A 55594-nucleotide genomic window follows, 5' to 3' on the forward strand; every position below is an offset into this window, starting at 1 on the left:
TCCGTGGGGGTTGGGTCACCGAAGGTGACCCTTCTACCCGGAGGGCGAGTAATCGCCCCTACTCAATATTGTGTTGTACTTTATCAAAGGGTTTTGTCAGGAATGAAAACGTAACCCAATCGTTGAGTTATGAGCTTTTGTTGAATAGGGTAAAGCTTTGGAGATTTAGAAAGTAGCAAAGAGCCGTTAAAGACACCGATCAAGGTCTTGGTCAAGACAAGGCTAAAGAAGCCGATTAAGGCTATGAACTGTAGGAGTCCTGCGACGGCAAAAAAAGAATTCCCTAAAAGATCGTTCAAGGCGTAAGTTCCTGTGGTAAAGCTTCCGAGTGGGAAGACATAGCTCCACCAACCAAGGCTAAAGGGAATTTTACTCTCCTTTTTGGCAAGATGCAGCAGGGAGTAGAGACTGGCAATCACGATCCACCAGAGCCCTACACCCCACATGGAAACCGCGAAGATCATACCAAGGGCATGAAATCCTGAGTTCCAAGTGTCTAAGAAGGGTTGAGTGACTACCGGAAGAGTGCTGAAAAGGGTCATAGACATTCCGATAGGACCGATAACAATCCAAACGCTTGGCACAAAGCCCCCAGCGATTTTACCACTATAGACAAGCCGGGAATAATACAGGCTGCTGATCATAATAAATAAGAAAAAAGTCATACCAAACATGGCTAAAATGAGAATAGTAAAGAAAAACTGCCAAGATAAGGTGCTCCAATAAGGAATGAGCTTGGCACCGGTGGCTGCTGCTACGATAGGGGGGACGACTGGAATCAACCAACTGGCATGGGTATCCTCAAGTGAAACTTGGTGGGAGACAAAGAGCAGATAGGGTATGGTAACAACGGTAAATAGAGCGACTATAACTCCGCAAATCCAGAGGGTTTTACTGATTAAGATGGCAGTTGCCGGTGTGAGCAGATGTATGCCAATCACCAGATAATCATTGCCAATTACACTGATACTCATTGCCAAAGCACCATAGAAGAGAAGCTTACTAGGGTCGGAAAAATCCTTTAAAGCCTCGTCTGTGTGGCAGATCCAGCGCCAGGACCAAAAGCCAAGAGCGAGGATAAAAATTACATTGGCTAAGAGAAAAAAAGCGATGCCTATTGGCTGCAGTCCGGGTATGGGAATAGGGGAAGTATAGGTTAGAGCGGCAACAATGCCAATTCCCATGACGACAGTGAACCAATTTGTGCCAAACTGGCGTGTAACAGAAGAGAGTTGACTGATCATAGACATTTCCTCCAAGTTCTAGATAATTGATGTCGAAAAAAGTTTAATTGCGATAATGTGTCAACTATACTGAGTTACGTCAGACAGGGCAATTCAGATTTCGAATACAAGGTATTAAAGAAAACGAGGGAGTCTATTCAGACTCCCTCGTTTTCACCTCAATGTCGTCAATGTCAACAGCTTGATCGCTTACCACGACTAACCCAGTTTCGCCTTTTAGTCCGGGGTCATGAATCACGGTGTAAGGTTTTGCAACTTGCCTAGCGATTGCTATGTATTTATCCGTCAATTGATCCCTTAATTCCCCGTTGATGAGCATTCTTGAACTCTGCTTATGGCTTAACGCTTCGATAATCTCGGGGTAGATGAAACTTTGGGCAACTTGCTTTTTACTCAGGATTCGAATTATGCGTTCGCGAAATTCTCCAAGATAGTTGCTTTTCTCGTCGCGTTTCAATTCAGGTGATCCATGCATTCCTTCGGCAAGTCTTTGCTCTGGGCTATCCATATTCGTCAAAGTGGGCGAATTATTTGTTTGAATATCAGATATCATGATGTCCTCCTTTGTGGTTCTCTTACTAGTATAGAATTTGCCTTTAATGAGAGGATATGCACACCATGCCCCCAAAATTTCTGGGTAGTTTTTTATATTTGAAGCGGTTACCAAGACACTTAGATGTTATGGTATTTTTTCATATGAATCTAGAAAAACCTGTAGATAGGTAGTTTTATGCTGATAGTATTCCAAAAAGGAATACTATATATAGAGGATTATTATAATTAAACAGCGAATAACATTTTGCGAAGGGTGTTGATTACGTGAATTTAACACGTTTACGGACATTGGTCATGGTAGCTCGAAGCGGAAGCATTAGCAAGGCCGCGCTTGATCTTCACCTCAGTCAGCCAGCCGTAACCAAGCATATCCAAAGTTTAGAGGAATACTATGGGAAATCCCTGATTGATCGTTCTGCTCGGGAGGCTGTGCTCACAGAAGAAGGACGCCTCCTTTATCGTTATGCGCTAGAAGTGCTCCGTTTGATGGATGAAGCGGAAACGGGGTTGGCTAAAATGAGCAAAACTGTTCAAGGATCATTGCGTATTGGAGCAAGCTCGATTCCTGGGCAGTATATTCTTCCGTTTGTCCTAGGAGACTTCAAAGGTAACTATCCAGATGTAGATCTAGTGGTGGAAATAGGGGACACTGGCCAGATTACTCGCCTGGTATTAGAGAACAAAGTGGATCTCGGGTTGGTTGGGAATCCGGCGAAAGAGCGGCAGTTAGAATGTTACCCTTGCGCAGAAGACGAATTGGTACTGGTCCTGCCCTTGGACCATCCCCTAGCGCAAGTAGCGGAGATCCAGGCTGCAGATCTCTACAAGGAAAAAATGATTTGGCGGGAAGTTGGCTCAGGAACACGTAAGACGATCGAGGGCTGGTTGGCTCAGGTCGGAGTTAAGCTGGAGGAGAAAAAAGGAGATCTAGAACTGGGCAGCACGGGTGCGGTAGTGGCAGCCGTTGAAGCGGGTTTAGGTCTGTCCATTGTCTCAATTTGGGCTGTTGTTCGCCCTTTGGCTTGGAAAACACTGGCGGTTAGACGGTTGAAAGATCTAAGTATGAAACGTCAGCTGTATGTCCTCCGCTCCACACAGAATACGCGTCGATCTGCTCAGGCGTTTCTTGATTTTATCTTAAGTGACCAAGGAAAGCTTGCTTTGGATTGTTTTCGCGGAGATTCCATGGATCCGTGAACAGGAATGAATAACTCCTGTTGAGATGAAGACAGAGAAGATACACTTGAGGAGGAAGTATTAAATAGCCATGCGAGTGTCGAACATGTTGAAACCTGGAAAGATAAGCCCTAGGCGTGGCGTGCTGCAGCAGGGAATACGTTTCGGCGGAACCGTGCTTTTGTTGGGTTGGCTCTTTGCCAAAGTTCCTTGGGAGAGAGTCTGGCCAGTATGGCAGCAACTTTCCCTTGGGGCTTGGCTAGCAGCGGTTTTACTCACGATCTTGGCCACAGTGGTTAGTGCTTATAAATGGAAGTTGATTCTCACTGAACCAGGGATAGAAGCTCCCAAGTTTGGTTTTTTATTGCGCATTTATTTTATTGGGTTGTTTTTCAATAATTTCCTTCCTTCTGGCATGGGGGGAGATGTCATGCGTATTGCATTGACGTCCCGTAAGATAGGGGTAGCACCTGCCACAGCTTCGGTCATAACGGAGCGGACTTGGGCAGCTTTGGGGCTGGTTTTTTTATGCTTCATCGGATTTTTTAGTTTTCACCAGGCCATGGGTCGGGTAGCCGTGGTTATTCCGGTCTTGGCGGTAGTGGTCCTGAGCTTGACTTTGCTCCTCCTATTCCCTGGTTGGGGTCGTTTTTTTCTTCATTTCTTAAATCGGTATCCTAAGCTGTCAGAGGGACTGACCGGTTTTCTCAATGTTCTAGACCGTTACAGATCTCGGCCGGGAATGTTAACCAAGGTTTTTTGTTGGTCTGTGGTTTTTCAGGGAATCATCGTGGTTATGAATTATTTACTTTTTCAGGGAATGGGTGTGGACGTTAGTTGGTCGTCGTGTTTGAGCTTAATTCCTCTAATTTCGGCTCTGGCTATGGTTCCCATCAGTATTAACGGCTTGGGGTTAAGAGAATGGAGTTATGTGGTTCTTTTTACTCCTTGGGGAGTGGAAGCACCGGTTGCCTTAGCTGTTTCTTTGACTTTTTTTCTGGTAGTAATGTTAGTAAGTTTGCTGGGCGGATTTTTTTACCTTAGAGATCACTAGAGTGGTAAAAAAACGAAGGGGGAAGAGGGTAATGGCCTATGGCAGTGAAATATCCAATCGTGCTTCAGAATTCATGGTGATGGGAAATAATTGCTGTGAAGCGGTAGTGCGAGCAGCAAATCAAGTTTGGAATTTGAAACTAGCTCCTGAGACCATAGCGGTTACCTCGTTGTTTAAAGAGGGCATGGACAGCGGTTGTACCTGTGGTGCTTTAGTAGGTATGGTCATGATCTCCGGTATTTTAAAAAACCGTTATGGGCATCCTCTGAAGGATAAGTTAGCGGCGGATTTAACGTCTCGTTTTCGGACGGAATTCGGCTCTACCTGTTGTCGTGTGATCTGTAAGCAAAGGTCCTTGTGGGAGAAAATTGGAAGGAAAGGGTGTATTGTACTGACAGCCAAAACCGCCAGGATACTAGAGGAGGTATGGGCAGATGTCCAGAATAATGCTGACCAAAATCTCCGTAATTATACCCACGCTCAATGAAGCCGAAACGGTCGGTTCGTTAATCAAATCTCTGAAAGGGATTCCTGAGTTAGAAATCATTATTAGTGATGGGGGCAGCCGAGACGGCACGGCTGAGCGGATCAGGCAAAGCGGGGTCGTGGCTGTGCAAAATGAACCGGGCCGAGGTGTCCAGCTAAATGCAGGGGTGCAGGCTGCGTCAGGAAATATTTTGTTATTTTTGCATGCTGATTCCCAGCTGCAAGAATCGGCGGTAGTTCAGATCAGACAGTCGGTAAGCAAGGGAACTCAGTGGGGCTGTTGCAGGCTGAGGTTTGATGAAGACTCCTGGTTTTTCCGAATTCTGGCCAAAGCATCCGACTGGCGCGCCCGTTATTTGTCAATGTGCTACGGTGATCAAGGGATTTACTGTACGCGAGCTTTTTTTGACAGTTTAGGAGGATTCCCGGACTGGAGTTTTTTAGAGGATTTAGAGTTTTCACGACGCGCTAGGCGTAGGGTCAAAGCCTGTGTTTTAAAGGACCAGATTATTACCAGTACCCGGCGCTTCAGAACGCATGGTCTTTGGCGTACCTTATGGAAAATGCAAGTGGTAAAAGTACTTTTCGCACTAGGATTTCCGTTGCCCTATATAAAGCGCTTTTACCAAGCGGGTGGGAGAGAAAAAGAATGTCAACGGGTGTCATAGTTATGAGCAAAGTTCCCCTGCCGGGCAGAACTAAGAGCCGTTTACAGGAAAAAGCCGGTGCGCAGGAGGCAGCTTTGTTTCACAGAGCCTGTCTATATGACTTGCAGGCAGTGTTGCGGACTTGCAGAATGCCCGCTCGGATTTATATTGCGGGGGGTTCCGATGAGGAATTTCGCTCCTCATTTCCTCATGCGCTACCGGAGGAATTTACATGTTTGCTGGAACTGGACTGGTCAGATTTCGCTTTTTACCTGCAACATGGCGGGGATCTGGGAGAACGGATGCTTTGCGCTGTGCAGGAGAGTCTGACGGAATTTCAGGAAGTAATTCTGATCGGTTCTGATATCCCTGGGATTGACCAGAACCTTTTAGAACAGTCCTGCGCGGAACTGCAGCAGCATGATCTCGTGTTGGGGCCAGCCAAGGATGGGGGGTATTATTTAATCGGGTTGAAGAGTGCTGATCTATTTCTTTTTTGCGAAATCGAATGGGGGAGTGGACTGGTCTTGGAACAAACCTTGCAAGCTGCCCGCCGACATCAGCTGAAGACGGCGTTATTGCCAGAGATGCAAGATATCGATCGTTGGCAGGATCTGGTGGTATGGACGACAGAGCTGGCCGGTGATAGTCGCGCAGAATCCACTCTGGCTTGGCGGTATGCTGATTATTTATTGAAGCACGCTAAGGTTAGCGGCTGAAAGAGAAAGAGAAAGCGAGATGATAAAGTGAATTTGCATATTAAAGAGTGCTTAAGCAAGGCGATTGCTGGCGGTGAACTCAGTAAACCTGAAATCCAAGCTTTGTTTAGTGTTTCAGTGCTCTCCGAAGAGTACTTTGCGATCCTGCAGGCAGCCCGCTCTGTGAGTACGGAAGCAGCTCAAGGATTGGCTGAGGTGCATGCCCAGGTGGGGATCAATGCAGGGCCCTGTCCTCGTAATTGTGCCTTTTGTTCCTTTGCGTCCTGTCATGGAATTTTCCAGACTGCCTCCTCCCTTGGGTTAGAGGAAATCATTGAAAGGTGTGATCATTTTCAACGGGTAGGAGCTAATGCGATTTACCTGATGATGACAGCCAATTTCGATTTTGCCGAGTTTCTTCGAATTGGGCGTGAGGTGCGGGCAGCTCTAGGTCCAGAAGCAGTCTTGCTTGCTAATACCGGGGATTTCGGACAAGAGGGTGCGGAGGCACTGCGCAAAACTGGGTTTCAGGGAATATATCATGCAGTGCGCTTGAGGGAAGGAAAGGTTACTCTCATTAAGCCGGAAACCCGTATGCGGACGATCCGTGCAGCTCAAAAAGCAGGTTTGGTAATTGCGACGTGTGTGGAACCGGTAGGTCCGGAACACAGCGTGGAGGAGTTAACGGAAATGACGCTTCTCACCCGAGAAATGGCGCCCGTCTTTAGCGGTGCCGCCCGGCGTATCCCTATCCCTGGTACTGTGCTCGCCCAAGAGGGAATCGTGTCAGAAGCAGAGATGGCGCTGATCCTAGCAGTTGTTCGCCTAGCAATAGGGTATGACGTTCCCTTAAATTGCACCCATGAACCTAACGGCATGGGGGTTTTGGCTGGGGCCAGTATTTTATGGGCCGAGGAGGGTTCCAACCCAAGGGATGTGAGGGAACAAACCCATCGGGGCTATTCGGTCGAGGGCTGCCAAACAATCCTGCGGGAGGGTAATTGGAAGGTTGCCAATGGACCTTCTCCAGCGGTGCTGAGAAAGAGGTGATTGAGGCGAGTGAGTGTGGAAAAGTTCACAAGTAAATTGGTTTTGTGAAGTGTAGTGGTTTATTAAATTAAACGGTATGGTGAGTACGCGATATTGTGCCACGGAAAAGTGGCAGATGAGTCATAATTAAAGGGGGAAATATTTGTGAAAAAGAGTATGAACATCGGAAAAACGTTGATTTTAGCGTTTACTTTATCTTTAACTTTAGTATTGTCTGGTTGCAGTTCTAGCAGCACCGCTGGACAAAATGCACCAACCAGCAATGTGGAGTCGAATAGCGCGTCGACCTCACCTAGTAAGGTGATCACAGACTTCAAATATTATACTGCCGACCAGCTCAAGCAAGCTATCGATAATAAAACTCCTCTGAAAATCGTGGATATCCAAGTAGAAGATGAATATAAGGCCCATCACGTTCAAGGAGTTATCCCAACCTACGCTTATCCTGTTAAAACCGATGAGGACAAAGCTAAGCTTGCTAAGGTTGTACCAGAACTGAAGGATTCCCAGGATCCAATCGTAGTTATCTGTCCGAAAGGCGGCAGTGGAGCTAAAAACACGATTCAATATTTAGTAGATCAGGGTATTGCGGAATCGAGACTCTTGATTTTAGAGAAGGGCCAGGCTGGCTGGCCCTATGCCGAGTTATTAGCTAAATAAAGTCCGCAAGTTCCTCACGGGCATTAAGGAAGACTTGAAGTTAAACATTAAATGGATTTATCTAGTAAATAATTGGAAGGGTGAGTGTGGTAAAAAGCTTACTAAGTGGGTACAAAGGGAAAATATTGGCATTGTTAGTAGTGCTAGCATTATACTTTTTTGTTCCAGTAATAAAAATAAATATCAACCAAGTTTTTTTCATTCTCAGCAATATGGATGTAGATTTAGTCAGGGGTTATATTTTGGGTTTTGGCATTTGGGCCCCGATAGTCTCGTTTCTCCTGATGATTTTTCAGTCTATAGTAGCACCCCTTCCTGCCTTTCTTATCACCTTTGCCAACGCTAGTTTGTTTGGTTGGGTAAAAGGTGCTGTGCTTTCGTGGTCTAGTGCAATGGTAGGGGCAGCATTATGTTTTTATATTGCTAGGTTTTTAGGAAGAGCAGTGGTAGAGAAACTAACCTCACGGACAGCATTGGAGAAGGTCGATCATTTTTTCAAACAATATGGGAAATACGCAATCGTAATTGCCAGATTACTTCCTTTTATCTCTTTTGACATTGTGAGTTATGCAGCAGGTTTAACCTCTGTGGGATTTTGGTCATTCTTTATCGCCACGGGTATTGGACAACTGCCAGCAACCCTTGTTTATTCCTATATTGGAGGTATGCTAACCGGTACTACTAAGACATTTGTATTTGGGTTATTAATGTTGTTTGCTGTTAGCGCATTTATGGTGCTAATCAAGCAAGTTTGGAATGATAAGAAAAAGGAGGGTGAAAAAAGTGCTTAGAAAGAAGTTTTTAAGCCTTGGGGCGCTTTTATTGGGTTTAATGTTATTATTAACCGCATGTGCAACTTGGCCACAGAAACCTTCTAATTCTGTAGACCCAGCCCAAACTAAACTAGATCTTTCAGTCTACAAAAATCGCGATATATTTATAACTCCCCAGGAGCTTAAAAAAAGGCTGGGAGATCAGTCTGCAATTTTAGTTGATACAAGCAAGCCAGATGTTTATGAAAAGGGACATATTCCAGGAGCCATTGGCATAGGTTGGCATGGGCTTTCGAAAATAGTGGGTAAACCAGGGGATCCTTTATGGGGAACGACTTTAGACAAAGAGGAGCTTACTAAAAAGCTTGAGTCATATGGAATAACTAACAGCACTCTGGTGGTATTCACGTCAAATGTGCTTCCCGGACCGGGTTCAGATGGAAGAAGCGTCTGGCAACTTAGAATGGCTGGGCTTGACAATGTTAAGCTTCTATACGGAGGAAATCCTTATTGGAAGGAACTGGGCTATGAAATGACCAAAGAGCCGTCTCCAAAGCCTACTCCGGTAACAGGGCTCATTCTTAAAGAGTTTGATAAAAGCTACTCAGCAGACAAAGATTATATCTTTGCAAACCTTGGCAAAACGAAAATCATAGATGTTAGGACAGAAAAGGAATATAAAGGGAGTCAAGATTCAGGAGAAGCAAGAGGAGGACATATAACGGGGGCAAAGCACCTGGTATGGTCATCAGTGCTCAATGAAAATGGAACTCCAAAATCCCCCGAAGAAATCATAAAGATGATGGCAGAGTTAGGAGTAACTCCTGAAGACGATTTTGTAGTTTACTGAACTATGGGTATGAGATCGGGTTATATTAGCACGATCCTCAGAGCCGTTGGCTTTGATAAAGTTAGAAACTACGAAGCATCTATTTATGAGTGGGCAGCTGATCCAGATATGCCCATGGAATAAAAGCCATGTTCAATTGGCTGATATGCTAAATAAACCCGAGTAACTGTTTAACCAGTTTCTCGGGTTTATCGTGTTTCATACACCTTCGGCCCCAACCGTGTGCACTGACGTATAACGACATCCTCATGGTTGCAGACAGGGAAAATGTAGTTATTTTAACACTGTCATCCAAAGGGGAATTGAAGTTCTTTGAATGATGGATTCGTTGGCAATCTTTAACGTCTTAAAGATGCCTTAAGACGCTGAGTTTTTAAGAGCAAACCAAAACCGTCTTCAATTTTATTTACAACCACATCTGCTGACTGGAGAGTCTGCATAGAGGCTCCCTCAAACCCAATTACAGCAATGCCCAAATTCGCTCGTTCTAGCATTAATTGATCGTTTGCTCCGTTCCCGATGGCGACAATTTCCCGGGAACCGAACTTCAACAAATAATCTGCCTTTTCTTGAGTATGGTCTACCTTCTTCAATAACTTTACCTGAACGGGTAATCCTTCACATTGCTGCTCTACGGTACCGAAGGTATCGGAAGTTAGAATATGGATTTCTAGAAAAGGAGATAGACGGCTGAGACTTTCCCTTACAGAGTCAAACATTTGCCCGTCTAGGGCTAATGTTCCGTTGTAATCTAGGACTAATACTTCAAGGTTCATAGCACCTCGGCCTGGAATAACCACTTGAATCATAAAAATCTCCTCCCATGAACTAAATATTGTTGTATGTTTCAATATCATAAGAATTATACGCCAGCAAGCAAAACAAGTACAAGAACCACGAGCGAAGACCCGTGGGTTCCAATGAACTTCAGGGGATTGAAATGCAAAATCAGGAAGAGAACGTTGGCTACACTTTCTAAAATCACTGGGAGAAAAGGTATAGAGCAGTGAACAGAATTGAATATTAAGAGATAGAGACTAACTGCCGTACGCTTAGAGTGGTTAGCAAAAGGCAAGAGTTTAGTTTTGTCATACGATAGTGACAAAAAGATTAGGATGTGTTAATCTAATTTAAGAAGGACTTCTGTCTTTCAACTGAATAAAGTCTACTCTCCGAGCCGATTGACCTAAAGAGAAATCCATGGTTCATCGGCCAGGGCTTTAACGCCCTCAGGGTATGTCTAGAAATGGGCATGCCTTCACTTTGAAAAGGAGGTGGTCGCATTTAATTGCTTTAGATTACATGACGGCTCCACTTTCCTGTGGAGCCGTTTTTACGTCCTATTAGCACAAGTGCAAATTTCGGGTAAAAGGTCCCTTCTCGCCGTCACGGCGCCTTGCCATCACGACACCTTGCCATCCATGGCGGTGTTCTAATCTAGCGCATTATATAATGACGAGTTAATAGAGTTGGACAAATATTAATAAAGAAAGTAGGTTGGTTTTATGGTCAAAAGTATTAATCGTACTTTAAGGTTGGTTATGCTATCATTAATTATTCTTTTCGGTTTAACGGCGTGCGCAGCGCCTGGCCAAAATACACCTTCAACTACCTCAAAACTTCGGATTGCGGCTGCGGCCGATCTAACCTTGGCCTTTAAGGAAATCGCTACTCAATTCGAGCAGGAGACGAATATCCCTACCGAGATAACCTTTGGTTCCACGGGAACGACCGCCATGCAGATCGAAAACGGAGCCCCTTATGATGTTTTTGCAGCGGCCGATGTTTCTTATATTGAGACGCTTAACAAGAAAGGCTTAATTCTAGCTAATACTCAACAGCTCTATGCTCAAGGAAGGGTCGGCATCGCTACCTTGAAAGGAAGCAATTTAAGCATCAAAGATTTACAAGATCTAGCGGACAATCCTCTGGTCAAGAAGATTGCCATTGCTGAACCGTCGCACGCCCCTTATGGCAAAGCTGCCAAACAAGCTTTAGAATACCGCAACCTGTGGATCAAAGTAGAACATAAAATGGTTTATGGACAGAATATACAAGACACTTTAGCTATCCTTAAATCCGGTAATGTGGATGCCGCGATCATTGCCCTTTCCATCTTCAAACCGGATGAAGTGGACTTCACTCTGATTGACGGTTCCTGGCACGCTCCTCTTAATCAAGCTATGGCTATCTTGAAAACAACGAAGCAGGAAGAAAATGCCCGCCAATTTGTGGCCTATGTCAACGGAGAAAAAGGTCGTGTCGTCATGAAAAACTATGGATTCCTACTTCCAGATGAATTTGAAAAGAAGTGAACTCAGCCCGTAGGATATCTACCTCACCTAAAGTTTACGAAGAACCTGCCTCCCCGTATAGAAGAGTGTGTCTTGAAAACTGGATATATAATAATATAACCCCAAATAGGGAGTCTTCGAAGTCCTGTGTACATAAGGATTTCGAAAACATATTAAAAGAAGTCTTGGAAAGTGGTTGTAACTATGAGCATATCAGATTTAACACCTCTTTATCTCTCCTTGCGTCTGGCTTTAACCGCTACTTTCATTGGGCTGCTGATCGGTTTGCCGATCGCCTGGTTCTTAGGGAATACCCAATGGAAAGGGCGGGAAGTTCTCGATTCGCTGATTAGTATCCCTATGGTCTTGCCGCCAACCGTTCTCGGATATTACTTACTGGTCATTCTAGGCAGGAATAGTTGGATCGGAAAACTGGTTGAAAGACTAGGAACCCCTCTCGTGTTTACAACCCGGGGAGCGATTATCGCGGCAACCGTCGTTTCAATCCCTTTTTTCATTAAAACAGCCCGTTCCGCCATCGAAGGGATCCCGTCCAATCTTTTGGATGCCGCCCGCGTCCTCGGAAGAACAGAACTTAATATTTTTTTCAGCGTTGTCATTCCCAACGCTTGGAAAGGAATTGCTGCCGGACTTGTGCTAATGTTTGCTCGGGCTTTGGGGGATTTTGGAACAACGCTTATGGTCTCGGGCGGCATACCTGGTGAAACGTTGACTATGCCTATTGCCATATACAATGCCATGCTAGCCGGAGATCAGGCGACAGCCAATCGTCTAGCTTTAATTATGGCGGGCACAGCACTCATGGTGTTGATTCTGATTAATCTACTCAATCGACAGGTTGGAAGGAGAGGAACTCGATGATCGAAGTTCGGATTTCCAAAGCCTTAGAACTCTTCTCCCTTCAAGTCGATATTAAACTGTCGGAAGGATCCTCTTTAGCTTTAGTGGGGCCTTCGGGATGCGGGAAAAGTATGACATTGCGCATGATTGCTGGCTTAGAACAACCGGACGAGGGATATGTTAAAGTTGGGAACACTGTCTTCTACGATTCCAGCGAGAGTACCTTTGTACCGGCTTATAAACGTCATGTCGGGTTTCTTTTTCAAAATTATGCTCTTTTCCCCCATCTTACGGTGGAGCAAAACATCGCTTTTGGTCTAAATCGTCGACCTAAGCGAGAAAGGCAGGGAAAAGTTGATTCGATCTTAGAACGGTTAAGGCTTAAAGGGTTGGAGAAGCGCTATCCTCAGTACATTTCTGGTGGGCAGCAACAGCGGGTAGCTTTGGCTAGGACACTCGTCACAGACCCAGAGTTACTCCTCTTAGACGAACCTTTTTCCGCTTTAGATAGCCAAGTCAAAAAGAAGATGGAAAAAGAAGTTGTCGATGTGAGAAATGCTTTCTCCGGTACCATGATTCTAGTCACGCACAGCCTAGAAGAAGCGTTTCGGCTGTGTTCGAATATAGCTGTTATGGACAATGGGGAAGTAATACAGATGGGTACTAAAGATGAGATCATTCACCAGCCGGCTAACCGCACCGTGGCTCGCCTCACTGAGACAGAAAATATTTTTGACGGAACGGTCATCGAACGGGACGGCGAAACAGCCCGACTCTGGGTAGAAGAATTATACGTGCATCTCACCATTCCCAATACTCTAAAACAAGACAACCTTTCCATAGGAATTCGGCCTGCTCAGCTAATTGTAGAGCAGGACCTTGGTACACGAGACGAGGACTCAGAAAATCGTTTCTCTGGGCAAATCGTACAAACGATTCCTACGCCTGACGGGCAACTTGTGTTTATTCAGTTGGTCAGAGAAATGGCTTCCCTTTCTAAGAAATCTTCGTTGTCACACCAGCAACCTGACTATGATCTTCAGGCTTATGTCCCGTCCAATTACGGAAAATCCGGTCATCGTCTGTTTCAAGCTGGGGATCTTTGTCAGGTCGTTTTTTCCATCTCCGCGATCGCAGTTTGGCCTAATGACAAGCGATAAGAGAGTTCTTACCTTTCAACGGTAGGGGCTCTCTTTTTGCAATACCATTTTTTTAACAATGACTTCCAATTCACGAAGTCGTAATATAAGATTATTAGTATATATTAAGAGACTACAAAATAAGGGTGTTAGTACTAATAAATGGCTGTGGGTATAGTATTGCTCAATGAGTGGAGAATCGAGAGGAGTTTCGCTGGGTATGAAAGATATCGTTGACGTAGTTTATCATCCTGCCCCTTCTATAGAACGCCTTTACCTTGAGTTGACCAACCGTTGCAATTTGTCTTGTGAAATGTGTTACCGTCAGAATTGGCATGAGCCTTTGGGCGACATGTCTACAGATTTGTTGAGTTCTATTGCAGGTGAGGTGGCTGCTTTTCCTGATCTTAAGGAAGTCATTCTGGGAGGGATTGGCGAACCAACGATTGCTAACGATTTTCATCAAGCGGTAGAACTATTCGCGCCCCGATATCAAGTTACTGTGACAACGAACGGGACTACATTGGACGAGCCTATGATTGAATTTTTGCTTTCGCGTGGAGTAGCTCGAATCGTTCTGTCTGTAGATACAACCGATGTACAGACCTTTGATTCTATCCGACATCAAAATATACAGGGGATCTTGGAGAGCACACGTTACATAGCTGATCGGAAAGTTAATGGCGTACCAGAGATCATTTGGGAATTCCTGGCCATGAAAAGCACTCTTGCCTATTTGCCAGAGACCGTACGCCAAGCCACAAAACTAGGCGTTAATCGAATCTTTGTTTCTCATATTCTACCGATGAGAAAAGAGATGATAGAGGAAACCCTTTATTATCCCACTTTAGTTCCTGAAACCGAGCGAATCTTCCAAGAAGGGTTTTTGTTAGGACTGGCCAAAGGCATAGACGTAGTATTGCCGAAAAGTCAGTTGAGAACGGATCGGCATTGTAAGTTTGTGGAAACTCAAAGTGCCGTTATACGCTGGGATGGTCAGGTTTCTTCCTGTTATCGGTTTTTGCATTCTTATCCAGAGTACGTCTTTGGAAGACATAAGCTCATTGAGGCCCACAGTTTTGGTTCTCTAACGGAGCAATCCTTGCTGAAAATCTGGACTTCTCAGGATTATATGCACTATCGTCACAAAGTGATGACCGGAGGTTACCCTTCATGCACGGATTGTGAGTGGGTTAATGGCTGTGATATGGTTTTTCGGACAGACATGGACTGCTTAGGTAATGCTCCTTCTTGTGGTGATTGTCTTTGGGGGCGAGGAATAACCGTTTGTCCATGAGTAGTTCAATGTTCAAACTTAGTCAAACACTACGAAAGAAGGTACCACGCTATCGCGATTAATTCCCTAAGAATGTATATTGATAAGAAGGTGCAACTATACTTGTTGCACAGTCTTTTGGGCAGGAGGTGCTTAAAGATGGGAATCGGTAACAAACTTTTAGAAACTAGAGATGGGAAACCAAGAAAAACCTTGGTTAGAAGACATTTGTATAATTTATTACCCGATGTGTCTGACCAAATGGCTGATTATTATATAATGGATCGTATAGTTCAAGAGCAATTCGGTGGTCATTATGTTATACCTGCCGATGAAGATGATATACGTTATGATATTCGTAGCCTTGACAAGTATTGTAAGGAAATAGGTAAAAAACCGAAGGAACTTTCCAAAGATGAATTGGAGAAATTTAGACTAAATTAATTAGAAAGTAGCGTTTGCACAAAAACCATGACTTAAAGGTCGTGGTTTTGCTTTTAGTGCGCCACGCATGGCGATTAACTTGGTGGTGAAAGTCCACTATGGGGGCTTGTAGTTGCCAACCATTAGCCAAGAGCAAGGGTGTCCATCGTGAGGTGGATGAAATAGGCGAATTCTATAAGAATTCGCCCCTTCCCGAACCGTACGGGCAGTCGTATTAAGGCAAACATCAATGACAAAGTTCGGTTCCTCAATTAGGGTCGACTATCTCAATGAGAATCATAAGGAACGTAGAACCCAACTTGCACTATATCCCAATTTCAAACGTAGACGGAAATACTTTTACATTATGCTGACCGCTTCAAAAACGCCGTTCAACCCAATATACAATCCTCGTAATCCTACAATTCATTGTCCTGTATTAATTGTAAAATAGGTGGTAAGAATTGAATATGAGTTCTTGTGTTGGGAAAATTGGCGAAAGCGAGGACCTAAAGCTATGGGTATACGTTGATTGAATGTGTAATTGTCAACAAGGATCGCTAAGCTACAAGTTTTAGAACTTCTTAGGGGAGAGCAGTTCCCATTTTGGGATGCTCTTCTTTTAATTATGCGTATATTTTAGCGTCTACTCTTAAAACTCGACGCTTGCTAATATGCCTACTCTGGGTATGGGTGAGTGTTCACGGCAAGAAATACCCATCGTAGTTGCTCTACTAATAAGGCTCCCAAAACTCATGCCTATTTCGTGTGATATAATAAACCCAATTCTATGGAAAGATGGTGAAAAAGTGGAGGACTATTGTGCTATTCAAATCGAACCAATAAAATTTGACTTTGGATATAGTTGCCCTGAGTGCGGCGATAAGGGGAGACTAATGAAAATCATTACTTTGAAAAGCCTGTTAGTGCCAAGTGCATTAGCTAAACTAGAACCTTCAGCTTCTTACAAAATGTGTAGCAACAAAGCCTGTTTGGTAGTTTATTTTAACGATAAACTAGACGTATTTGAAACGAAGGATATAAAAGTTGACGTGTACACAAAAAGCGAGGATGAAGACTGTCCAGTTTGTTACTGTTTCGGATGGACTAAGAAAAGAGTGATACAAGAATTTGAGGAAACGGGCAGAACTACCGCCTTAGACGAGATAACTGCACATACAAAGGCTGGTCGTTGTGGCTGTGAGGTAAATAACCCAGAAGGTTCTTGTTGCATCAGTAACGTAAAACGCCTTTTGGAGTCAATTAGTAAGGAGGACTAATTCGTGTTTAACTCAATTATGTTATTTATTCTCGCTGGTTTAGCCGAAATAGGTGGAGGTTATCTAGTGTGGCTTTGGCTTCTACGTTCATTAGTCAATAATAATAACGAGCAGAGATGATAAAAATGAGGTAATTTAGACGTGGATGTTCAGAAGCTATCGAACAGAGACAAGAAAAAACAAGCCCTTAAATTTATTATACTTTTTGGATTAGTCAGTGCCCTCGGAGATATTCAATATGAAGGGGCGAGAAGCGTTCAGGGTCCCTACTTAGCCTTTTTGGGAGCAAGCGCTGGGGTCATAGGACTTATTTCTGGATTCGGTGAATTTTTAGCCTATGCTGTTCGTCTTGTATCAGGTTATTTCTAGCATCAGATAAAACAGGTAAGCCTTGGAGTATGGCCATTATAGGATATGGGATGCTCATTGCAGTACCGCTCTTGGCCTTAGCTGATCATTGGCAGCTTGCAGCGGTGTTTGTGTTTCTGGAGCGGACCGGTAAAGCCTTGAGAAGCCCAGCTAAGGATGTCATGTTATCCCATGCTACGAAGCAAGTGGGAACAGGTATGGGTTTTGGGATTCATGAAGCCATTGATCAGATTGGGGGGATCATTGGGCCTCTATTGTTTACAGTGGCTTTGGCCATAAATAATGATTACAAGATGGGGTATACCCTTATGTGGATACCTGCCTTGTTAACCGTAGCGGTGCTTTTAACTGCCCGATGGAAAGTCCCCGAGCCGGCCTTGTTAGAGGATTGCGCGGAAACTCAAAAAGACAAACCTTCAGGGATGAGCAAGCTCCCCAGAATGTTTTGGGTCTATAGTCTATTTATCTTCTTTAGTGTTCTGGGATTCGCTAACTTTACCTTAATTTCCTTTCATTTAATATATCGTGGGATAGTGGCTCAGGGGTTTATTCCTATTCTCTATGCTATTGCGATGGCTGTGGATGCCGTGGTCGCTTTAATCGCAGGTAAACTCTATGACAGGGTTGGACTCGGTTTCCTTATTATCCTGCCGATTTTAACATTACCGATTGTTTTCTTAGGGTTTTCCTTCCATTACGAATATGTTTTAGTCGGGGTTGTTTTGTGGGGGGCGGTTATGGCTATGCATGAATCAATTATGAGAGCAGGAATTGCTGATCTCATCCCCAAAGACGGTCGTGGTCGAGCTTATGGTGTTTTTAATACGATATATGGTATTTCTTGGTTAATTGGAAGCGCCCTGATGGGATACCTTTATGAAAGTTCAATTTCTAGTATTTTCGTGTTCGTCTTGGTTGCCGAGATCATAGCAATGGTTGTTTTCTTACGGTTTAAGCGAGACTTACAGGGCGCAGCGAGAGGTGTTTTGAGGTGATCACGTGAGCCCTACCGCGGCAAATAAATTATTAGTGTCTTAAGAATGCCTTAAGACGCTAAGTTTCTAAGAGCAAACCGAAGCCGTCTTCTATTTTGTACCCTGGGAAGCAGAGGAGACCGTTGGATACACGCGTTTAAATCGTTGGGAGAAAAGAAATAATGGTGAATAGAAGCAAATGTTGAGCAGTAGAGACCACTCGTCAAATTCGAGTGGTCTCTACTGTAGATGGCTATCCAGAATCTGATTTATCTGTTTCTCATGGCAGCATAGAATTTTTTCAAGTTATCGGGCATGGAATATTCCGGCTCTTTCTGTACATCGCCACTTTCACCATATATTGCTTTTAGTAATGCCTCAATAATCATTGCATTAGGTGGTATCGTGTATTCGTTTCCTTGATAGACCCAAACCCGGCAGTCCACTTCATCCCCGCACAAATCACCACAAGACTCGCACAAACTTTCTTTTACGTCCATTTGAATGTCCCGTCCGTTCACACGGATCGTAGGGGAACTAATAAACTGATATTGCTTGGCAAGTTCTTCACTAACAACGTTGATTTTGTTAACCAACACTTCAACACCCGTAGCTTCAAGGACCTTTGACACTTCTGCTAAAGCTTCATCAAGGCTTGTATCCGCTCCTTGGCAGCGTGTACAAACGCTAACGTCAAGAAACAAAAAATCAATGACAATTCGTTTTTTCTCCATTTGGAGAGCCTTAGGGACATCACAGCAACCCGGACCGCAGGAACAGCCATCAAGCGTAACGGTTTGGGTACTCAGGTTCGTATCACCACAATCTGAACAACAGGAACAGCCTTCAGAAACATTGTTGTTATCAACCACTTAAAACAACTCCTTATAGTTATTTATCTTTCGACTTTAACTATAAAGACGCGGGACAGGAAAAAAAGACGCATTATTTACGTCTTTTTTTCAACAAAATTTACAATCACTGCATTTATGCTGGTAATCTATGACATTGCCCCGACGGTCAAATTCTTTGGGTTGTGGCAGGTCAATACTGATTTCACATTAGTCACTTTAAATTTACTAAATAATAATATAAGATTATTATAATAATCCTTTTGGAACTGATTGGGGAGATAATATAATGTTATATGGAAAATTGAAAGAATATAGGGCTTTACTCACGTTCCCATCGTTAACGGAGGCTTTGGGCGCAGAGCGGGTTTTCTCCCGTTATGAGTGTCCCTTTGACACGATTCCTACCCCAATGCGTTTGAGATCCGGTTGTAACACAGCTTTGTGCTTTCCACTGGAGCGTAAAGCGATCATTGATGATCTTATCGATGATGGAGTGGTGCTTACAGGGATGTACGAAGCACGGGAAGATGGATTCTTCTCGCTAGTCTGGTGAAAGGAGTTGCTTTATGATTTATTTAGATAATGCAGCCACAACTTGGCCAAAACCGCAACAAGTTGTGGACGCCATCCAGGAGGTCCTCGTGCACACGGGAGGGAGTGCTGGTAGGGGAGGGCATGGTTCGGCAATGCAGATGGCTCGGCTCGTTCATCAGACGAGGCAAGATTTGTGTATTTTGTTTGGCACGGATGACCCGAAAAGGGTTGTCTTTACTCAGAATGCCACCCATGCTTTAAATCAAGCGATATTTGGGTTTTTACAGCCGGGGGATCATGTCATCACGTCCTCAATCGAGCATAATGCGGTGGCCCGCCCCCTTTGGGCCTTGAAACAAAGAGGGGTAGAGGTTAGTGAAGTTCCGGGGATACCTGGAAAAGAGTTTGATTTAGAGGCTTACGACAAGGTTTTTCAGACGAATACTAAGTTAGTGGTAACGTTGCATGCCTCAAATGTTACTGGGACATTGTTACCAGTAAAAGAGATTGGTCAAATCGCCCATGAACATAAGGCGTATTATTTGCTAGATGCTGCGCAAACAGCAGGAGTTTTTCCTATTGATGTGGGACGCCAGTCCGTGGATTTACTCGCGTTTCCCGGACATAAAGGCCTTTTAGGTCCTCAAGGGACGGGAGGACTCATTGTTCAGCCAGGAATTCGATTGGAGCCGTTAATCTACGGTGGCACGGGGAGTCTATCAGAAGAGGATCGTCAGCCAGAATTTCTGCCGGATGCCTTGGAAAGTGGCACTTTAAATGGAGCTGGAATTGCAGGGCTAGGGGCAGGCGTACGGTACATACTTAGGGAAGGCGTAGATAGGATAAGGGTTACAGAGCAGGCGCTTTGCCGGAAATTATGGGATGGCTTGCGGCAAATTCCAGGCGTTAAGCTTTACGGAAGTGATATGGTGGAGCGGCGGTCGCCTATTGTGGCCTTTAACATAGGAGATATGGATTCCGTAGAAGCTAGCTTTAGATTAGAAGAAAAGGCAGGAGTCATTGCTCGGGCTGGGTTACATTGTGCTGCCCATGCCCACAGGATGCTGGGAACGTTGGATCAGGGGGTCGTTCGCTTTAGCCCTTCACATTTCACGAGTGAGGAAGAGATTAATGCGGCATTACAGGCGGTAAAGAGGGTAGCAGAGGAGTTGGGCTAATCTGTTCGGTAGTCGTGAATTATTGAAAGAGGCATTTGTACAGAAGGGTACAGATGCCTCTATTACTTTTCGGTCTGATGATCTACTTCTTAGGGGAGATAAAAGCTGGGCAAAAAAGATTAAAAATATAGTGCACAGACTATAGAATGGTAGTATAATATTAGTATATGATAATTACATAATATAAAGAGGTGTTAAGATGATCAATTCCAAGGAGCAATTGAGTGATATCTGCGTTCTTGGCGGCGGTCCTGCGGGATATGTAGCGGCTATACGCGCAGCTCAATTGGGTGCAACTGTATTTAGACAAAAAAATGTGAATAACCGACTAATTCTCCTGGGCTAGAATCGTGCTTTATAGGCTCGGTGTGATGGAAACAAAGGATGACTTAGATTGGAGCGTATTCTTCAAACGCAAGGAATCTCCGTCAATCATTACTTTCTCGTCTTCGTCCCACATCCTGAACTTAATCTCTCTCATAAAAAGTGACCTTAATTGAGCAAAGAGGAGGTTGGAGGCACTTGCCTTAATCGAGGATGTATTCCCACAAAAGCATTGCTAAAAACATCCGAAGTTCTATATCTACTGAGGAAATCCAAGGAATTCGGCCTAGCAGCAACCGTTTCATCCATTGATGCGAGGGTTCTCCAGTCTAGGAAGGATAGAGTTGTCAAAAGCCTCAGGATGGGTGTAGAGCATCTGCTTTCAAAGAATGGGATTGAGGTTCTGAAAGGAAGGGGGCGGATTGAATCAGCGAAACGAGTGATCGTTAATACCGCAGCTGGAGAAGTTGCAGTGAACTGCAACCGTCTAATTATTACGACGGGTTCGGAGCCCTTAATACCTGACATACCAGGCGTTACGTTAGCAGGAGTTATTACGAGCGATGAGGCTCTTGAACTAACCGAGATTCCTGAAAGTATTACCATTATAGGTGCTGGGGCCATTGGGATGGAATTTGCCACTCTGTATCATTCCCTTGGTTCAAAGGTTACTGTGATAGAAGTGAAGGATAGGATCATTCCTAATGAGGACAGGGAAATAACGGCGGAACTCTTAAAGATCATGAGGAGGCAAGGGATTAAATTTCAGCTTGGTTCAAGGGTCAAAGGAATTAGTGAATCTCCAAACGGGCTTGAAACCCGGGTTTATAGTGATGGAAAAGAAGTGTCTCTGATCACCGAAAAAGTTCTTGTGGCCGTGGGAAGAAAGCTGGGGGGAGTATCGCCTGACATTAGTTCTCTTGGCATAGAGGTAACAAAAGGTTCCATCATTGTTAATGAACATATGGAAACCAATGTTCCTGGGGTTTATTCTGCGGGAGATGTGATTGGTGGAAGTTTGCTGGCCCATCTGGCCTTTGCAGAAGGTCGAGTGGCTGCCGAAAATCCCGTAGGTATCAAGAGTAGGCTGAACTACAACGCAGTGCCTTCCTGTGTTTATACCAATCCAGAAGTGGCTGCAGTCGGCTTGAGTGAAGAGCAAGCGAAGGAAAAGGGCATCGCGGTCAAAGTGGGACGCTTTGATTTTAGAAACAATGGCAGGGCGTTATGCCATGGAGAGAGGGAAGGTTTTGTTAAAGTCATAACCGAGGAGGGTACAGACGTAATTTTAGGAGCCCGAATTCTGGGACCTCATGCCTCAGAATTGATCTCCGAGATAACCTTGGCAGTAAGTCTAGGGGTCAAAGCAGAAGTCTTGGCGGATATGATCCATCCTCATCCAGCCTTAGCTGAAGCCGTGATGGAAGCGTGCGGAGATGCGATTGGCAGGGCGATTCACAAATAGAGGCACGAGGAAAGAGGCATGAGGTTCGAGTGCAGGTGCAATTCTGGGCCTTGACTGGCTTCGTAAGGGTATCTTCGTATTCGGTGATATTTATAAATTCTAAATTTTAAAATTGGAGGAGATCAAAATGTCTAAAAAACAGTTACCAGGTTTTATCATGTGCGTTTGTACGGGGAAATGTCCGGGTTTTCAAAATATGGATATCTGGGATTTCATCAACCAGGTCAGAGTTGAGCTGCCGGTGGAATACGGATTTATTCACCCCCAGTTATGCGAAGAAGATGGGGACCTTTTCCTAGCAGATTATCTAAAAGCCCACAGGAAGGTCATTATCGGTGCGTGTGCCCCGAATATGCAGAGGAAAATGTTCAAGCAGGCATTTAAAGATGCAGGACTGGATCTGGAAAAGGATGCCTACATGCTAGATATTCGGGATATGACCAATGAAGCAGCATTCCAAAAGGTCGAAGAATTAGTAGAGAAAATCGAAGCGGAGGGATAAGCATGAGTGAAGAGACATTTATGGGGGTTCCGAGAAACACTATTGATTGGAGCCCAATTATAGATTTTAGTAAATGTAACTACTGTATGGAATGCGTTAAATTTTGCCCGCACCAGGTTTTTGAAGTCAGGGAAAATGAGGAGAAAAAGTTCATAGTAAAAAATTCGTACAACTGTGTCGTCTTTTGCCGGGCCTGTGGAAAAACCTGTGGTTTGGATGCCATAACCTTCCCGAATAAGGGAGAAACTACAAAAAAAATCAAGGAAACTCGAAAGGGGATAGCAGGCAATGAGTAAAAGCTTTGCCGTTCTGCCCTGTAATGGGCTGGATAAAGGCGCAGGTTGTATTTCGAGGGAAATAGCTTTAAATCTTATTGAGAAATCTGACAGTGAAATGATCTGTCCGGTTTTATACAGAGTAGCGGAGGCCAGATATACTAAAATTGCCCAAGAAAAGCCGCTCCTGGTGATTGACGGCTGTCAGACACGATGCGCCAGTAAGCTTGCTTCGGAAAAGGGTTTAAAAGTTACAGGCAAAATCACAGTAACCGAAGAAGGCAAAAATAGGGGGGTTGATCTGGGAGACTCCTTAAGGCTCGGGGAAAATGACGTGAAATTGGCTGAGATGATTGCAGATGAACTCCTTTTGGAGAAGGAACCAGACAAGGCACCCGAAAGTGTAACGGCGTCAGACACGGAAATAGTTTATCCAGAAACCTATGATTATGAGGTTTACAAAAAGGATAAATTCATTTTTCGAGTCCCCAAAGAAGGCTTATTATTCAATGAAAACGATAGTTGGGTGTATATATCCGGCAACAAAGCAAGGGTAGGTGTGACGGATTATGTCCAGCAGAGTTTATCCGATATTATGTTTTTTACCCCACCGATTGTCGGAAGCGAGGTAGAGCAGTTTGGTGAGCTAGGCGCGATTGAATCGGGTAAAGCGGTTTTCGAAGTGGTCTCCCCTGTGACGGGCAGGATTACAGCTGTTAATGAAGAACTTTCGGTTGCCCCGGAACTCATCAACCAGAATCCTTACGAAAAAGGCTGGATCGCTGAAGTTGAATTAACGGATTTAGAAAGCGATAAAGAATTGCTGCTTGAGTTTGACGGATATTTCAAGATTTTAAAGAGGAAGGTGGATGAGTTTCATGTCTGATCGAATCAAAGTAATCCCCTGCAGCGGGATGGGCAAGGTATATGGTCTTGTGGCGAGGGAAAGTGCGTTGAAGGTTGTTCAGGAGCTGTGCCCTCAGGAATCCGGCACGGTGTGTCTAGCTTACATTGTTACAGGGGATCAGGAGGCTAAGGAATTAATCGAGGGAGTCAAATGTATTACTCTCGATGGTTGTCCTTCCATGTGTGCGGCAAAAAACGCTGAGTTGGCAGGTGGATTAGTCGTTGAAAAGGTGAGGGTCATCGATTCGTTTCGGAAACACAAAGGAGCTAAGCCGGGGACTGCAACGGAACTCACGGAAGAGGGCTGGCAGATTGCGGATGAAATTGCAGGCGAGATAGCTGAAAAAGTAAAACTATTAAGCAAGGAGGGGTAAAAATGTCCATAAATATGGTTAAAATCGGCGTTGTATCTTGCAGTGGAGAGGACTGTCTGGGAGGGACGATCTCTAGACTGGCAACCCGAAAAATGCTTGAAATCCGTTCAGATGCGACAGTGACGATATGTCTGCCACTTTTTTTAGCAGGGGGAGTGGAAGAAAGAGGATTTGCTGAAAAGTTTCCGACGATATCCGTGGATGGTTGTTTAAAAGCTTGCGCCAAAAGGGCTACTGAGAAATATAGTGGTAAGGTGAGTGCCGCAATCGATGTTTCGGATTTAATAGGAAAAGACGTTGCCGAAGCAGGAGCCTTATCTAGTAGAAACCTGACGGATGAACACAAGGCAATGGTTGAAAAGGTCGTTGGCGAGATAACGACTAAGTTTGATGAGGTATTGCGGGCTGCTCAAAGAGATCAAGTGGCTAAAGGTCTAGCCATGGTAGGCAGTGGACCCTCTGGGGGCTGTGGATGCGGCTGTGGTCCGAAGTAATGCGAATTTGTAGTGATGTTTAGAAATAGTTATCCTTTTTAACTCAAAAGGAGGAGACGAAAGACATGCCCGAAAATGACAACAGCGATTTATGCTTGGTCGTCTGTCCTGGCGGTTCTAATGTATCTCTGATGGCCTATGAAGCTGCAACCAGACTGGAAAAGAAGGGATACGGAAAATTTGTGCGGCTGGCTGGTGTCAAAGCCAAAGAGAAAGATCTAATAAGGTTGGCTGATGCGGCAAAGTATGCAAAACAATGGGTTTTGATTGAGGGATGTAGCAAAGGATGCGGAAAGAAGGTTCTTGACGGTGCAGGGATTGAGGCGGATAAGCATTTTTTAGTGACCAGTCTCGGTATTGAACGGGAAAACAAAATTGACTATACGCAAGAGGAGTTAGAACAAGTTCTAACTGCAGTCAAGTGCATGGTTGAGTAGAATGAGTTAATTGAAAGAAAAACGACTTTAATAAAAAGGGGAGAGGTTATAATGACTAAGAGTTGGTATCCGATCATTAATTACGATAATTGTATTGAATGTGGGTCCTGTATTAATAAATGCACACATGGGGTTTACGAAAAAGACAGCACAAAACCTATTGTCATTTATCCAGAGGGATGCATTGATCGCTGTACAGGGTGTCAGACTTTATGTCCGGCAGAAGCGATTCAGTATAATGGAGATACGGGTGGCCCCAAGACAACCTGCAGCTGCGGAAGTTGCTGATAAAACGAACGAGAGTGAACTCGTTCAACAAAAGTTGAACATCGAGACTTCGGTGGGGGAGACTATCGTCACCGAAGCGGAGTACGGGGTACCACTCCCACTTGAGGAAGTGGGAGTCTCACGATTGGATGAATTTAAGGAATTGAAGGGTGAAGGAAGCATGAACAAAAACAAGATCATCATGTTGCTCGGGTTAGCAGGTTTTATCGTCATGGCAGATAACTGGGTAGTGTCTCCTATACTGCCGGCTATATCGCAGAATTTAGAGATTGACATTTCAAGGGCGGGACTCTTAATCACGGCCTACATGCTTCCCTTTGGTATTTTTCAGATCATCTTTGGTCCCTTGGCAGATCGATATGGGAAAAAGCAGGTCATTACCTTGGCGATGATTATGTTTACGGTAGCGACTGGGCTTTGTGCGTTAGGCTCAAGTCTAACCAGTTTGTCAATATATCGGGCTTTGACCGGGGTGTTTGCTGCATCGGTTATGCCAATTTCCCTCGCTTTGATTGGGGATATGTTCCCTGTCCAGGAAAGACAGAGTGCGATAGGGACATTTATGGGCATATCGTTTCTTGGGCAGGGACTCAGTATGGCCATTGGAGGTACAATTGCTTACTTCCTTAATTGGAGAGGAGTCTTCGGCGCCTATGCGATACTGGCCATAATTCCAACCTTACTGCTGATGAATAATTACAAGACACTTCCTTCGGAAAAACACCCTGACAGCAAAATTTTTGCGCCATATGCCAAGCTGCTCGGAACGAGCAGGAGTTTGTATACCTATATCATCGTTTTACTGGAGGGTATTTTCATTATTGGGAGCTTTTCTTATGCAGGGGTATACATCGCCAAAACGTATGGATTCAACTATTTATATATCGGTTTAATTATGACGGCTTTTGGGATTATGTCGGTTATCGGCGGGCGGCTGAGCGGTAAGCTAGCGGCTAAAATGGGTGCGCGCAAAGTATTGAGCTTAGGACTGGTGTCAGCAGCAGTTGCTGATATCATTATCTATCAATATGGTAACAGCTTGGGAATGTTGATCCTGGGTATTGCCTTGTTGGGGCTTGGTTTCATCTTTACTCATTCCACGCTCCTCACAAGAGCTACAGAGTTTGCCCAGAAGGCAAGAGGTGCAGCCATGTCCTTGGTCGCTTTCTGTTTCATGGGTGGAGGCGGTATCGGTACCGCAATTGGCGGTAGGGTAATTTCAGCCGTGGGGCTCAATAACCTTTTCCTGATGAATGGTATTGCTCTGATCATCACCTTGCTTTTGAGCTTTGTATTGATCCGGGATCATGTTTTGGAACCTAATGAATCCAAGGAAATGATCGGAAATATGTAAAATTAAGTAAGAAAGAGAACGTGAACTATGATCATTCAGATTCAAACTCGCATCTACAAATCATTATCTCACGACCCGTGGGTGAATTTGGCTATAGAGGAACATTTACTGGAGCAAATAACCGAAGAAGAGTTAATCCTTTATTTATGGCAGAATGACAACACAGTGGTTATCGGCAGAAATCAAAATGCTTGGAAAGAGTGTCGGCATCTTGAATTGGAACGAGACGGTGGGAAACTAGCCCGACGTTTATCCGGAGGTGGGGCAGTTTTCCACGATTTAGGAAATTTAAACTTTACCTTCATTATGAATAAAAAGCATTATGATTTATCGAAACAGCTAACCGTAATTTTGCAGGCGGTAAAAAAACTTGGCATAAAGGCCGAGTTTACGGGGCGTAACGACTTGGTGATCGGAGAGAAGAAGTTTTCCGGTAACGCTTACTTTTTTAATAAAGATAATGCTCTGCATCACGGCACGATCCTTATTAATAGCGATCTGACGAAGCTTAGTCGTAACTTACAGGTATCCCGTGAAAAGATAATTTCCAAGGGCATCGATTCTGTTCAGTCCAGAGTGGTTAATCTAACGGAAGTTTGCAAGACAGTCACTTTAGCAGGTGTGATAGAAGGTATGGAAGAGAGCTTTATCGATGTTTATGGGGGAAACGTTCAAGAAATAGCTGTGGACCGCAAAGACCTCAATATTGAATCCCTAGTTCGGAAGTATTGCTCTTGGGAATGGCGATTTGGTAAAACTCCAAAGTTCGATATTTCGTTTAGCCGCCGATTTGGTTGGGGCGAGGTGGAACTAGGGTTTTGTTTGAAAAATGGTCACATTGATTCTGTGCAAGTTTTTTCGGATGCTATTGAAGAGGGCTTGATCAGAGATATGGGGAAAAGTCTTGAAGGATGCTCGTTTGGGAAAGACAGGATGATTGAGCGTTTAATAAAGGTCGATGGCCAATCTGAAAATCAAGCGATTATTATTAAGGATGTAGCCCTATGGCTTACTGAAACAGAGTTATAGACTGAGAAAAACCTCCTGTGCCAATTGTTCAAGTGCAGGAGGCTCTCTAATTAGATAACCGTAGCTCAACTAGGTAATGGAAGCCAGGATTGAAGCAATGATAACTGTGGTAGGAAATGGTGGGAGGGTGTGTGAACATGAAAACATGTCTTAACTGCGGTCTGTGTATTGAAGACAGCAACGACCTCGTAAGCTGTTTTAAGTACAAAACCCTGAGCAATTCCCAAGAGGAGAAAAATAACTGCATCTATTACATTGAAAAAATCGTAGAGGATGGTGAACCCTTGCCTCCAATACAGCACCTTCTTTTGGTAGAACAAGAATTGGGGAAGCGAAAAATGAAGATTAGTATTAATGATGGATTGAGGGTGTAATGCTCCCTTTTGGTTGTCCATGAGTTGCCCGAAATCTTGTGGCTGTTGATTGACTCGATGTACTGGTTGCCAAGCATTATGTCCGGCAGAAGCGATCGAATATTATGGCAGTACGGCTAAAAGTGCGAATGGAAACAAGACATGCGGCTGTGGGAGTTGTTGAAAGAAGGGTGAGGAGGAAAAACTTATGGTTCAGGTAGAAGTGTTCGGAATCCGTGAAGAAGCCCCAGCCAATTCGTGTAGTTGCGGTGGTGCCTGTGGCTCTGAAACTAAAAAAACCATGGGGGAAATGTTTGAGAATTTGGTCCGGTTTTTCCAGGAAAGTGATCTGGCGGCTGACGTACGATTGCAGTTTATCGATGTTTTTGAAGATGATTTAAAGGGCTATGATAAGCCCCATACGATGTTTAAAAATGGTTTTACTTTACCGCTGGTGGCGGTTAACGGTGTTGTCCGTTTTTATGGTGGAATCAGCAATAGCAAGATATATGATGAGGTTAGGAAGAGTTCCAGGGTGGCTTTTATGTAGGTCGGGAAGTTGCCAAGGCAAAAAAGTGGCATGTTGGATTGTATTATTAATCCTCATGCCATTTCGTATGTAAAAAAGATGTTTTTGTACTTCTAAATATTGATCCAATAGCTATACCAAATTAATGATGATAGAAGCACTGGATTTACTTGTTGGAAACTTGAATCCGCCATAAAAAAATCACAAGTTTTGTTTCGAACACTCCCTTTTGGGATTAGTTGACTTCTGCTTGAAAATATTGACAAGTATTTATGTATTAATATATTATAAAATAGATAAGTATCGATATGAGGCAAAAATATGGCTGGCACATGAAAGCGTGGCGCTAGCCAAGTATTCTATATACTGATCAGAAAGTATAACTTGCGTTATATACTTTCTGTAGCAGTGCAACTAAGGCGGCTGCCTTCGCCAAGGGTCCCTTCTCGCCATCCTTGGCTACAGGGACACTCGGCCATCCATGGCCAGCGCTTGGCGCCAGTTAAGTTTTCTTTATATTAATACTTAGAAATGAAATGGAGGTAGGAAAGCTTAATGAATAATAAAGAGAAAAAACCTAAATCAGTCCTTAAAATCATGGCTCCTTTGCTTATCATCGTAGTAATAGTAGGAATTTTTATCCTAAAAGGTAATCAGGAAAAGCCCATAGCAGCTAACACAGGAGATCTCGCCCTTGAGGCAACTGCAATAGACCTTGAACAGCTAAAATCTTATGGTTTACCTATTGTGATTGATTTTGGGGCAGATTCCTGTATTCCTTGTAAAGAAATGGCGCCAGTACTTAAGGAACTTAATAAGGAGATGCAGGGCAAGGCCGTTGTAAAGTTCGTAGATGTTTGGAAAAATCAAAATGCAGCCGCTGATTTTCCTGTACAGGTAATCCCAACGCAGTTTTTCTTTGATAGAGAGGGCAATCCCTTTGTGCCTCAAGATGCAGAAGCTATGCAAATAATGTTGTATTCCACTCGTGATACCAACAAACATGTTTATACTGCACATCAAGGAGGTATGACGGAAGAACAACTTAGAGCTGTACTAAAGGAGATGGGTGTGGAATGATCAATGAATGGCTTGATATTCTTTCGACACTTATCTCGCAAAGTATGTGGGTAGCTCCCTTGCTTGCTTTGCTCGCGGGAGTGCTAACTTCCCTAACACCTTGCTCCTTATCAAGCGTTCCACTTGTCATTGGATATGTAGGCGGCACTGGAAACAATGACCCTAAAAGGGCATTTCTGCTTTCTCTTACCTTTTCAGCAGGCTCAGCAGTTACATTTACCATATTAGGAACAGTTTCATCACTTGTCGGCAGACTAATGGGAACATCGTCGTCATGGTGGTATCTTTTGCTAGGTGTGCTGATGGTGTTAATGGCTTTGCAAACATGGGAAATTTACAATTTTATTCCGTCAACCTCTCTAATTGCCAAGAACACCAGAAGAGGGTACATCGGAGCATTTATAGCAGGAATATTAGGCGGTGTGTTTTCGTCCCCCTGTGCAACTCCTGTACTGATTACACTTCTTGCTATTGTAGCGGAAAGAGGCAGCTTGTTATGGGGAATTGTTCTGTTATTGCTCTATTCAGTAGGTCACAGTGCCTTAGTGCTTGTAGCAGGAACATCGATTGGTTTTGTAAAAAATATGACATTAAGCAATAGATATGGTACCTTCAGCAAGGTGTTGAGAATTGTCATGGGAAGTGTAATTCTGCTTATTGCATTTTATATGTTCTTTTTAGGCTTTTAACCTTAGGAACTGCTTAGCTTTCCGTCGCAACGGACGGATGAAAACCGTCTTCGTTCTTCGATGATAGTAATGCTGACCGGCATTTCGACCAAGGCGGATCCATCCCGCGGCACTGTAACACGTTCCTTTCTCTGAATTTTTGTTAATATACCCCTATAAGCGCTATCATGAAACCAATGGTGCCGGACTGAGAAGCGCCAGATGGAGCCAAAATAGGTTTAGAGTGTAGCAATCCTCAAGCGCTGGTATACCTGCAACCGGATAAAGTTGTCTTGGATTATGGAAATGACATTGTGGAGCAGAGGTCGCCCATTGTTGCCTTTAATATTGGGGAACTTGATTCCTTAGCAGCGGGCTTTATATTAGAAGAGAAGGCAGGAGTCATCGCCCGAGCAGGGTTACACTGTGCTGCCCATGCCCACAGGATGCTAGGAACCTTGGATCAGGGGGTCGTTCGCTTTAGCCCTTCCCATTTTACGAGTGAGGAAGAGATTAAAGCTACACTACTGGCGGTAAAGAGGGTGGAAGAGGAGTTGGGCTAATCTGTTCGGCAGCCGTGAGTTATTGATAGAGGCATTAGTACTAAGGGTACAGATGCCTCTATTACTTTTCTGTTTGATGATTTGATTTTTAAGGAAAGAGATAAGCTATAGGCCAAAAAGGATTTAAAAAATAGTGCATAGATTATATATCTATATCATCGTTTTACTGGAGGGTATTTTCATTATTGGGAGCTTTTCTTATGCAGGGGTTTACATCGCCAAAACGTATGGATTCAACTATGTATAGATTGGTTTAATTATGACCACTTGAAGGTCTCCTTTATTATTTCCTTTAAAAGCCAATATGTTATCAAAGACACAAGACGAATCTTATATTTGGGTTATGTGTAGATACCTATGCGCTAATACAATTATATTTTAATCACATTGACATCCATAGATATGAGACTTACAATGTACATATCGATTAAAATAGATATGGGGTGTACAATGGAAACTAAATATGAAAACAATGCAAAAGTATTTAAAGCACTTAGCGATCCAAATCGGTTGATAATCATTGAAATGTTACAAAGCAGAGAGAGGTGTGCCTGCGAAATCCTAGAAGATCTGAATATTTCGCAATCCACCTTATCGCACCACATGAAGATGTTATGTGATTCGGGACTTGTTGGTTATCGCCGTCATGGAAAATGGATGTACTATTCCTTGAGCAAAGAGGGTTGTGAGGCAGCAAAAAACCTGCTTAATGAAATTACAACGATAAGGCATAATAGCAACGAGAGAAATCTTATACCAGGATGTTAAGATTAAGTTCAACTCATTTTCAGAAGAGTTTAAGATTCCACCTGAAGTAAGTTGCCTTTATAAATTATAATGAGGAGTGTTTACTTATGAAAAAAATGCAAATCTTCGAGCCTGCTATGTGCTGTTCCACAGGTCTATGTGGAGTTGGGGTTGACACTGAATTGCTTCGGATTTCTACTGTTCTTAATTCACTTAAGAAAAGCGGCATTGAGGTTGACCGTTTCAATCTTACAAATGCTCCTATGGAATTTGTCAACAATAAGGCGGTGAATGACCTTCTCAAAACCAAAGGAGTTGATGATTTGCCAGCTACTGTCTTAGACGGTGAAATTTTAATAACCAGTAGATATCCTAGCAATGAAGAATTTGCGAAGCTCCTCGATATCCCGATTAGCTTTTTAGGTGAGCAAGAAAAGGGATTTAATATGATTCCTAAGAGTTCAGGAGGATGCGATTGTTCTAACGGGAGTTGCTGATCCTGTATTATTCAATAATAACAAACGGGGGTAACTAATTATGGAGATTTTTAATCCACAGAAAATTAAGCTTACAAAATATTTATTTTATACAGGCAAAGGCGGTGTCGGTAAAACCTCAACTGCTTGCGCTACTGCGGTCACCCTTGCGGACAGTGGTAAAAAGGTGCTTCTTATCAGCACTGATCCTGCTTCAAACTTGCAGGACGTTTTTAACACCGAACTGACGAATAAGGGTATTCCCATTAAAGAAGTGCCAAATCTAGTTGTCGCCAACCTTGATCCCATCCAGGCGGCAGCGGAATATAGGGAAAGTGTAATCGCTCCCTACCGTGGCAAACTGCCCGATGCAGTGCTAAACAATATGGAGGAACAACTTTCTGGCTCTTGTACTGTTGAAATTGCTGCCTTTAATGAGTTTTCCAACTTTATAACCGATGAAAAAACGCAAATAGAATACGATCATGTTATTTTTGATACTGCTCCAACAGGTCACACACTCAGAATGCTACAACTACCATCTGCATGGAGCAACTTCATTAGTGAAAGCACCCACGGTGCATCTTGCTTGGGACAACTATCAGGATTAGAGAGCAAAAAGGAAATTTATAGAAAGGCTGTGAAAACCTTAGCCGATAGCAAATTGACAACCCTCATTCTGGTTTCACGTCCCGAAGCACCACCCCTCAAGGAGGCAGATAGAGCGTCCAGAGAGCTTGCGGAGATAGGCGTAAACAATCAGGTAATGGTTATTAATGGTGTACTAACCTCGTATGATGATAGTATTTCTGAGAGCCTCTATCACAAGCAACAGAAAGCACTTGCTGAAATACCGCTGGGTTTACAAAAACTTATCACTTACACTGTACCGCTCCGAGCTTATAACATTACAGGTATAAACAATGTAAGAGCATTGCTGACTACGGATAATTATATCGTCCGTGATGAAACGATACAGGCTCAGGCGATCCCTCAGCTTAAGAATGTCATTGAGGATCTGTACAACACCAATAAAAAGGTCATCTTTACCATGGGTAAAGGTGGTGTAGGTAAGACGACCATTGCGGCGGCGGTTGCTATGGGATTATCCGTAAGAGGTAAAGCAGTACACCTTACTACCACCGATCCCGCGGCACATCTTAAATTCGTGATCGATGAAAACAGTGGGATCAGCTTAAGTCATATTGACGAGCAAGCTGAACTGAGAAAATATCAAGAGGAAGTGCTTTCGAAGGCAAGAGAAACTATGTCCGATGAGGATATTGCCTATATCGAAGAAGATTTACGCTCCCCTTGTACACAGGAGATTGCAGTGTTTAGAGCTTTTGCACAGATTGTGGACAAGGCAGAAGATCAAGTTGTTGTCATAGACACTGCTCCGACCGGGCATACACTCTTGCTGCTTGATTCCACGCAGAGCTATCACAAGGAAATCCAGCGTTCACAAGGTAACATTCCCGAATCCGTGAAAAATCTGTTGCCACGGCTCCGTAATGCTGACGAAACTGAGGTTATCATTGTTACGCTTGCTGAAGCCACACCCGTATATGAGGCAATGCGTCTCGAAGAAGATTTGAAACGTGCAGGTATTGCGACCAAATGGTGGATAATTAATTCCTCACTGTATCATACCAGTACAACGAATAAATTGTTATCTGCCAAGGCAAGCAACGAGATTGAGTGGATCAACAAAGTCGATGAACATTCAGATGGAAAATTAGCCGTTATTGCTTGGAGTGACGATGAAATCAAAGGGGATAAGTTGCTTACCTTATGATATTTAATTCGACCCCTACACAGAGACCGATTAGCTGTCTTTGTGTAAGGTGAAATTAATATAGGGATAAGGCCCTTTTTTAAATAACAAAATCGTAGTTGAAATCTTACAGAATATATAATAATATAATTATATAGGAATATCTTACTATGAGACGATATAGTTACAGAAAGGAGGTAAGCTCTTGAGCACTACACCGCGTATTGAGGCAATGGCCGAAGAATTCAAGGTATTAGGAGATAAAACGCGGTTGAGGATTTTATCATTACTTCAGGGACGAGAGTTATGTGTTTGTGATTTAACAGAAGTGTTCGAAATAAGCCAACCGGGAGTGTCCCAACATATGAGGCGTCTTCGACAAACGGGATTTGTAAATGAACGTCGCGGAGGACAATGGACTTATTATTCACTGAATATGGGAAATCCACTGATAACCTTACTTTTGCCTATGTTTCCCAAGGTTGAGGAAGACGAGGAACGGCTAATGCTTGCCAAAGGATGTAAGACTTAAGTAATGAGGCTGGGTATTACTATTAGATAACTATATAAGGAGTTGATAAAGCATGAGTGTCGAATTGTCAGTAAGTCGTAAGTTATCAACACTGGACCGCTATTTGACTTTGTGGATTTTTTTAGCAATGGCAGTGGGTGTTGGTATAGGGTATGCATTCCCTGGTACCTCTGATTTTATTAACCAATTTCAGATGGGGACGACTAATATTCTGATTGCCGTGGGCTTAATCGTGATGATGTATCCACCCCTAGCAAAAGTGAAATATGAGGAAATCGGACGTGTCTTTAGAAATGGTAAAGTCATGACCTTATCGTTAATTCAAAACTGGATTGTAGGGCCAATTTTAATGTTTGCTCTTGCAGTAATTTTCTTGCATAATTACCCAGAGTATATGGCGGGACTTATTATGATAGGCCTAGCCCGTTGTATTGCCATGGTAATTCTCTGGAACAGCCTGGCTAAAGGAGACTCAGAGTATGCTGCAGCGTTGGTTGCTCTGAATTCTGTTTTTCAGGTTATCTTCTATTCGGTCTATGCCTACATCTTTCTTACTGTCCTACCAAGCTGGCTCGGTCTTGCTTTAAATATTAACGTAAACATCAGTATTTGGGAGATTGCCCAAAGTGTCCTTATTTATTTAGGAATTCCTTTTTTTGCGGGGATGCTTACGCGCTTAATACTTTTACCTATGAAAGGAAAAGAGTGGTACGAGAAAAAATTTATTCCTAAGATTAGCCCACTCGCGCTAATTGCCTTGCTCTTTACAATTATTATCATGTTCTCGCTCAAAGGTCAGACTATTGTTTCCGTACCGTTGGATGTTGTAAGAATTGCGATACCTCTATTGATTTACTTTACAGTTATGTATCTTGTCTCTTTCTATATGGCTTGGCGACAAGGACTTCCCTATGGTCAAACTGTCACCTTAGCTTTTACGGCAGCGAGCAATAACTTTGAACTGGCCATTGCTGTTGCTGTTGCGGTGTTTGGAATTAACTCCGGAGCTGCGTTCGCAGCAGTCATCGGCCCGCTGATCGAAGTGCCTGTAATGATCGCCTTAGTTAATGTTAGTTTGACCTTCGGGAGGAAGTATTTTAATAAGGAGGGAGTACCGATTAGAGGATAGCAGGATCTATACAGAAAATGAGAAGAAGAGGGAACAGAGGTACCCTCTTCTTCTCATTTTAATTTAACACAGACTTAATGACTCAGTGACGTATAAAGCTAAAAATTGAAAACTGTTCTTAATTCTAGGACAAGATCGGGGAAAATTGATACTTCGACACTATCTGCATCAGTATACAACTCAGGCCGTCCATATCTGTTGTTATCCTGTAAAATAAATACGCTTACGATCTTTGTGTCTGGCGCCACTATCCAATATTCCTTCACGCCAGCCTTTTCATATGCCCAAAATTTGGTGAGTCTGTCGATTCTCTCTGTTGAAGGTGATAGTATTTCAATTATTAATTCTGGTGTACCGCAATACCCACTCCCTATAAGTTTAGATTTATCGCATATTACAAGTATATCAGGCTGAATTACTATAGTAGCATGTTCATCATCTTCGTCAATCTTAGGTAATCTTAGGTCAAATGGAGAAATGAACGCTCTGCATTCTTTGCCTGATAGATAGTTTCTGAGCTGTGCGGCTAATTCCAAAAGTATGTTTTGGTGTTGCCAAGTTGGCGCTGATTGCATATAGGGTACTCCGTCAATGATTTCCCATCGTTCATCGTCTGGAAATTCCAGATAATCAGCATATGTATATCTTTTTGCTTCGTCTGGTAATGGCATATGGCTCCCCCCCTAATAACATATTATACCAGATATTTGCACAGATTACATCTCACTATTACCGGGCGGTTGATTTTATGCTTAGCATGTTCTAGCTAGGATTTCTAAAAAACTAGGTTTTTCCCAAAAGTTGGATTTATTGAAATAAGATCTATTCGGTGACAAGGCGGGATTAAAAAGGTAGAATATAGAGTAGCAAACATGGTGGCTGAAAATGGAGGAAATTATGCAACTTATTCTTATCATCATCGGAATTAACATTGTCTATGTATCCATGTGCACTTTACGTATGATTTTCGTCATAAAAGGGCAGAGAATTATAGCATCCATTCTTTCCGTAGCTGAGATTTTTGTCTATATGATGGGGTTAGGGATTGTTCTGAAAAACCTTGATAATTATTGGAATATAGCAGCTTACTGCGTCGGTTATGGCTTAGGGGTGTATATCGGCAGTCGAATCGAGGAGTATATTGCGTTGGGTTATGTGACAGTTCAAGTGACTGTGGATTGTGTTGAAATAGAAATACCGTCCAAACTACGGGAGTATGGATATGGTGTCACTTCTTGGTTAGCCGATGGCAAGGATGGTCCACGGCTCATGATGCAGGTTTTGGCCAAGAGGAGTAATGAGCGCCAGCTAGTTGACATCCTCGATAAGCTCTGCCCTAAAGCGTTTGTTGTCTCTTATGAACCAAAAAATTTCAAAGGTGGATTTTGGATTAAACGAATGCCCAAGTCTTTTTAATAATAAGCAATCGCTGAACGGAGGAAAGTGAAGTGTCCAAAAACAAAGAGTTTACACGTCGAGAAGTCATTTGGATGGGTGCTTTAGGGGTTGTTCAGCTAGGAATTCTAGGAACAGCGGCCTCGGGATTCTGGAACTTCAAGACCAACCAAGAACGTCCTAAGATTCAGCTTTCTCAGCTACAGGCTCCTCCAAAACAGGAACCTGAATTGGAAGGGAAACCCGTGTTAAATATTGCGGTGGCTTCAATTATCTCGCCGATGGAAAATGTTAATCTTTATGGGGATTTGCTTAATATCATCGGAGAGCGTGTCGATATGAAGGTCAAGATGGTTCAACGGCAAAACTATACTGAGACGAATCGTCTGATTGAAGCCGGAGAAGTCCAATTAGGGTTCATTTGTTCAGGGGCTCTGGTGGGGGACGTTGGGAAAAATCAAATCAAACAAATTTTGGTTACCCCGCAAATTGCCGGGTCTGCTACGTATAGGTCTTATATCATTGTTCCTTCATCGTCAAGGGCGTCTTCGCTTCTAGACTTAAAGGGGAAATCCTTCGCTTACATGGACCCTTTATCGTATTCAGGGCGTATTGCACCTCAAGTGATGCTGAAAAGAAAGGGATATCAACCCGATAACTTTTTTAGGCAGACGATTTTCACCTATGGTCATGAGAAGTCGATTCGAGCGGTGGCCGAAGGTATTGTTGACGGAGCCGCTGTTGATAGCTTAATTTATGACCTGACAATTACACGTGATGCAAGCATTATGGGAAAGATTAAAGTGGTTGATCAATCAGAAGAGATGGGGAACCCTCCGGTCGTTGTCTCGCATAAGGCTGACCAGGAATTCATAGCAACTTTAAAGAATGTTTTGCTGACCATGCATATGGATGAACAGGGGCGAAAGGCGATGGCACTTTTGCATTTTGAACGTTTTGTTCATCCAGACCAACAGCTCTATGATAAAATCCAAGCGATAGCACAAGAAATAGGCTTGGCTTGAAATGATTAAAATGACGAAACGAATTACTAAGTATTTCACTTCTCAAACACTTCAAGAAATCCAAGAGGCGGTCCCCCTTTCTGTCAAAATTATGGGGATTGTTGGAGTATTTATATGCTTATTGGGCTTAACTGTAATTATTGATATGCGGTCTAATATGACCAAAATTTTAGATGATCAAATGAGGAAACGAGCGGTTACGATTGGGAACCAAGTAGCTGCCGAAAGCATGAATCTGATTCTCGTGGGGGATTTAATCGGCCTTTACGAGAAGACAAAAATGGTTTCATTGCATAATGAAGATGTTCGCTACGTTCTTATCTTAGATGAGAAGGGACATTTAGTGGCGCATAACTTCGGACAAGGGATTCCAGTGGGCTTACTGGGATTACGCCAGCTTGAGAAAGACCCTACCGGAGCGGTTGTGATAGAAATCGATTCCGAAGAGGGTACTATACTTGACGTCCTAGTTCCCCTTGGGAAAAATACAGGCTGGGTGCGTATCGGCATGTCTGAAGCCAATATGAATCGAACCATTGATGCTCTCTCAATAAAGCTTATGGTGACAACTATAGGAATTACTATCTTAGGTTTGTTCGGTGGCTTTATCATGTCTCATTTTTTGACGCGACCTATAAAACGCTTGGTTGACGCGAGCATAGCCGTGGCTGAAGGAGATTTTAGCCAACGAGTGGGCATTGGGGGGCAGGATGAGATCGGACAGCTCGGTCATTCGTTTAATGGAATGGCGGAAAGCTTGGAACGATATACTCAAGAAAGAGAAGCATTATTGGCAGAGTTAATGGACAAAGAACAAATTCGCCAACAATTACTGAATAAAGTGATTACGGCGCAGGAAGAGGAGAGAAAGCGAATAGCTCGCGAACTTCATGATGAGACGGGTCAAAGTTTGACGTCCTTGATCATTGGGCTGAAACTTCTAAGTCAGGAAAATGACTTGGAGCATACAAGAGGCATGGCGGAAGATTTGAGAAGAGTTGCCTACCTGACGTTAGAAGATGTGCATCGCCTAGCGGTTGAACTGCGCCCTACAGTTTTAGATGACATGGGTTTGGTCGCGGCTCTGGAACGTTATGTCACCGAATACAAACGCCAACAGGAGCTTATGGTGGTAGATCTTGAAGTTCATAACCAAGTGATGGAACGCTTACCAAGTGAAGTAGAGACGACTCTATACCGAATTGTACAAGAAGCACTGACAAATGTAGCAAAATACGCTAAGGCTCGTAATGTCAGTATCGTTTTGGAGATTCGCCCAGAGGGTGTGAATCTGATTATAGAAGATGATGGAGTAGGATTTGATGTAGAGCAGGTTTTAAGTGAAAGAAACCAGGGACGTCAAAATCTAGGGCTTGCTGGTATGCAAGAACGGTCAGCACTGTTTGGTGGAACCTTCGAGATTGAATCCGAACCGGGTCGGGGGACTACGCTGTATGTCAGGTTGCCGTTAGAAAGGGGGTGGAAGCATGAACGAAAAAACACGAGTGTTGCTGGTCGATGACCATACGATCTTGCGTACCGGATTAAGAATGTTTTTTAATTCTCAGAAGGATATGGTGGTGGTTGGCGAAGCAGTGTCTGGAGAGGAGGCCTTGGAAAAGGTACAAATACTCCAACCTAATGTGGTTATTTTAGACATTTCCATGCCAGGCATGAGTGGAGTTGAGGCCATTGCTCGGATTAAGCAATTAACTCCGGACGTTGGGATTCTCATGCTGACCATGCACGAGGCAGAAGAGTATCTTCAGCAGGCAATGCAGGCAGGTGCCAGTGGATATGTTTTGAAAAAAGCTGCAGATTCTGAACTCTTAGAGGCAGTACGTGCGGTGGCCCGCAAAGAAATATTTCTTCATCCCGCGATGGCGAGCATGCTTATTCAGTCCATCTACCATCCGGAAATCAGAGAAAACTCTAAAAAAAGTATCAATTTAACCGGTCGCGAAACAGAGGTTTTAAAGTTAGTTGCCTTAGGGCATACCAATAAAGAAATTAGTGAAAAATTAGCCGTCAGCATTAAAACGGTCGAGACGCACAAGGCTCGGATCATGGAGAAGACCGGGTGCGAAAGACGTTCGGAACTCGTTCGCTATGCTATGCAAGAGGGCTATATTTGATGAGAAAAACCCCAATTCCTTAAATGCTGTTATGTATTTGAAAAGATATTGGGGTTTTACATTTTCCCCCTTCGTAAAAACCCTGATAGATTTTCAGGGTTTTTACTGATTTTTATACAAACCATTTTATGTAATAATGAAAGTAAGTACAAAGTCAAAATATATTACAAGGAGGAAGACCATGGCTCAAGATGATATTATCATTACGATGCAGAAAGAGGTAGAAGCCGCGTTGGCTCGGGCGGCCGAGTCAGTAAAGTGGGGCATGTTAATCGATACACGCAAATGCGTGGGTTGCCATGCTTGTACCATCGGTTGTGTCTCTGAATACAAACTTCCCCCCGGAGTGGTTTACCGTCCGGTCATGGAAGAAGAGACAGGGGAGTATCCAAAGGTCAAACGTTCTTTTTTACCTCGACCTTGTATGCAGTGTGAAAACCCACCCTGTGTTAAGGTTTGTCCGGTAGGAGCAACCTTCAAGAGAAAAGACGGAATTGTAGAGATCAATTATGAAAAATGTATCGGCTGTCGATCCTGTTTAGCTAATTGCCCGTATGGGGCTCGGACATTTGACACTGGAAATTACTATACTGAGGATACCCCACAACTACAGCCTTATGAGACAGCAACGTTTTATGAATATGGGAAGAACTATTCAAGAACGGGACATGGCTCACCGGTTATTGGAAGCGCCCGGAAATGTCATTTTTGTACTAGCCGTATAAAAGTAGGAATCTTACCCGTTTGCGTCACAACCTGTATTGGTCGTGCCACTTATTTTGGTGACCTCAATGACAAAAATAGTCTTATCAGCAAGGTGCTAAGTTCTGGAAAACCTACTCGTTTAAAAGAAACCTTGGGGACAGGACCTCAAGTATATTATCTATAGGGGGTGATAGTGCATGAATAAACTAAGTCAATGGGTTTTAGGTTTATTAGCTTTGATCGGTATCGGTTCTGCGGTCGGCAAAGCGTTTATCTGGGGAGATTCGGTCGTCAATTACGGCAGTTACGTCCCCTGGGGACTATGGGTCAGCCTATATATTTTCTTGGTCGCTGCAGCTGCAGGAGCTACGTGGTTTGGCTTTTATTTGGGTTATAAAAACAATTCCGTGCGTTGGATTAAATTGGGTTTTGGTTCTGCGGCCATCTCGCTGATGGGGGCGCTAGCTTTTATCGCGCTCGATTTGGGCAAACCAATGAAAGGAATTAGCATCTTCTTTTCTCCATCGTTTTCCTCGCCTTTAGCCTGGGCGTCATGGGGGTATGCCCTGTTTATTGTTACTGTGGCAATTATTATGTTAAAAGGAATTTCAAGTGTACGATCACCCTTAGTCTATCTAGGTTTAGGTTTATCGATCCTATTTCTTGGGGCTGAAACCTTGTTTTTTGGGGATATGATCGCCCGTCCTCTTTGGAACAACTGGGGTAGTGCCTTCGCCTTTGTCACGTCAGCGATTGTGGCAGGGGGAGCTTTGATCTACGGAGTGGCTGCCCTGTGGGCGACTGATTTGCTTCAGCAAGCCGGAAATGGACTGCGTAAGCTATTATTGTATGCTATTGTCATGCATCTAGTGGTAGAAGTAGGACATCTTGCCTTAGAAAGAAATTTGCCGGAAGCCATGGCCCAAATGACGGACTGGAGATTCTGGGTCCTGTTTGTAGGACTTGGTGGAGTAGTAGCTACTTATCTCTTGACTAAACCAGCAACGGCACTTTTTGGAGTACTCCTGTCGTTAGTTGGAATATTGGCCTATAAAGTCACGTTTGTTACGGCCGCGTTTACTCAGCCGGATTTAGGCGGATTGACGGAGGCGTTCCAAGATTCTAGATTGAGCCTTAGCTATACACCGTCGATCGTAGAATGGTTGGTTGCAGTTGGGCTCCTATCAACTGTAGTTTTGGCAATTTATTGGTTGATTCCCAAAGTTTTAGTTGACCATACTGAGGGTTCAACAAAATCGAATAGATCAGTTAACGTTTAAGAAAAGGAGGTAAAACGATGAGTAAGAAAGAAACGGACGGACTTGAGCAAATACTCACCAAAAAGAAGATTAGTCGTCGAACATTTTTAACGGGAGCAACAGTCGCTACTGGCGCAGCGTTTGTTGGCGGAAGCCCCTTATTTCTTGACATGCAGAAGAGAGCCATTGCTGGTACGGATGGACAGGAGTACGGATTTAACAATCCGGAAACTATCATTAATTCCTCGTGCTTGCAGTGTAATACAGGTTGCCCTATTAAAGTAAAATCCGGTGAGGGAATCCCCTTAAAAATCGAGGGAAGCCCCTATTCACCCTGGAACCTCTATCCTCATTTACCGTACAATTCTGATTACAAAGCCACGATTAGCAAAGTGGACGCGGCCATCTGTCCAAAAGGGCAGGCTGGACTCCAGGCTTACTACGATCCTTACCGAATCCGCAAAGTTCTGAAACGAGTTGGCAAGCGAGGAGAAAACAAATGGGTTGGCATTCCGTTTGAACAAGCTCTAGAGGAGATTGCCAACGGAGGCAAACTCTTTGCCAATGTACCGGGAGAGGAAGACCGCGTAGTAGAGGGCCTCAATCAGATACGCGCGGTGAAAGATGCCAAACTTGGGAAAGAGATGTCCGAGGAGATCAAGAAAATCCTCGCAGAGAAAGACAAGGACAAGAAGCAACAGCTCGTAAATGAGTTTAAGGATAAATTTAAAGAGCATTTAGATAAATTAATTGATCCGAAACATCCGGATTTCGGGCCGAAGAATAACCAATTTGTTTTTAATTGGGGACGCTTAAAAGATGGTCGCGGGGACATACTCAAGCGCTTTACCATCGGAGGTATGGGCTCCACCAATGCCCACGGTCATACAACAGTATGCCAAGGTTCTCTTTACTTCACAGGTAAGGCAATGAGTGAACAATGGCAATATGATGCAGCAAAGAATGGAATGTCCTGGACAGGAGGAAGTAAATTCTATTGGCAAGGAGAGTACACAGGAGCGGAATTTATTCTTTTTGTAGGGGCTAACCATTTTGAAGCTAACTATGGACCGCCGCTTCAGACTTCCCGTATTATAGACGGTCTTTCGTCCGGGCGTCTCAAGTTTGCCTGCATTGATCCACGCTTCTCGAAACTTGCTTCCAAAGCGTGGAAATGGTTACCGGCTAAACCCGGAGAAGATGCTGGGGTTGCTATGGGTATGATTCGCTGGATCATTGAAAACCGACGCTACGATGCTAAATTTTTAGCGTGTGCTAATAAGGCGGCTGCTAAAGCGGCTGGAGAACCGACATGGTCCAATGCTGCTTGGCTTGTGAAGATTGAAAACGGAAAACCAGGTACTTTTTTACGGTCGCACGAAATCGGTGGTACAAAAGTTAAGAAGACCACGAAAGAGGGCCTGGAATATGAAGATGAACTGTTTGTCGTCTTTAAGGACGGCAAACCGGTCATGCTTGATCCTAACAGTGAGACCGAGGCTGTTACTGGGGATTTGCTCGTAGACACCGAAATCAATGGGATTAAAGTTAAGAGCGCTCTGATGATTCTGAAAGAGGAAGCTAGTAAGAAAACTATTGCAGAATGGGCTGAACTTGCAGGGGTAGAAGCGGGGGACATTGAAATTCTGGCTAAGGAATTTACGAGCCATGGCAAAAAAGCGGTGGTCGATATCCATCGTGGACCTTCCCAGCATACTAATGGCTTCTATAACAACTTTGCCTGGTTTACGCTGAATGTTTTGAACGGTAATTTCGACTACAAAGGAGGATTTATTAAAAAATCCGACTACAGTCCAGCCGGTGCCAAAGAAGGTCAGGTCTATAAGGTGGCAAATCAACCGGGTAAATTACAGGAATTTGGGGTCTCTTTGATTCGCCACAATGTGAAATACGAAGATACAACAATCTTTAGTGGGTATCCTGCCAAACGGCCTTGGTTCCCCCTAGCTAGTGATGTCTACCAGGAGGTTCTTCCTTCTATGGGAGATGCTTACCCTTATCCTTGTAAAGCATTATTCCTGTATATGGGTTCACCCATTTACACGTTGCCGGCAGCTGGCCCTTTGGTTGATATTATCACGGATGTTAAGAAAGTCCCGTTGTTTGTAACGTTTGATATTACCGTGGGCGAGACTTCGGTCTTTGCAGATTATATTATCCCAGATCTTACGTATCTGGAACGATGGGAATTCCAAGGGGGCCATCCGAGTATTCCGCATAAAACTCAACCGATCCGCCAGCCGGCTGCGCCACCGCTCACAGATAATGCGAAAGTCTATGGACAGGAAATGCCGATGAGTTTTGAGAGCTTCCTTCTAGGCCTCGCCGAGAAGATGAATCTGCCTGGTTTTGGTCCTGATGGTTTTGAAAAAGGAGTTCCTCTAACCCATCCAGATCACCTCTACTTGAAACAAGTTGCTAATGTAGCGACGGATGGAAAACCCGTTCCAGATGCTAATGAGGAGGAAGAGAAGATTTTCCTAGCTGCTCGGAAGCATCTTCCAAAATCGATCTTTGATCCAGAACGTTGGAAAGAAGCATGTGGCGCTGCAAACTGGAAAAAGGTAATCTATGTTCTAAACCGTGGTGGACGCTTCCAGGATGATTCGGACACCTACGATGGAGAAAAACTGAAAAACAAGTATGGAGCACTCATTAATATCTACCAGGAGAAGACCGCCAAGACCAAAAATACCATGACGGGTAAGAGCTTTATTCCTCATGCAGCTTATGTAGCCGGCCCAGCGGACTGTGCAGGTAAATTACTAACTGATGAGGAAGATGGTTTTCCCTTTAGCTTGATTACCTATCGCCCAATTCATCATACCAAGTCTAGAACGGCTGGGAACTACTGGCTGTTAGCGCTGGAGAAAGAAAACAGCGTAATGATGAATGCGGCTGACGGGGAAAAGCTGGGAATCAAAGATGGGGATAAAGTTCGTCTTCTTTCGGCGACTAACCCAGATGGTGTCTGGAAGCTGGGACCGCAAGGCGAAATTCAGATGGTAGCGAAAGTGAAATTGGTCCAAGGGATACGTCCTGGAACCGTAGCTTTCCACGTGAGCTTTGGCCACTTTGCCTATGGATCTCGCGATATTACCGTGGATGGTAAGGTTATCAAAGGGGATCCCCGGCGAGGTAAAGGAACGCATTTCAATCCAGTGATGCGAGTAGACCCTGTTCTTAAAAATGTGGGGTTACAGGATCTTACGGGAGGCAGTATTTGCTTCTATGATACTCGTGTGAAGGTTATTAAAGCTTAATTTTTAAAAGGGTCTGTAACAAAACTTGTTTTCTAGTTTGTTACAGACTCCTTTTGTTTTACCCCCTTCGTATTGCTGACAGTGAACTCGTTCCCTAAAGTTGAACATCGAGACTTCGGTAGGGGAGTCTACCCCCACCGAAGCAGAGTACGGGATACCACTCTCACTTGTAGAAGTGGGAGTCTCACGATTGGATCAATGCGATTTATGTACGTGATGTTAGCACTTTTTAGTTTTGTATCTTACTAAGTTTTGCCATACAATAGTGACACGGAAGAATAGGATATGCAACGTGACAACGAACTTCAGGCGAACTAATTAAGTTACGATCAGCAAAAAATAAGGGGGAGCAGGGATTGTGTTAGAACTAAAATTTAAACCAAAAGTTAATGGTACTGAAGCTTGTCCCTTATGCGGGGAGATTGGTCACAAGGTAACAAAGACTACAGTGGAACATCAACTAAAGGACAATATTGCGCTATTGGGAGAACAGTTTTTCCTGTGCAGAACCTCAGAATGCATAGGTCGGTTATTTTACAGGGGACAGACAGATATTGACTGGGAACACTTAAAATCAAAGATTTGGTTTAAGAAAAATATTGTTCCTCCAATTCCTATTTGCTATTGTGCCAGCGTTACAGAAGAGGAAATCCTTTACCACATAGCGGAGTCGCAGTGTTGTTCAACATTGGAGGATATTAAAAGGCACACAGGGGCCAGTGTAGGGCGTGAATGCTTAACCAAGAACCCGGCGGGTGGCTGATGTAGTGCCGTGGTGCAATCGGTGATTGCCAAAGGTTTAAGTATGAGAAATTCAAGGAATCCTTTATAGTTTAAATATTGGATTTGCATTAAAATATATATTATAATATTATTAATTAAGAATAGGAAAAAGATTCGGGAGGGTTCTACGTGAAAGAACAAATAATATCCATGAAAAGTGATTTTTTTAAAGCCCTAGCGCACCCTACTCGAGTACGGATCCTTGAGCAATTGGCAAAACGAAACGACGAAGTCTGTGTCTGTGAGCTGATTGATGATTTGGGCATAGAACAGTCGAATTTGTCCCAACACTTAAGCATATTGCGCAAACAACAGATTATTGTATCGACAAAAGTGGGTTTGAAAGTAATGTACCGTATTAAATACCCAGAAGTATTGATAATTCTAGACAAAGTTCAGGAAATCCTTGCTCAACAATTCAGAGAAGGGGAAGCTTTGATGAGGCATCTGGCCGAACGCTAAGAAGCTGGAAATGTACTTCTGCGAAAGTTGAAAATTACTTTGAAAGGGATTGAGGAAGTTGGAGATTAAAATTTTAGGTTCAGGTTGTACGAACTGCACGAAGCTAGAAAAGGTGACTAAAGAGGGGATTGCGGAACTAGGGATTGTAGCTCAAGTTGAAAAGGTCGAGGACATGCATAAGATTATGTCTTATGGGGTTATGAGTACACCTGCTCTCGTGATTAACGGCGTAGTTAAGCTGACTGGGAAGGTTCCGAATAAAGCACGGATTATTGAAATTCTAAAAAAAGAGATGGATGCCTAATGAAAAGTTCCCACTCCACTGTAGCTCAGTGTTGTGGGAGCTTTTTTGAAGAATTCCATGGTTGTAGGGTCTTGAGAATGATAATTGTAACTTCTTCTACCTTCTATTAAAAATAGTTGCAATATTAAAAAACTAAGCAGGATTAATATGTTTAACGTGGAATACAATCTTACAATAATATGCAATGATAATAAATGAGGGGGAGTTATGTGTATAAAAGAATAATGGTTCCAACAGATGCCTCAGAATTTTCGCGTCGGTCTTTAATAGCTGCCTTGGAACTTGCTAGGAAATTCCAAGGGGAAGTGGTTCTTCTATTCGTCACCTACACCCCAGAAGCGTACTGGGGCTATAATCCAGCTTATACTATCGAAGTATCTAAAGAACAAATCGAAGAGACAGCGGAGCAGACGTTAATGGCCACCCTTGAAGGAATTGATGTGGGTGACGTTCCCTTGAAGAAGAAGAAAATCCCTGGACATCCGTCGAGCGTGATTTTAGAAGAAATCGGCAATGAGAATATTGACTTAGTTGTCATGGGGAGTCATGGATACGGTCCGATTGCTGGAACAGTGTTGGGCAGTGTGAGTCAGCGCGTTCTCCGAAAATCAACCTGCCCTGTTCTAATCGTAAAGTAAATTCTTGTCAGCAATGATAAATGAGCGCTACCCAATATTGAAGAGCTGTTGACGATTAAACCTCGTTAACAGCCCTTTTCCTTTTAAATGGCTACTATTTTCAAAAGCTATTATTTTACGAACCACTAATACTTTTAGTAAGGCGAGCTCTCTTTCTCTAGGGATTCGGACTGACCGGCTTATCGTAGAGCAGGATCATTATAATTCAGGGCAGAGTTTTCATTAAGCTTTATACAGAAACCATTTACAGGTGTTCAACTCATATTTGAGTTCATACAGTTTTAAGAGTCCGTTCATTTCACTTTGACAACGAAAAAGAATCATGCGATTACCGGCAATTTTCTCTTCGGAGCGGGTTACCACTCGGTCAACTTTGACCACGATGCTCGCGGCGTCAGCGGAAGTTAGCTTATAGCGAATCGGATTGGGGGTTCCCTCTTGTGTGAACCAAGCAATCATTTCGATCGGTTGCATTAATATTTTCATACGTATCACTCACCTTTATAGAATCTAGACAAGCGGGTACAAATGTTTGACTGACGTAAGTGCGTAGAAAATGTCTCCACAAGGGATAATAAGATTAGTATCACAAGAATTACTTTACCAGAACAAATGTTCCGTGTAAAGAGTTTCCATCCTTTAATATACTCATACTAGACAATGGAAATATTGACCTGGGCTTAGAACTCAGGGATGGTAGATAAAAAAATCATAGTTATTAAGCGTTGAGAAGAATTTTTATAAGTAAAGCAGGATTCAAATAATAGGATGAAGAATTATCATCAGTAGGTTAGGGTTAAAAAGATTTAGGAGGTAGCACTAGTTGTGTTTAAAAAGATATTAGTGGCAACCGATGCTTCGGAGTATTCTCGTCGAGCGTTAATAACTGCATTAGAACTTGCTGGAAAATTTGGTGGGGAAATCGAGCTTTTGTTCGTTATGTACATTCGAGAAGCTTACTGGGGTTATAATGTAGCTTATAGTGTTTTAGTTCCGCCAGAACAAATTGAAGATGCAGGGAAGCTCGCCTTAGAAGCAACGCTTGAAGGTATCGATGTGGGGAATGTCACTTTGAAGAAAAAAGTAGTTGAGGGATATCCGGCGACTATGATTCTCGAAGAAGTTGAGCAAGAGAGCATAGATTTAGTGGTCATGGGGAGCCATGGTTACGGTCCAATTGCCGGTTCGGTGTTAGGCAGTGTGAGCCAGCGCGTTCTTCAACGAGCAGAATGCCCTGTTCTAATCGTAAAGTAATCACGAACGACCATAGTTAAAATTGATTATAACAATTGGTGGGTAATATTGATTGATTCTTGCTAAAATGGTATCTTCAATTCAAGACAAATGAGTTAGAAAGAGTTTGAAGAATTGAAGGAGGTTGAGGCATGTTCAAAAAGATATTAGTGCCCACAGATGCTTCTGAGTATTCACGTAGAGCGTTGCAAACTGCTTTAGATCTTGCCCGAGAATTACAGTCCGAAATTGAACTTCTATTTGTCACCTATACTCCAGAAGCTTATTGGGGCTATAATATGGCTTATCTCATGCAAGAAATTACGCCGAACCAAATTGAAAAGGCAGGAAAGCTTACGTTAGAAGCAACTATCAAAGGAATCGATGTTAAAGGTGTCCCCTTAAAGGAAAGAATGATACAGGGACAACACCCATCGAGTGTTATTTTAGAAGAAATTCTCAATGAGAATATAGACTTAGTGGTTATGGGGAGTCATGGTTACGGGCCAATCCATGGAGCAGCATTAGGTAGTGTGAGCCAGCGCGTTCTCCGAAAAGCAGCGTGTCCTGTTCTCATCGTGAAATAATAAAGCAAATGTTATACACTGATTAAAAGGCTGTTGGCATTAAGGTCAACAGCCTTTTAATCAGTGTATTGTTTGGAGGTATAGGTTAAAACGGTAGCCCTATCCGTCGAATGAGCGCAAACCCTGCTCGCTTTGCGAGGGGGAGAAATACTTTGCGTAGAAGTGGAAGGCCAACACGCCGAGCAAGGGGAATTCCTACTTTTTGTGCCAAGGGAGGGCCAATGTGCTGGGCGATGGGAAGCCCTATTTTGCGAGCTAGAGGAGGCCCAAATTGTCTCATTAGAGAAGGTCCATATTTTTTTATAAGGATTCCAACTTGCTGTTGCCAGAGGTCGGAAGATTCTGGTGCAGTGGAAGAGGCTTGCGCTAAAGAATTAAGTTGCTTCTGAACAGAAGTGGGCTGGGTTACCGGTTGGATTATAGATTGAACTTTGGGGGGAGTTGCTTGAGGAGGCGGTGTAGAAATTTGCTGTTTAATAGATGATGGTCCTAGTCCCTGCCGCGGAACAGGGTTAGTACCCTGTCGCTGAATTGGGGAGAACTTGTTCTGTTGATTCGGAGAATAACTCCGTTGCCCCATCAACGATTTCATGGGCAAGCCCCCTTTTTATAAATCTGAAGACACCTTAGTAATAATACATAATATGATATAAATGGATTAATGTTCCATGTTGAGTTAATACTACAGGCGTAGATGTTTTAAATCAGATAATCCACGTTTAAGACATCCGCTTCGATAAGTGGGTGTTCCATATTGAAGATCTTCAAAAAATTATTAAGCTGTAACCAATAATAAAGGAGTAAATCCGCAAGACCTCGAAAAGATATAATCTATGTTCGAAAAAAATGATTTTTACTTGGAACAATTATGGAGTAAGTCTTGTGCTATTAAGCAAAATTCAGGAGGCGGAAAACATGGCTGAAAATCAAGAAGATCAGGAAAAGAAATTAAGCTTTTTAAAACGAAAAAACATAATATTTTCTGTCAAAAGATATGGTATTGATGCTTTAGGTGCGATGGCTTTGGGATTATTCTCCAGTCTTATCGTAGGACTTATTCTTAAAGTAATTGGAGAGCAAACTGGATTACAATTTCTTATTGATTTTGGTAAACAGGCTATGGGAATGATGGGGCCAGCCATCGGTGTAGCTGTAGCCTTTGGCTTAGGAGCTCCTCCGCTTGTATTGTTTGCTTCTACTATTACTGGTATGGCAGGGGCTGCTGTTGGAGGACCCGTCGGTGCCTTCGTGGCAGCCGTCATGGGGGCTGAATTTGGAAAATTGGTTTCCAAAGAGACAAAAGTGGATATTATTGTAACTCCTGCTGTTACCATCTTGGTGGGTGTCGCTGCTGGAACCTTTATTGGACCACCCTTAGCAGAATTTATGAAATGGCTGGGATCAGTCATAATGATGGCGACAGAACTCGCCCCAATTCCGATGGGTGTTTTGGTTTCTGTGCTGATGGGCGTAGTATTAACCTTGCCAATTAGTAGTGCTGCTTTGGCTATGATGCTTGTATTAGGAGGTCCCGCTGCGGGAGCGGCAACAGTTGGTTGTGCTACACAGATGGTTGGGTTTGCAGTAGCAAGTTATCGTGAGAATGGATGGGGAGGTTTAGTTTCCCAAGGGTTAGGAACCTCCATGCTCCAAGTACCTAATATTGTTAGAAATCCGTTGATATGGGTGCCTGCCATATTAGCCAGCGCAATTTTAGGCCCCTTAGCTACAACTATATTGCCGATGTCTAACATCCCAGCTGGTGCTGGCATGGGTACCTCAGGGTTAGTAGGACAGTTTGGGACAATCGCAGCTATGGGTATGAGTACTAGTGTCTTAATCAAAATTGGATTATTACATTTCGTTTTACCCGCGGTTCTGACTTTGGCTATTTCGGAGTTCATGAGGAAAAAGGGTTGGATTAAGTTTGGGGATATGAAGTTAGATATTTAGTTCTATTGCCAAACAACCTCCGATAATGGTAAAAAATAGAACGCAAAAGGACCCTTAAAACCTTTAGATTTTAAGGGTCCTTTTCCATAAGATTTATTTAGCGAGAGCGATCGCTTCGATTTCCACAATAGCATCCTTAGGTAAACGTGCAACTTGAACAGCTGAACGAGCCGGGGGGGTATTCGGAAAATAGGTGGCATAAACGGCATTCATCGCAGCGAAATCATTCATGTCTTTCAGAAAAACCACGGTTTTTACGACGTCGTCCATGGAAGAGCCTGAGGCTTCTAGGATTGCTTTGACATTATCTAAGGATTGTTTGGTCGCTCCTTCAATATCAGCGACCAATTCTCCACTTTGCGTGTTGATAGGGAGCTGTCCGGATGTGAAAATTAAGTTTCCTACTTTAACCCCTTGAGAATAAGGGCCAATGGCTGCGGGTGCATTTTGGGTATTGATTGTTTGTTTATTCATGTGATCTACCTCCTTGAAATTGTCACGGATTGACGCATGACACAACTATTTAAAAGTATACCTGATTTTGTAGGAATAAACCAATCAAGATATTAAAATTTAAGGCTGCGAGATTATTTTGTACTGATTGGACGGATTTTATCAATTCATTGAGGGTTGAACTTTGCTTATGATATAATTCGTTGCCAGAATTTATTTCGACATCCATTTGAACAGTTCAATAAGGGAGGTAACCATGATGGAATTTCTGGAACGTGTAATTCAGATTGATTTCGAAGACCGCTTGGGTTTGGGAATGGAGATCTTTGCGAGCTGCGAAAGAACTGGGGTTGACAAGATTGGGATGGAAGTCATTCCAGATCAGGGCATGTTTATTAAATTCCGTGGTACTTCTGATGAGCAGGTTCAAAGCTTAATAAGAGATTTAGAAACGGTTAAAGGGGTTCTCTTTGTAAACTTGCGTGATCAGATGCCGTACGAAGAGCGAGAACATGAGTTAAGAACTATTTTGAACTCTGTCAGCGAAGGGATTGTGGCCGTTAATAAAGAGGGAGAAATTATTCAAATTAATGAAGTGGCCTGTAAAATATTTCACTGTTCAGCTGAAGATGTAATCGGATCAGATGCTGAGGATCTGTTTCAAGAGAACGCTCCCATTCTAGAAACCCTTAAGACAGGACGATCTTATCAGCTCGAGGAACGAGAATTTAAAAAGGGAAATCGAGTGATTCATTTTTTGACGACAGGTGTTCCAGTGCTCAATGCCAAAGGGCAGATCATTGGAGCGGTTGCCACCATGAAAGATTTCCGTCAAGTAGAAGAGATTATTTCAAAAGTAGACAGACAAAAACACTTACTGTCCTTCGAGGGCATTATTTATCAGAGTGCCAAGATGCGCCATGTTATTGAAACCGCTAAAATGGTGGCTAAAGGAAACTCAACAGTCTTATTGCGAGGGGAAAGTGGAACAGGAAAAGAGTTGTTTGCTCGAGCGATTCATATGGAAAGTTTGCGTAATCAAGCTCCCTTTATTGCTATTAATTGTGCGGCCTTACCGGATAGCTTGCTGGAAAGCGAACTCTTTGGCTATGAAGAAGGTTCGTTCACAGGGGCCGCGAAAGGGGGAAGGAAGGGGCTTTTTGAACAAGCAGAACATGGAACCATCTTTTTAGATGAAATTGGGGAAATTGCAGCCCAGGTTCAGGTAAGGTTGCTGCGGGTTTTGCAAGAGGGCACGATTCGCCGGGTTGGAGGAACCAAGGAAGTTTCGGTAGATGTTCGCATTGTTGCTGCGACACATCGTAATCTGGAAGAAATGATCCAAAGGGGAGAATTTCGGGAAGACCTATATTATCGCTTAAATGTTATCCCCTTGCGGATTCCTCCCCTTCGCGAACGTCCTGAGGATATTCCTTTGGTCGCTCAATACTTGATACGCAAGATTTCTGAGAAGTTAGAGAAACCTGAGATCCATATAACTAAAGAGAGCATGGACTGGTTGATGGTTCAAACTTGGCCAGGAAATGTTCGACAGCTTGAAAACACGCTGGAACGAATTATCAATGTCATGGATTCCGCTGAAATTACGCCTCGTCTTTTCTATGAGTGGGCAGATTTAGCTTCTACCCAACAACTTTTAAAAACTGAAGAGGAAGACTTTCAAATAAAGATTCCGATAAATAACGAATGGCCGACCTTGAAAAAAATTGTGGGCGACGTTGAGAAGCAAGTTCTCATACGGGTTTTGGACACTCATTCGTCTTCTAGAAAAGCTGGAAGGATACTCGGAGTTTCCAATACAACAATCTTAAATAAGATGAAGACTTATGGGATTGACTAGTAAAATAATGAATTCGAGAGTGACAAGTATTTTTATCACTGATAAGAATACTTGTCACTATTTCTTATCAACTGATTAATAAACTTTGAAATGAGTTTAAAAACCCTATATGTAAAAGTGGCCAGGTAAGGGCATTCTAATACCTAGAAGAGCATTTTGAATAATTTCTATTTCATCTGCCAATGGCACACATTTTGCATTCTATATGATTTGGACTTTAATATCTCATCTAATAAAAATAACGTAGATAAAGGGAGGAAACTAAAATGGCTAGAAAAGCAGAACCATATCGCATTAAAATGGTGGAATCCATGCGTATGATTTCTCGTGAAGAGCGTTTGATAAAACTTCAAGAAGCGGGGTACAATCCCTTTCTTTTAAAAGCAGAAGACGTTTACATTGATCTGCTCACAGATAGCGGAACTGGCGCTATGAGTGATAAACAGTGGTCAGCCTTGATGCTCGGAGATGAGTCCTATGCTGGAAGCAAGTCTTTTTTAAAAGTGAAGGATGCTGTGAAAGGGATCTTTGGGTATGACTATGTTATTCCGACTCACCAAGGACGTGGAGCAGAGCAAGTCCTCTTTCCCCATTTGAAAAAACACAACGGACAATTTGTCCTTGGCAATATGCACTTTGATACAACCATGGCTCATATCGAAATGAATGGCATGGTCGCAGTAAACATGGTTATTGAAGATGCCTTCGATACGCAAAAGGAGCATCCCTTTAAGGGCAACTTCGATCTAGAAAATCTTGAGAAGTTCATCGTTGAAAAAGGCCCTGAAAACATCGCCTTCATTATCGTCACAATTACCTGTAATTCCTCGGGAGGACAACCGGTTTCTATGGAGAATTTCCGCGGGGTTCGGAAAATCGCGGACAAATATTCCTTGAAGATCGACATTGACTCCGCTCGTTTTGCTGAGAATGCTTATTTTATAAAAAAGCGTGAACCAGGGTATGAAAATAAGAGCATTCAAGAGATTGTTAGAGAAATGTATGATATGGGTGACTACTTCACGATGAGTGCTAAGAAAGACGCCATTGTCAATATGGGCGGGCTGATCGGGATTAAGAATGAAAAAGAATTGTATCAAAATGCCTGTACGAGCTGTGTGCCTATGGAAGGCTTCGTAACTTACGGCGGGCTCTCTGGCCGTGATATGGAATGCTTAGCGGTTGGACTCTATGAAGGTCTGGACTTCGACTATCTCGAAAGTAGAATTGGACAGGTGGAATATCTCGGAGAAGAACTTCGGAAGCGTGGTATTCCCATCCAGTGGCCTGTCGGTGGGCATGCTGTTTTCGTGGATGCTGGAAAGTTCCTTCCTCATATTCCTGCCGAACAATTCCCGGCGCAAGCCCTTAGTAATGAATTATATCTGGAGGCGGGTGTCCGTCCGGTCGAAGTAGGTTCACTATTATTGGGCCGTGACCCGGAGACCGGGATTCAAAAGAAAGCAGGCGTGGATTTCATGCGTTTAACCATTCCGCGTCGTGTCTATACGGATCGTCATATGGATGTAGTAGTGGATGCTCTCGCAGCAATTTGGGAACGTCGGGACCAAATCAAAGGTTTGGAATTTACCTATGAGCCCAAAGTGCTTCGTCACTTCCTATGTAACCTTAGACCCATTGAAGGTTAATTTTGATCGCGGTTAGTAATAGCAACTTAGAAGCAGATTCGTGATAGTAGTGTTATCGTTTTTCGATAAAGGCTGGTTAAGGATTAACTGAGTTAATTCTTTAACCGGTCTTTTTTGATATATCGGACCTCCATGCCGCTATACGGCACCACTGACGAATGAAATGAATTCTTATTTCAGGTTCTGCTTAA

64 protein-coding genes, 1 pseudogene and 1 riboswitch are annotated in these 55594 nt (G+C 43.3%); of the genes and pseudogenes, 57 read left to right on the forward strand and 8 right to left on the reverse strand.

What is annotated here, in order from left to right; translation table 11 throughout:
• Window positions 1-83 precede the first annotated feature (83 nt).
• Both ACYQ3Q_RS25695 and ACYQ3Q_RS25700 read right to left on the reverse strand, forming a co-directional pair.
• The gene (locus ACYQ3Q_RS25695) at window positions 84-1244 is read right to left on the reverse strand and encodes a TDT family transporter (RefSeq protein WP_459931264.1); all 1161 of its coding nucleotides are present in this window, start codon (window positions 1242-1244) and stop codon (window positions 84-86) included.
• A gap of 133 nt (window positions 1245-1377) precedes the next feature.
• Entirely contained in the window at window positions 1378-1797 is a 420-nt protein-coding gene (locus ACYQ3Q_RS25700; protein ID WP_459931265.1) for a YueI family protein, read from the reverse strand.
• A gap of 266 nt (window positions 1798-2063) precedes the next feature.
• Between ACYQ3Q_RS25700 and ACYQ3Q_RS25705 the strand changes: the two genes are divergently transcribed.
• From ACYQ3Q_RS25705 to ACYQ3Q_RS25745, 9 genes are all read left to right on the forward strand, one after another.
• Window positions 2064-2996: a selenium metabolism-associated LysR family transcriptional regulator gene (locus tag ACYQ3Q_RS25705; RefSeq protein WP_459931266.1), complete on the forward strand. Its 933-nt coding sequence runs from the start codon at window positions 2064-2066 to the stop codon at window positions 2994-2996.
• An 85-nt stretch (window positions 2997-3081) separates the two neighbouring features.
• Window positions 3082-4029, forward strand: a complete 948-nt coding sequence (locus tag ACYQ3Q_RS25710) for a lysylphosphatidylglycerol synthase transmembrane domain-containing protein (protein WP_459931349.1) — start codon at window positions 3082-3084, stop codon at window positions 4027-4029.
• A gap of 31 nt (window positions 4030-4060) precedes the next feature.
• Window positions 4061-4516, forward strand: coding sequence for a C-GCAxxG-C-C family protein (locus tag ACYQ3Q_RS25715; RefSeq protein WP_459931267.1), 456 nt, complete (start codon window positions 4061-4063; stop codon window positions 4514-4516).
• A complete protein-coding gene (locus tag ACYQ3Q_RS25720) occupies window positions 4464-5183 on the forward strand; it encodes a TIGR04283 family arsenosugar biosynthesis glycosyltransferase (RefSeq protein WP_459931268.1) in 720 nt (239 codons plus the stop codon). Before ACYQ3Q_RS25715 ends, ACYQ3Q_RS25720 begins: the two co-directional genes overlap by 53 nt.
• Window positions 5184-5185: 2 nt before the next feature.
• Window positions 5186-5881, forward strand: coding sequence for a TIGR04282 family arsenosugar biosynthesis glycosyltransferase (locus tag ACYQ3Q_RS25725; protein WP_459931269.1), 696 nt, complete (start codon window positions 5186-5188; stop codon window positions 5879-5881).
• A gap of 27 nt (window positions 5882-5908) precedes the next feature.
• A complete protein-coding gene (locus ACYQ3Q_RS25730) occupies window positions 5909-6910 on the forward strand; it encodes a radical SAM family protein (protein WP_459931270.1) in 1002 nt (333 codons plus the stop codon).
• A 144-nt stretch (window positions 6911-7054) separates the two neighbouring features.
• A complete protein-coding gene (locus ACYQ3Q_RS25735; RefSeq protein ID WP_459931271.1) occupies window positions 7055-7570 on the forward strand; it encodes a rhodanese-like domain-containing protein in 516 nt (171 codons plus the stop codon).
• Window positions 7571-7782: 212 nt separating this feature from the next.
• Complete coding sequence (locus ACYQ3Q_RS25740; protein ID WP_459931272.1) at window positions 7783-8361, forward strand: TVP38/TMEM64 family protein; 579 nt, start codon at window positions 7783-7785, stop codon at window positions 8359-8361.
• Entirely contained in the window at window positions 8354-9193 is an 840-nt protein-coding gene (locus ACYQ3Q_RS25745; RefSeq protein WP_459931273.1) for a sulfurtransferase, read from the forward strand. Before ACYQ3Q_RS25740 ends, ACYQ3Q_RS25745 begins: the two co-directional genes overlap by 8 nt.
• Window positions 9194-9531: 338 nt before the next feature.
• Here ACYQ3Q_RS25745 and ACYQ3Q_RS25750 read toward each other — a convergent pair whose 3' ends face one another.
• Window positions 9532-10002, reverse strand: coding sequence for an HAD family hydrolase (locus ACYQ3Q_RS25750; protein ID WP_459931274.1), 471 nt, complete (start codon window positions 10000-10002; stop codon window positions 9532-9534).
• Between the two features lie 349 nt (window positions 10003-10351).
• Window positions 10352-10484: riboswitch (molybdenum cofactor riboswitch) on the forward strand.
• A gap of 214 nt (window positions 10485-10698) precedes the next feature.
• Here ACYQ3Q_RS25750 and modA point away from each other — a divergent pair.
• The 9 genes and pseudogenes from modA (at window position 10699) to ACYQ3Q_RS25795 (ending at window position 17830) form a co-directional block, all read left to right on the forward strand.
• Window positions 10699-11508 carry a molybdate ABC transporter substrate-binding protein gene (gene modA, locus ACYQ3Q_RS25755; protein WP_459931275.1) on the forward strand — a complete coding sequence of 270 codons (810 nt, stop codon included), beginning with the start codon at window positions 10699-10701 and terminating at the stop codon, window positions 11506-11508.
• Window positions 11509-11691: 183 nt separating this feature from the next.
• The gene (modB, locus tag ACYQ3Q_RS25760) at window positions 11692-12369 is read left to right on the forward strand and encodes a molybdate ABC transporter permease subunit (RefSeq protein WP_459931276.1); all 678 of its coding nucleotides are present in this window, start codon (window positions 11692-11694) and stop codon (window positions 12367-12369) included.
• Window positions 12366-13508 carry a sulfate/molybdate ABC transporter ATP-binding protein gene (locus ACYQ3Q_RS25765; protein WP_459931277.1) on the forward strand — a complete coding sequence of 381 codons (1143 nt, stop codon included), beginning with the start codon at window positions 12366-12368 and terminating at the stop codon, window positions 13506-13508. The genes modB and ACYQ3Q_RS25765 overlap by 4 nt, the downstream gene beginning before the upstream one ends.
• A gap of 199 nt (window positions 13509-13707) precedes the next feature.
• Window positions 13708-14784 carry a radical SAM protein gene (locus ACYQ3Q_RS25770; protein ID WP_459931278.1) on the forward strand — a complete coding sequence of 359 codons (1077 nt, stop codon included), beginning with the start codon at window positions 13708-13710 and terminating at the stop codon, window positions 14782-14784.
• A gap of 138 nt (window positions 14785-14922) precedes the next feature.
• Window positions 14923-15207, forward strand: a complete 285-nt coding sequence (locus ACYQ3Q_RS25775; RefSeq protein ID WP_459931279.1) for a hypothetical protein — start codon at window positions 14923-14925, stop codon at window positions 15205-15207.
• Window positions 15208-15941: 734 nt separating this feature from the next.
• Window positions 15942-16466, forward strand: coding sequence for a putative iron-sulfur cluster-binding metallochaperone (locus tag ACYQ3Q_RS25780; protein WP_459931350.1), 525 nt, complete (start codon window positions 15942-15944; stop codon window positions 16464-16466).
• A 3-nt stretch (window positions 16467-16469) separates the two neighbouring features.
• A pseudogene (locus tag ACYQ3Q_RS25785) lies at window positions 16470-16547 on the forward strand (YnfA family protein); the annotation flags it as partial.
• 60 nt (window positions 16548-16607) lie between these two features.
• Complete coding sequence (locus ACYQ3Q_RS25790; protein ID WP_459931280.1) at window positions 16608-16835, forward strand: hypothetical protein; 228 nt, start codon at window positions 16608-16610, stop codon at window positions 16833-16835.
• Window positions 16836-16864: 29 nt separating this feature from the next.
• A complete protein-coding gene (locus ACYQ3Q_RS25795; protein WP_459931281.1) occupies window positions 16865-17830 on the forward strand; it encodes an MFS transporter in 966 nt (321 codons plus the stop codon).
• Between the two features lie 248 nt (window positions 17831-18078).
• Here the strand turns inward: ACYQ3Q_RS25795 and ACYQ3Q_RS25800 are convergent, their stop codons facing one another.
• Window positions 18079-18681: a DUF2703 domain-containing protein gene (locus ACYQ3Q_RS25800; protein ID WP_459931282.1), complete on the reverse strand. Its 603-nt coding sequence runs from the start codon at window positions 18679-18681 to the stop codon at window positions 18079-18081.
• 268 nt (window positions 18682-18949) lie between these two features.
• Between ACYQ3Q_RS25800 and ACYQ3Q_RS25805 the strand changes: the two genes are divergently transcribed.
• The 23 genes from ACYQ3Q_RS25805 (at window position 18950) to arsB (ending at window position 35677) form a co-directional block, all read left to right on the forward strand.
• Window positions 18950-19216: a putative Se/S carrier protein gene (locus tag ACYQ3Q_RS25805; protein ID WP_459931283.1), complete on the forward strand. Its 267-nt coding sequence runs from the start codon at window positions 18950-18952 to the stop codon at window positions 19214-19216.
• Window positions 19217-19229: 13 nt separating this feature from the next.
• Window positions 19230-20375: an aminotransferase class V-fold PLP-dependent enzyme gene (locus ACYQ3Q_RS25810; protein ID WP_459931284.1), complete on the forward strand. Its 1146-nt coding sequence runs from the start codon at window positions 19230-19232 to the stop codon at window positions 20373-20375.
• A 199-nt stretch (window positions 20376-20574) separates the two neighbouring features.
• Entirely contained in the window at window positions 20575-20721 is a 147-nt protein-coding gene (locus tag ACYQ3Q_RS25815; RefSeq protein WP_459931285.1) for an FAD-dependent oxidoreductase, read from the forward strand.
• 150 nt (window positions 20722-20871) lie between these two features.
• Complete coding sequence (gene lpdA, locus ACYQ3Q_RS25820; RefSeq protein ID WP_459931286.1) at window positions 20872-22164, forward strand: dihydrolipoyl dehydrogenase; 1293 nt, start codon at window positions 20872-20874, stop codon at window positions 22162-22164.
• Between the two features lie 127 nt (window positions 22165-22291).
• Window positions 22292-22666 (forward strand): hypothetical protein, encoded by a 375-nt coding sequence (locus ACYQ3Q_RS25825; protein ID WP_459931287.1) that lies wholly within the window; start codon window positions 22292-22294, stop codon window positions 22664-22666.
• A 2-nt stretch (window positions 22667-22668) separates the two neighbouring features.
• Window positions 22669-22962, forward strand: a complete 294-nt coding sequence (locus ACYQ3Q_RS25830) for a 4Fe-4S dicluster domain-containing protein (protein WP_459931288.1) — start codon at window positions 22669-22671, stop codon at window positions 22960-22962.
• Entirely contained in the window at window positions 22955-23827 is an 873-nt protein-coding gene (locus ACYQ3Q_RS25835) for a putative zinc-binding protein (RefSeq protein WP_459931289.1), read from the forward strand. Before ACYQ3Q_RS25830 ends, ACYQ3Q_RS25835 begins: the two co-directional genes overlap by 8 nt.
• On the forward strand, window positions 23820-24221 hold the full coding sequence (locus ACYQ3Q_RS25840) for a putative zinc-binding protein (RefSeq protein ID WP_459931290.1): 402 nt from the start codon (window positions 23820-23822) through the stop codon (window positions 24219-24221). The genes ACYQ3Q_RS25835 and ACYQ3Q_RS25840 overlap by 8 nt, the downstream gene beginning before the upstream one ends.
• 2 nt (window positions 24222-24223) lie before the next feature.
• The gene (locus tag ACYQ3Q_RS25845) at window positions 24224-24715 is read left to right on the forward strand and encodes a putative zinc-binding protein (protein ID WP_459931291.1); all 492 of its coding nucleotides are present in this window, start codon (window positions 24224-24226) and stop codon (window positions 24713-24715) included.
• Window positions 24716-24780: 65 nt separating this feature from the next.
• Complete coding sequence (locus ACYQ3Q_RS25850; protein WP_459931292.1) at window positions 24781-25152, forward strand: putative zinc-binding protein; 372 nt, start codon at window positions 24781-24783, stop codon at window positions 25150-25152.
• Between the two features lie 51 nt (window positions 25153-25203).
• Window positions 25204-25440: a 4Fe-4S dicluster domain-containing protein gene (locus ACYQ3Q_RS25855; protein ID WP_459931293.1), complete on the forward strand. Its 237-nt coding sequence runs from the start codon at window positions 25204-25206 to the stop codon at window positions 25438-25440.
• Window positions 25391-26794 carry an MFS transporter gene (locus ACYQ3Q_RS25860; RefSeq protein WP_459931294.1) on the forward strand — a complete coding sequence of 468 codons (1404 nt, stop codon included), beginning with the start codon at window positions 25391-25393 and terminating at the stop codon, window positions 26792-26794. The genes ACYQ3Q_RS25855 and ACYQ3Q_RS25860 overlap by 50 nt, the downstream gene beginning before the upstream one ends.
• 27 nt (window positions 26795-26821) lie before the next feature.
• The gene (gene lplA, locus ACYQ3Q_RS25865) at window positions 26822-27823 is read left to right on the forward strand and encodes a lipoate--protein ligase (protein ID WP_459931295.1); all 1002 of its coding nucleotides are present in this window, start codon (window positions 26822-26824) and stop codon (window positions 27821-27823) included.
• Between the two features lie 137 nt (window positions 27824-27960).
• Window positions 27961-28197, forward strand: a complete 237-nt coding sequence (locus ACYQ3Q_RS25870) for a hypothetical protein (protein ID WP_459931296.1) — start codon at window positions 27961-27963, stop codon at window positions 28195-28197.
• A 187-nt stretch (window positions 28198-28384) separates the two neighbouring features.
• Entirely contained in the window at window positions 28385-28726 is a 342-nt protein-coding gene (locus tag ACYQ3Q_RS25875; protein WP_459931297.1) for a hypothetical protein, read from the forward strand.
• 534 nt (window positions 28727-29260) lie between these two features.
• Window positions 29261-29785 (forward strand): thioredoxin family protein, encoded by a 525-nt coding sequence (locus tag ACYQ3Q_RS25880; RefSeq protein ID WP_459931298.1) that lies wholly within the window; start codon window positions 29261-29263, stop codon window positions 29783-29785.
• The gene (locus ACYQ3Q_RS25885) at window positions 29782-30474 is read left to right on the forward strand and encodes a cytochrome c biogenesis CcdA family protein (protein ID WP_459931299.1); all 693 of its coding nucleotides are present in this window, start codon (window positions 29782-29784) and stop codon (window positions 30472-30474) included. Before ACYQ3Q_RS25880 ends, ACYQ3Q_RS25885 begins: the two co-directional genes overlap by 4 nt.
• A gap of 272 nt (window positions 30475-30746) precedes the next feature.
• The gene (locus tag ACYQ3Q_RS25890) at window positions 30747-31016 is read left to right on the forward strand and encodes an aminotransferase class V-fold PLP-dependent enzyme (protein WP_459931300.1); all 270 of its coding nucleotides are present in this window, start codon (window positions 30747-30749) and stop codon (window positions 31014-31016) included.
• A 450-nt stretch (window positions 31017-31466) separates the two neighbouring features.
• Entirely contained in the window at window positions 31467-31784 is a 318-nt protein-coding gene (locus tag ACYQ3Q_RS25895; protein WP_459931301.1) for an ArsR/SmtB family transcription factor, read from the forward strand.
• A gap of 86 nt (window positions 31785-31870) precedes the next feature.
• On the forward strand, window positions 31871-32260 hold the full coding sequence (arsD, locus tag ACYQ3Q_RS25900) for an arsenite efflux transporter metallochaperone ArsD (protein ID WP_459931302.1): 390 nt from the start codon (window positions 31871-31873) through the stop codon (window positions 32258-32260).
• Between the two features lie 40 nt (window positions 32261-32300).
• Window positions 32301-34037, forward strand: a complete 1737-nt coding sequence (arsA, locus tag ACYQ3Q_RS25905; protein WP_459931303.1) for an arsenical pump-driving ATPase — start codon at window positions 32301-32303, stop codon at window positions 34035-34037.
• A gap of 184 nt (window positions 34038-34221) precedes the next feature.
• Window positions 34222-34548, forward strand: coding sequence for an ArsR/SmtB family transcription factor (locus tag ACYQ3Q_RS25910; protein WP_459931304.1), 327 nt, complete (start codon window positions 34222-34224; stop codon window positions 34546-34548).
• 52 nt (window positions 34549-34600) lie between these two features.
• Window positions 34601-35677 carry an ACR3 family arsenite efflux transporter gene (gene arsB, locus ACYQ3Q_RS25915; protein ID WP_459931305.1) on the forward strand — a complete coding sequence of 359 codons (1077 nt, stop codon included), beginning with the start codon at window positions 34601-34603 and terminating at the stop codon, window positions 35675-35677.
• A gap of 98 nt (window positions 35678-35775) precedes the next feature.
• Here the strand turns inward: arsB and ACYQ3Q_RS25920 are convergent, their stop codons facing one another.
• Window positions 35776-36348, reverse strand: a complete 573-nt coding sequence (locus tag ACYQ3Q_RS25920; RefSeq protein ID WP_459931306.1) for a Uma2 family endonuclease — start codon at window positions 36346-36348, stop codon at window positions 35776-35778.
• Window positions 36349-36562: 214 nt separating this feature from the next.
• Between ACYQ3Q_RS25920 and ACYQ3Q_RS25925 the strand changes: the two genes are divergently transcribed.
• The 11 genes from ACYQ3Q_RS25925 (at window position 36563) to ACYQ3Q_RS25975 (ending at window position 47667) form a co-directional block, all read left to right on the forward strand.
• The gene (locus tag ACYQ3Q_RS25925; RefSeq protein ID WP_459931307.1) at window positions 36563-37093 is read left to right on the forward strand and encodes a DUF2179 domain-containing protein; all 531 of its coding nucleotides are present in this window, start codon (window positions 36563-36565) and stop codon (window positions 37091-37093) included.
• A gap of 32 nt (window positions 37094-37125) precedes the next feature.
• On the forward strand, window positions 37126-38097 hold the full coding sequence (locus tag ACYQ3Q_RS25930; protein ID WP_459931308.1) for a substrate-binding domain-containing protein: 972 nt from the start codon (window positions 37126-37128) through the stop codon (window positions 38095-38097).
• Between the two features lie 10 nt (window positions 38098-38107).
• Window positions 38108-39619, forward strand: a complete 1512-nt coding sequence (locus ACYQ3Q_RS25935) for an ATP-binding protein (RefSeq protein ID WP_459931309.1) — start codon at window positions 38108-38110, stop codon at window positions 39617-39619.
• A complete protein-coding gene (locus ACYQ3Q_RS25940; RefSeq protein ID WP_459931310.1) occupies window positions 39585-40232 on the forward strand; it encodes a response regulator transcription factor in 648 nt (215 codons plus the stop codon). Before ACYQ3Q_RS25935 ends, ACYQ3Q_RS25940 begins: the two co-directional genes overlap by 35 nt.
• 181 nt (window positions 40233-40413) lie before the next feature.
• A complete protein-coding gene (locus tag ACYQ3Q_RS25945) occupies window positions 40414-41121 on the forward strand; it encodes a 4Fe-4S dicluster domain-containing protein (RefSeq protein WP_459931311.1) in 708 nt (235 codons plus the stop codon).
• A gap of 13 nt (window positions 41122-41134) precedes the next feature.
• The gene (gene nrfD / locus ACYQ3Q_RS25950; protein WP_459931312.1) at window positions 41135-42217 is read left to right on the forward strand and encodes an NrfD/PsrC family molybdoenzyme membrane anchor subunit; all 1083 of its coding nucleotides are present in this window, start codon (window positions 41135-41137) and stop codon (window positions 42215-42217) included.
• 17 nt (window positions 42218-42234) lie between these two features.
• The gene (locus tag ACYQ3Q_RS25955; protein WP_459931313.1) at window positions 42235-45480 is read left to right on the forward strand and encodes a molybdopterin-dependent oxidoreductase; all 3246 of its coding nucleotides are present in this window, start codon (window positions 42235-42237) and stop codon (window positions 45478-45480) included.
• A gap of 358 nt (window positions 45481-45838) precedes the next feature.
• Entirely contained in the window at window positions 45839-46312 is a 474-nt protein-coding gene (locus ACYQ3Q_RS25960) for a (2Fe-2S)-binding protein (protein ID WP_459931314.1), read from the forward strand.
• Between the two features lie 80 nt (window positions 46313-46392).
• A complete protein-coding gene (locus tag ACYQ3Q_RS25965; protein WP_459931315.1) occupies window positions 46393-46725 on the forward strand; it encodes an ArsR/SmtB family transcription factor in 333 nt (110 codons plus the stop codon).
• A 58-nt stretch (window positions 46726-46783) separates the two neighbouring features.
• Entirely contained in the window at window positions 46784-47029 is a 246-nt protein-coding gene (locus ACYQ3Q_RS25970; protein ID WP_459931316.1) for a thioredoxin family protein, read from the forward strand.
• A gap of 209 nt (window positions 47030-47238) precedes the next feature.
• Complete coding sequence (locus ACYQ3Q_RS25975) at window positions 47239-47667, forward strand: universal stress protein (RefSeq protein ID WP_459931317.1); 429 nt, start codon at window positions 47239-47241, stop codon at window positions 47665-47667.
• Window positions 47668-47889: 222 nt separating this feature from the next.
• Here ACYQ3Q_RS25975 and ACYQ3Q_RS25980 read toward each other — a convergent pair whose 3' ends face one another.
• Window positions 47890-48153 (reverse strand): hypothetical protein, encoded by a 264-nt coding sequence (locus ACYQ3Q_RS25980; RefSeq protein WP_459931318.1) that lies wholly within the window; start codon window positions 48151-48153, stop codon window positions 47890-47892.
• A 339-nt stretch (window positions 48154-48492) separates the two neighbouring features.
• Here ACYQ3Q_RS25980 and ACYQ3Q_RS25985 point away from each other — a divergent pair, with 339 nt between their 5' ends.
• Together ACYQ3Q_RS25985 and ACYQ3Q_RS25990 are read left to right on the forward strand one after the other, a co-directional pair.
• Window positions 48493-48921, forward strand: coding sequence for a universal stress protein (locus tag ACYQ3Q_RS25985; protein ID WP_459931319.1), 429 nt, complete (start codon window positions 48493-48495; stop codon window positions 48919-48921).
• Window positions 48922-49052: 131 nt separating this feature from the next.
• A complete protein-coding gene (locus tag ACYQ3Q_RS25990) occupies window positions 49053-49487 on the forward strand; it encodes a universal stress protein (protein WP_459931320.1) in 435 nt (144 codons plus the stop codon).
• Between the two features lie 85 nt (window positions 49488-49572).
• Here ACYQ3Q_RS25990 and ACYQ3Q_RS25995 read toward each other — a convergent pair whose 3' ends face one another.
• Window positions 49573-50079 (reverse strand): hypothetical protein, encoded by a 507-nt coding sequence (locus tag ACYQ3Q_RS25995; RefSeq protein ID WP_459931321.1) that lies wholly within the window; start codon window positions 50077-50079, stop codon window positions 49573-49575.
• Window positions 50080-50402: 323 nt separating this feature from the next.
• On the opposite strand from ACYQ3Q_RS25995, the gene ACYQ3Q_RS26000 reads away from it, so the two are divergent.
• A complete protein-coding gene (locus tag ACYQ3Q_RS26000; protein WP_459931322.1) occupies window positions 50403-51440 on the forward strand; it encodes a PTS sugar transporter subunit IIC in 1038 nt (345 codons plus the stop codon).
• A 93-nt stretch (window positions 51441-51533) separates the two neighbouring features.
• Here the strand turns inward: ACYQ3Q_RS26000 and ACYQ3Q_RS26005 are convergent, their stop codons facing one another.
• The gene (locus ACYQ3Q_RS26005) at window positions 51534-51914 is read right to left on the reverse strand and encodes a RidA family protein (RefSeq protein WP_459931323.1); all 381 of its coding nucleotides are present in this window, start codon (window positions 51912-51914) and stop codon (window positions 51534-51536) included.
• 238 nt (window positions 51915-52152) lie between these two features.
• Between ACYQ3Q_RS26005 and ACYQ3Q_RS26010 the strand changes: the two genes are divergently transcribed.
• Together ACYQ3Q_RS26010 and ACYQ3Q_RS26015 are read left to right on the forward strand one after the other, a co-directional pair.
• Complete coding sequence (locus ACYQ3Q_RS26010) at window positions 52153-53754, forward strand: sigma 54-interacting transcriptional regulator (RefSeq protein ID WP_459931351.1); 1602 nt, start codon at window positions 52153-52155, stop codon at window positions 53752-53754.
• A 266-nt stretch (window positions 53755-54020) separates the two neighbouring features.
• A complete protein-coding gene (locus ACYQ3Q_RS26015) occupies window positions 54021-55403 on the forward strand; it encodes a tryptophanase (protein WP_459931324.1) in 1383 nt (460 codons plus the stop codon).
• Window positions 55404-55594 lie beyond the last annotated feature (191 nt).

Source organism: Desulfosporosinus burensis (assembly GCF_054657535.1).

What these genes read in the sequence shown, in the direction of transcription:
- ACYQ3Q_RS25695 (WP_459931264.1), bottom strand. Translation starts at nt 1,244, where the DNA reads ATGATCAGTCAACTCTCTTCTGTTACACGCCAGTTTGGCACAAATTGG.
- ACYQ3Q_RS25700 (WP_459931265.1), bottom strand. Translation starts at nt 1,797, where the DNA reads ATGATATCTGATATTCAAACAAATAATTCGCCCACTTTGACGAATATG.
- ACYQ3Q_RS25710 (WP_459931349.1), top strand. Translation starts at nt 3,082, where the DNA reads ATGTTGAAACCTGGAAAGATAAGCCCTAGGCGTGGCGTGCTGCAGCAG.
- ACYQ3Q_RS25715 (WP_459931267.1), top strand. Translation starts at nt 4,061, where the DNA reads ATGGCCTATGGCAGTGAAATATCCAATCGTGCTTCAGAATTCATGGTG.
- ACYQ3Q_RS25720 (WP_459931268.1), top strand. Translation starts at nt 4,464, where the DNA reads ATGTCCAGAATAATGCTGACCAAAATCTCCGTAATTATACCCACGCTC.
- ACYQ3Q_RS25725 (WP_459931269.1), top strand. Translation starts at nt 5,186, where the DNA reads ATGAGCAAAGTTCCCCTGCCGGGCAGAACTAAGAGCCGTTTACAGGAA.
- ACYQ3Q_RS25740 (WP_459931272.1), top strand. Translation starts at nt 7,783, where the DNA reads ATGGATGTAGATTTAGTCAGGGGTTATATTTTGGGTTTTGGCATTTGG.
- ACYQ3Q_RS25750 (WP_459931274.1), bottom strand. Translation starts at nt 10,002, where the DNA reads ATGATTCAAGTGGTTATTCCAGGCCGAGGTGCTATGAACCTTGAAGTA.
- modA (WP_459931275.1), top strand. Translation starts at nt 10,699, where the DNA reads ATGGTCAAAAGTATTAATCGTACTTTAAGGTTGGTTATGCTATCATTA.
- modB (WP_459931276.1), top strand. Translation starts at nt 11,692, where the DNA reads ATGAGCATATCAGATTTAACACCTCTTTATCTCTCCTTGCGTCTGGCT.
- ACYQ3Q_RS25765 (WP_459931277.1), top strand. Translation starts at nt 12,366, where the DNA reads ATGATCGAAGTTCGGATTTCCAAAGCCTTAGAACTCTTCTCCCTTCAA.
- ACYQ3Q_RS25770 (WP_459931278.1), top strand. Translation starts at nt 13,708, where the DNA reads ATGAAAGATATCGTTGACGTAGTTTATCATCCTGCCCCTTCTATAGAA.
- ACYQ3Q_RS25775 (WP_459931279.1), top strand. Translation starts at nt 14,923, where the DNA reads ATGGGAATCGGTAACAAACTTTTAGAAACTAGAGATGGGAAACCAAGA.
- ACYQ3Q_RS25780 (WP_459931350.1), top strand. Translation starts at nt 15,942, where the DNA reads ATGCCTATTTCGTGTGATATAATAAACCCAATTCTATGGAAAGATGGT.
- ACYQ3Q_RS25795 (WP_459931281.1), top strand. Translation starts at nt 16,865, where the DNA reads ATGGCCATTATAGGATATGGGATGCTCATTGCAGTACCGCTCTTGGCC.
- ACYQ3Q_RS25805 (WP_459931283.1), top strand. Translation starts at nt 18,950, where the DNA reads ATGTTATATGGAAAATTGAAAGAATATAGGGCTTTACTCACGTTCCCA.
- ACYQ3Q_RS25810 (WP_459931284.1), top strand. Translation starts at nt 19,230, where the DNA reads ATGATTTATTTAGATAATGCAGCCACAACTTGGCCAAAACCGCAACAA.
- ACYQ3Q_RS25815 (WP_459931285.1), top strand. Translation starts at nt 20,575, where the DNA reads ATGATCAATTCCAAGGAGCAATTGAGTGATATCTGCGTTCTTGGCGGC.
- ACYQ3Q_RS25825 (WP_459931287.1), top strand. Translation starts at nt 22,292, where the DNA reads ATGTCTAAAAAACAGTTACCAGGTTTTATCATGTGCGTTTGTACGGGG.
- ACYQ3Q_RS25830 (WP_459931288.1), top strand. Translation starts at nt 22,669, where the DNA reads ATGAGTGAAGAGACATTTATGGGGGTTCCGAGAAACACTATTGATTGG.
- ACYQ3Q_RS25835 (WP_459931289.1), top strand. Translation starts at nt 22,955, where the DNA reads ATGAGTAAAAGCTTTGCCGTTCTGCCCTGTAATGGGCTGGATAAAGGC.
- ACYQ3Q_RS25840 (WP_459931290.1), top strand. Translation starts at nt 23,820, where the DNA reads ATGTCTGATCGAATCAAAGTAATCCCCTGCAGCGGGATGGGCAAGGTA.
- ACYQ3Q_RS25845 (WP_459931291.1), top strand. Translation starts at nt 24,224, where the DNA reads ATGTCCATAAATATGGTTAAAATCGGCGTTGTATCTTGCAGTGGAGAG.
- ACYQ3Q_RS25850 (WP_459931292.1), top strand. Translation starts at nt 24,781, where the DNA reads ATGCCCGAAAATGACAACAGCGATTTATGCTTGGTCGTCTGTCCTGGC.
- ACYQ3Q_RS25855 (WP_459931293.1), top strand. Translation starts at nt 25,204, where the DNA reads ATGACTAAGAGTTGGTATCCGATCATTAATTACGATAATTGTATTGAA.
- ACYQ3Q_RS25860 (WP_459931294.1), top strand. Translation starts at nt 25,391, where the DNA reads ATGGAGATACGGGTGGCCCCAAGACAACCTGCAGCTGCGGAAGTTGCT.
- lplA (WP_459931295.1), top strand. Translation starts at nt 26,822, where the DNA reads ATGATCATTCAGATTCAAACTCGCATCTACAAATCATTATCTCACGAC.
- ACYQ3Q_RS25870 (WP_459931296.1), top strand. Translation starts at nt 27,961, where the DNA reads ATGAAAACATGTCTTAACTGCGGTCTGTGTATTGAAGACAGCAACGAC.
- ACYQ3Q_RS25875 (WP_459931297.1), top strand. Translation starts at nt 28,385, where the DNA reads ATGGTTCAGGTAGAAGTGTTCGGAATCCGTGAAGAAGCCCCAGCCAAT.
- ACYQ3Q_RS25880 (WP_459931298.1), top strand. Translation starts at nt 29,261, where the DNA reads ATGAATAATAAAGAGAAAAAACCTAAATCAGTCCTTAAAATCATGGCT.
- ACYQ3Q_RS25885 (WP_459931299.1), top strand. Translation starts at nt 29,782, where the DNA reads ATGATCAATGAATGGCTTGATATTCTTTCGACACTTATCTCGCAAAGT.
- ACYQ3Q_RS25895 (WP_459931301.1), top strand. Translation starts at nt 31,467, where the DNA reads ATGGAAACTAAATATGAAAACAATGCAAAAGTATTTAAAGCACTTAGC.
- arsD (WP_459931302.1), top strand. Translation starts at nt 31,871, where the DNA reads ATGAAAAAAATGCAAATCTTCGAGCCTGCTATGTGCTGTTCCACAGGT.
- arsA (WP_459931303.1), top strand. Translation starts at nt 32,301, where the DNA reads ATGGAGATTTTTAATCCACAGAAAATTAAGCTTACAAAATATTTATTT.
- arsB (WP_459931305.1), top strand. Translation starts at nt 34,601, where the DNA reads ATGAGTGTCGAATTGTCAGTAAGTCGTAAGTTATCAACACTGGACCGC.
- ACYQ3Q_RS25920 (WP_459931306.1), bottom strand. Translation starts at nt 36,348, where the DNA reads ATGCCATTACCAGACGAAGCAAAAAGATATACATATGCTGATTATCTG.
- ACYQ3Q_RS25925 (WP_459931307.1), top strand. Translation starts at nt 36,563, where the DNA reads ATGGAGGAAATTATGCAACTTATTCTTATCATCATCGGAATTAACATT.
- ACYQ3Q_RS25935 (WP_459931309.1), top strand. Translation starts at nt 38,108, where the DNA reads ATGACGAAACGAATTACTAAGTATTTCACTTCTCAAACACTTCAAGAA.
- ACYQ3Q_RS25940 (WP_459931310.1), top strand. Translation starts at nt 39,585, where the DNA reads ATGAACGAAAAAACACGAGTGTTGCTGGTCGATGACCATACGATCTTG.
- ACYQ3Q_RS25945 (WP_459931311.1), top strand. Translation starts at nt 40,414, where the DNA reads ATGGCTCAAGATGATATTATCATTACGATGCAGAAAGAGGTAGAAGCC.
- nrfD (WP_459931312.1), top strand. Translation starts at nt 41,135, where the DNA reads ATGAATAAACTAAGTCAATGGGTTTTAGGTTTATTAGCTTTGATCGGT.
- ACYQ3Q_RS25955 (WP_459931313.1), top strand. Translation starts at nt 42,235, where the DNA reads ATGAGTAAGAAAGAAACGGACGGACTTGAGCAAATACTCACCAAAAAG.
- ACYQ3Q_RS25980 (WP_459931318.1), bottom strand. Translation starts at nt 48,153, where the DNA reads ATGAAAATATTAATGCAACCGATCGAAATGATTGCTTGGTTCACACAA.
- ACYQ3Q_RS25990 (WP_459931320.1), top strand. Translation starts at nt 49,053, where the DNA reads ATGTTCAAAAAGATATTAGTGCCCACAGATGCTTCTGAGTATTCACGT.
- ACYQ3Q_RS25995 (WP_459931321.1), bottom strand. Translation starts at nt 50,079, where the DNA reads ATGAAATCGTTGATGGGGCAACGGAGTTATTCTCCGAATCAACAGAAC.
- ACYQ3Q_RS26000 (WP_459931322.1), top strand. Translation starts at nt 50,403, where the DNA reads ATGGCTGAAAATCAAGAAGATCAGGAAAAGAAATTAAGCTTTTTAAAA.
- ACYQ3Q_RS26005 (WP_459931323.1), bottom strand. Translation starts at nt 51,914, where the DNA reads ATGAATAAACAAACAATCAATACCCAAAATGCACCCGCAGCCATTGGC.
- ACYQ3Q_RS26010 (WP_459931351.1), top strand. Translation starts at nt 52,153, where the DNA reads ATGGAATTTCTGGAACGTGTAATTCAGATTGATTTCGAAGACCGCTTG.
- ACYQ3Q_RS26015 (WP_459931324.1), top strand. Translation starts at nt 54,021, where the DNA reads ATGGCTAGAAAAGCAGAACCATATCGCATTAAAATGGTGGAATCCATG.